The organism is Candidatus Symbiopectobacterium sp. NZEC127 (assembly GCF_025962675.1).
Lineage (GTDB): Bacteria > Pseudomonadota > Gammaproteobacteria > Enterobacterales > Enterobacteriaceae > Symbiopectobacterium.
In genome coordinates, this window is the sequence record NZ_JAGFPG010000009.1 from 57672 (window position 1) to 115342 (window position 57671).

51 protein-coding genes (2 of these 51 cut by a window edge) are annotated in these 57671 nt (G+C 50.3%); 29 read left to right on the forward strand and 22 right to left on the reverse strand.

All coding sequences use genetic code 11. The features are described 5' to 3' along the window. The 6 genes from J5069_RS22410 to J5069_RS22430 form a co-directional block, all read left to right on the forward strand. A protein-coding gene (locus tag J5069_RS22410; RefSeq protein ID WP_264645917.1) for an oligosaccharide flippase family protein crosses the window boundary here: on the forward strand, positions 1-405 show its end. It extends 858 nt beyond the left edge of the window; the window shows 405 of its 1263 coding nt (coding positions 859-1263); its start codon lies off the left edge, out of view; the stop codon is at positions 403-405. Beyond that, positions 384-1352: a beta-1,6-N-acetylglucosaminyltransferase gene (locus J5069_RS22415; protein ID WP_264645918.1), complete on the forward strand. Its 969-nt coding sequence runs from the start codon at positions 384-386 to the stop codon at positions 1350-1352. The genes J5069_RS22410 and J5069_RS22415 overlap by 22 nt, the downstream gene beginning before the upstream one ends. Before the next feature lie 55 nt (positions 1353-1407). Then, positions 1408-2214 (forward strand): glycosyltransferase, encoded by an 807-nt coding sequence (locus J5069_RS22420; protein WP_264645919.1) that lies wholly within the window; start codon positions 1408-1410, stop codon positions 2212-2214. Positions 2215-2228: 14 nt separating this feature from the next. Then, positions 2229-3179 (forward strand): NAD-dependent epimerase/dehydratase family protein, encoded by a 951-nt coding sequence (locus J5069_RS22425; protein WP_319801696.1) that lies wholly within the window; start codon positions 2229-2231, stop codon positions 3177-3179. Positions 3180-3444: 265 nt separating this feature from the next. Continuing rightward, positions 3445-3609, forward strand: a complete 165-nt coding sequence (locus J5069_RS24325; protein ID WP_413542274.1) for an ash family protein — start codon at positions 3445-3447, stop codon at positions 3607-3609. Between the two features lie 26 nt (positions 3610-3635). Continuing rightward, complete coding sequence (locus J5069_RS22430; protein WP_264645921.1) at positions 3636-4097, forward strand: hypothetical protein; 462 nt, start codon at positions 3636-3638, stop codon at positions 4095-4097. A 178-nt stretch (positions 4098-4275) separates the two neighbouring features. Here J5069_RS22430 and rfbD read toward each other — a convergent pair whose 3' ends face one another. The 3 genes from rfbD to rfbA all read right to left on the reverse strand — a co-directional run bounded on the left by rfbD (position 4276) and on the right by rfbA (position 6612). Then, positions 4276-5121, reverse strand: a complete 846-nt coding sequence (rfbD, locus tag J5069_RS22435) for a dTDP-4-dehydrorhamnose reductase (protein ID WP_264645922.1) — start codon at positions 5119-5121, stop codon at positions 4276-4278. Continuing rightward, positions 5118-5654 carry a dTDP-4-dehydrorhamnose 3,5-epimerase gene (gene rfbC, locus J5069_RS22440; RefSeq protein ID WP_264645968.1) on the reverse strand — a complete coding sequence of 179 codons (537 nt, stop codon included), beginning with the start codon at positions 5652-5654 and terminating at the stop codon, positions 5118-5120. Before rfbC ends, rfbD begins: the two co-directional genes overlap by 4 nt. 82 nt (positions 5655-5736) lie before the next feature. Beyond that, entirely contained in the window at positions 5737-6612 is an 876-nt protein-coding gene (rfbA, locus tag J5069_RS22445) for a glucose-1-phosphate thymidylyltransferase RfbA (RefSeq protein WP_264645923.1), read from the reverse strand. A 192-nt stretch (positions 6613-6804) separates the two neighbouring features. Between rfbA and J5069_RS22450 the strand changes: the two genes are divergently transcribed. Continuing rightward, positions 6805-7719, forward strand: a complete 915-nt coding sequence (locus tag J5069_RS22450) for a sugar phosphate nucleotidyltransferase (protein WP_264645924.1) — start codon at positions 6805-6807, stop codon at positions 7717-7719. A 94-nt stretch (positions 7720-7813) separates the two neighbouring features. On the opposite strand, the gene J5069_RS22455 is transcribed toward J5069_RS22450, so the two are convergent. Both J5069_RS22455 and J5069_RS22460 read right to left on the reverse strand, forming a co-directional pair. Next, positions 7814-9049: a type II toxin-antitoxin system HipA family toxin gene (locus J5069_RS22455; RefSeq protein WP_264645925.1), complete on the reverse strand. Its 1236-nt coding sequence runs from the start codon at positions 9047-9049 to the stop codon at positions 7814-7816. Continuing rightward, entirely contained in the window at positions 9039-9290 is a 252-nt protein-coding gene (locus tag J5069_RS22460; RefSeq protein ID WP_264645926.1) for a helix-turn-helix domain-containing protein, read from the reverse strand. The genes J5069_RS22455 and J5069_RS22460 overlap by 11 nt, the downstream gene beginning before the upstream one ends. A 271-nt stretch (positions 9291-9561) precedes the next feature. On the opposite strand from J5069_RS22460, the gene gndA reads away from it, so the two are divergent. The 6 genes from gndA (at position 9562) to adrA (ending at position 16659) form a co-directional block, all read left to right on the forward strand. Next, a complete protein-coding gene (gene gndA, locus J5069_RS22465) occupies positions 9562-10968 on the forward strand; it encodes an NADP-dependent phosphogluconate dehydrogenase (protein ID WP_264645927.1) in 1407 nt (468 codons plus the stop codon). Positions 10969-11375: 407 nt separating this feature from the next. Next, on the forward strand, positions 11376-11672 hold the full coding sequence (locus J5069_RS22470) for a hypothetical protein (RefSeq protein WP_264645928.1): 297 nt from the start codon (positions 11376-11378) through the stop codon (positions 11670-11672). Positions 11673-11747: 75 nt separating this feature from the next. After that, positions 11748-12425: a YjbF family lipoprotein gene (locus J5069_RS22475; RefSeq protein ID WP_264645929.1), complete on the forward strand. Its 678-nt coding sequence runs from the start codon at positions 11748-11750 to the stop codon at positions 12423-12425. 9 nt (positions 12426-12434) lie between these two features. Beyond that, a complete protein-coding gene (locus J5069_RS22480) occupies positions 12435-13214 on the forward strand; it encodes a capsule biosynthesis GfcC family protein (RefSeq protein ID WP_264645930.1) in 780 nt (259 codons plus the stop codon). Then, positions 13214-15382, forward strand: a complete 2169-nt coding sequence (locus J5069_RS22485; RefSeq protein ID WP_264645931.1) for a YjbH domain-containing protein — start codon at positions 13214-13216, stop codon at positions 15380-15382. Before J5069_RS22480 ends, J5069_RS22485 begins: the two co-directional genes overlap by 1 nt. Positions 15383-15597: 215 nt before the next feature. Further along, positions 15598-16659, forward strand: coding sequence for a diguanylate cyclase AdrA (gene adrA / locus J5069_RS22490; RefSeq protein ID WP_264645932.1), 1062 nt, complete (start codon positions 15598-15600; stop codon positions 16657-16659). 26 nt (positions 16660-16685) lie between these two features. Here adrA and J5069_RS22495 read toward each other — a convergent pair whose 3' ends face one another. Beyond that, positions 16686-17279 carry a hypothetical protein gene (locus J5069_RS22495; protein ID WP_264645933.1) on the reverse strand — a complete coding sequence of 198 codons (594 nt, stop codon included), beginning with the start codon at positions 17277-17279 and terminating at the stop codon, positions 16686-16688. A 305-nt stretch (positions 17280-17584) separates the two neighbouring features. Here J5069_RS22495 and J5069_RS22500 point away from each other — a divergent pair, with 305 nt between their 5' ends. From J5069_RS22500 to J5069_RS22525, 6 genes are all read left to right on the forward strand, one after another. Further along, positions 17585-18466, forward strand: coding sequence for a MurR/RpiR family transcriptional regulator (locus J5069_RS22500; protein WP_264645934.1), 882 nt, complete (start codon positions 17585-17587; stop codon positions 18464-18466). A gap of 229 nt (positions 18467-18695) precedes the next feature. After that, positions 18696-19826, forward strand: a complete 1131-nt coding sequence (locus J5069_RS22505; RefSeq protein WP_264645935.1) for an ABC transporter substrate-binding protein — start codon at positions 18696-18698, stop codon at positions 19824-19826. Next, positions 19826-20956 (forward strand): ABC transporter ATP-binding protein, encoded by a 1131-nt coding sequence (locus J5069_RS22510; RefSeq protein ID WP_264645936.1) that lies wholly within the window; start codon positions 19826-19828, stop codon positions 20954-20956. Before J5069_RS22505 ends, J5069_RS22510 begins: the two co-directional genes overlap by 1 nt. Continuing rightward, positions 20953-21807, forward strand: a complete 855-nt coding sequence (locus J5069_RS22515) for an ABC transporter permease (RefSeq protein WP_264645937.1) — start codon at positions 20953-20955, stop codon at positions 21805-21807. The genes J5069_RS22510 and J5069_RS22515 overlap by 4 nt, the downstream gene beginning before the upstream one ends. After that, a complete protein-coding gene (locus tag J5069_RS22520; RefSeq protein WP_264645938.1) occupies positions 21804-22607 on the forward strand; it encodes an ABC transporter permease in 804 nt (267 codons plus the stop codon). The genes J5069_RS22515 and J5069_RS22520 overlap by 4 nt, the downstream gene beginning before the upstream one ends. Beyond that, complete coding sequence (locus J5069_RS22525) at positions 22600-23736, forward strand: M24 family metallopeptidase (protein WP_264645939.1); 1137 nt, start codon at positions 22600-22602, stop codon at positions 23734-23736. The genes J5069_RS22520 and J5069_RS22525 overlap by 8 nt, the downstream gene beginning before the upstream one ends. Positions 23737-23739: 3 nt before the next feature. Here the strand turns inward: J5069_RS22525 and J5069_RS22530 are convergent, their stop codons facing one another. After that, a complete protein-coding gene (locus J5069_RS22530; protein ID WP_264645940.1) occupies positions 23740-24741 on the reverse strand; it encodes a class I SAM-dependent methyltransferase in 1002 nt (333 codons plus the stop codon). Positions 24742-24904: 163 nt separating this feature from the next. Between J5069_RS22530 and J5069_RS22535 the strand changes: the two genes are divergently transcribed. Beyond that, the gene (locus J5069_RS22535) at positions 24905-25816 is read left to right on the forward strand and encodes a helix-turn-helix domain-containing protein (RefSeq protein WP_264645941.1); all 912 of its coding nucleotides are present in this window, start codon (positions 24905-24907) and stop codon (positions 25814-25816) included. A 75-nt stretch (positions 25817-25891) separates the two neighbouring features. Here the strand turns inward: J5069_RS22535 and J5069_RS22540 are convergent, their stop codons facing one another. From J5069_RS22540 to J5069_RS22555, 4 genes are all read right to left on the reverse strand, one after another. Next, the gene (locus J5069_RS22540) at positions 25892-26629 is read right to left on the reverse strand and encodes a carbonic anhydrase (RefSeq protein ID WP_264645942.1); all 738 of its coding nucleotides are present in this window, start codon (positions 26627-26629) and stop codon (positions 25892-25894) included. 305 nt (positions 26630-26934) lie between these two features. Further along, positions 26935-28398: an AMP nucleosidase gene (locus J5069_RS22545; RefSeq protein ID WP_264645943.1), complete on the reverse strand. Its 1464-nt coding sequence runs from the start codon at positions 28396-28398 to the stop codon at positions 26935-26937. Between the two features lie 241 nt (positions 28399-28639). Then, positions 28640-31012: a glycoside hydrolase family 31 protein gene (locus J5069_RS22550; protein ID WP_264645944.1), complete on the reverse strand. Its 2373-nt coding sequence runs from the start codon at positions 31010-31012 to the stop codon at positions 28640-28642. Between the two features lie 77 nt (positions 31013-31089). Then, on the reverse strand, positions 31090-32397 hold the full coding sequence (locus tag J5069_RS22555) for an MFS transporter (protein WP_264645945.1): 1308 nt from the start codon (positions 32395-32397) through the stop codon (positions 31090-31092). Positions 32398-32728: 331 nt separating this feature from the next. Here J5069_RS22555 and J5069_RS22560 point away from each other — a divergent pair, with 331 nt between their 5' ends. Beyond that, entirely contained in the window at positions 32729-33799 is a 1071-nt protein-coding gene (locus J5069_RS22560) for a LacI family DNA-binding transcriptional regulator (protein WP_264645946.1), read from the forward strand. Positions 33800-33853: 54 nt separating this feature from the next. Here the strand turns inward: J5069_RS22560 and mgtA are convergent, their stop codons facing one another. Together mgtA and J5069_RS22570 are read right to left on the reverse strand one after the other, a co-directional pair. Then, positions 33854-36562 carry a magnesium-translocating P-type ATPase gene (gene mgtA / locus J5069_RS22565; protein ID WP_264645947.1) on the reverse strand — a complete coding sequence of 903 codons (2709 nt, stop codon included), beginning with the start codon at positions 36560-36562 and terminating at the stop codon, positions 33854-33856. A gap of 767 nt (positions 36563-37329) precedes the next feature. After that, positions 37330-38061, reverse strand: a complete 732-nt coding sequence (locus J5069_RS22570) for a GntR family transcriptional regulator (RefSeq protein ID WP_319801697.1) — start codon at positions 38059-38061, stop codon at positions 37330-37332. Between the two features lie 280 nt (positions 38062-38341). Here J5069_RS22570 and J5069_RS22575 point away from each other — a divergent pair, with 280 nt between their 5' ends. Together J5069_RS22575 and J5069_RS22580 are read left to right on the forward strand one after the other, a co-directional pair. Then, entirely contained in the window at positions 38342-39694 is a 1353-nt protein-coding gene (locus J5069_RS22575) for an adenylosuccinate lyase family protein (protein WP_264645948.1), read from the forward strand. Positions 39695-39733: 39 nt separating this feature from the next. Beyond that, positions 39734-41155 carry an anion permease gene (locus J5069_RS22580; RefSeq protein WP_264645949.1) on the forward strand — a complete coding sequence of 474 codons (1422 nt, stop codon included), beginning with the start codon at positions 39734-39736 and terminating at the stop codon, positions 41153-41155. 84 nt (positions 41156-41239) lie between these two features. On the opposite strand, the gene J5069_RS22585 is transcribed toward J5069_RS22580, so the two are convergent. Further along, the gene (locus J5069_RS22585; protein ID WP_264645950.1) at positions 41240-42565 is read right to left on the reverse strand and encodes a GGDEF domain-containing protein; all 1326 of its coding nucleotides are present in this window, start codon (positions 42563-42565) and stop codon (positions 41240-41242) included. A 348-nt stretch (positions 42566-42913) separates the two neighbouring features. Here J5069_RS22585 and J5069_RS22590 point away from each other — a divergent pair, with 348 nt between their 5' ends. Further along, positions 42914-43486 (forward strand): hypothetical protein, encoded by a 573-nt coding sequence (locus J5069_RS22590; RefSeq protein WP_264645951.1) that lies wholly within the window; start codon positions 42914-42916, stop codon positions 43484-43486. A 37-nt stretch (positions 43487-43523) separates the two neighbouring features. On the opposite strand, the gene J5069_RS22595 is transcribed toward J5069_RS22590, so the two are convergent. After that, positions 43524-44120 (reverse strand): DJ-1/PfpI family protein, encoded by a 597-nt coding sequence (locus J5069_RS22595; protein WP_264628602.1) that lies wholly within the window; start codon positions 44118-44120, stop codon positions 43524-43526. Between the two features lie 254 nt (positions 44121-44374). Here J5069_RS22595 and J5069_RS22600 point away from each other — a divergent pair, with 254 nt between their 5' ends. Beyond that, positions 44375-44608, forward strand: a complete 234-nt coding sequence (locus J5069_RS22600) for a hypothetical protein (RefSeq protein WP_264645952.1) — start codon at positions 44375-44377, stop codon at positions 44606-44608. A gap of 13 nt (positions 44609-44621) precedes the next feature. Here J5069_RS22600 and katG read toward each other — a convergent pair whose 3' ends face one another. Then, on the reverse strand, positions 44622-46820 hold the full coding sequence (gene katG, locus J5069_RS22605) for a catalase/peroxidase HPI (RefSeq protein ID WP_264645953.1): 2199 nt from the start codon (positions 46818-46820) through the stop codon (positions 44622-44624). 516 nt (positions 46821-47336) lie between these two features. Between katG and J5069_RS22610 the strand changes: the two genes are divergently transcribed. Beyond that, on the forward strand, positions 47337-48290 hold the full coding sequence (locus J5069_RS22610) for a chemotaxis protein (RefSeq protein ID WP_222160116.1): 954 nt from the start codon (positions 47337-47339) through the stop codon (positions 48288-48290). Between the two features lie 65 nt (positions 48291-48355). Here the strand turns inward: J5069_RS22610 and J5069_RS22615 are convergent, their stop codons facing one another. Continuing rightward, positions 48356-49249: a DMT family transporter gene (locus J5069_RS22615; protein ID WP_264628115.1), complete on the reverse strand. Its 894-nt coding sequence runs from the start codon at positions 49247-49249 to the stop codon at positions 48356-48358. Positions 49250-49516: 267 nt separating this feature from the next. Between J5069_RS22615 and J5069_RS22620 the strand changes: the two genes are divergently transcribed. Next, positions 49517-50929 (forward strand): hypothetical protein, encoded by a 1413-nt coding sequence (locus tag J5069_RS22620; protein ID WP_264645954.1) that lies wholly within the window; start codon positions 49517-49519, stop codon positions 50927-50929. A gap of 80 nt (positions 50930-51009) precedes the next feature. Next, positions 51010-51399, forward strand: a complete 390-nt coding sequence (locus J5069_RS22625) for a CesT family type III secretion system chaperone (RefSeq protein WP_264627935.1) — start codon at positions 51010-51012, stop codon at positions 51397-51399. Between the two features lie 97 nt (positions 51400-51496). Here the strand turns inward: J5069_RS22625 and J5069_RS22630 are convergent, their stop codons facing one another. Further along, positions 51497-51667, reverse strand: coding sequence for a hypothetical protein (locus J5069_RS22630; RefSeq protein ID WP_264645955.1), 171 nt, complete (start codon positions 51665-51667; stop codon positions 51497-51499). Then, positions 51612-53003: a Na+/H+ antiporter NhaC family protein gene (locus J5069_RS22635; RefSeq protein WP_264645956.1), complete on the reverse strand. Its 1392-nt coding sequence runs from the start codon at positions 53001-53003 to the stop codon at positions 51612-51614. Before J5069_RS22635 ends, J5069_RS22630 begins: the two co-directional genes overlap by 56 nt. A gap of 349 nt (positions 53004-53352) precedes the next feature. On the opposite strand from J5069_RS22635, the gene J5069_RS22640 reads away from it, so the two are divergent. Then, positions 53353-55074 (forward strand): SulP family inorganic anion transporter, encoded by a 1722-nt coding sequence (locus J5069_RS22640; protein WP_264645957.1) that lies wholly within the window; start codon positions 53353-53355, stop codon positions 55072-55074. A 9-nt stretch (positions 55075-55083) separates the two neighbouring features. Here J5069_RS22640 and J5069_RS22645 read toward each other — a convergent pair whose 3' ends face one another. The 3 genes from J5069_RS22645 to J5069_RS22655 form a co-directional block, all read right to left on the reverse strand. Next, the gene (locus J5069_RS22645; protein ID WP_264645958.1) at positions 55084-56133 is read right to left on the reverse strand and encodes an NAD(P)-dependent alcohol dehydrogenase; all 1050 of its coding nucleotides are present in this window, start codon (positions 56131-56133) and stop codon (positions 55084-55086) included. Positions 56134-56153: 20 nt separating this feature from the next. Further along, positions 56154-57143: an aldo/keto reductase gene (locus tag J5069_RS22650; protein WP_264645959.1), complete on the reverse strand. Its 990-nt coding sequence runs from the start codon at positions 57141-57143 to the stop codon at positions 56154-56156. Between the two features lie 131 nt (positions 57144-57274). Next, a protein-coding gene (locus J5069_RS22655) for a flavodoxin (RefSeq protein ID WP_264645960.1) crosses the window boundary here: on the reverse strand, positions 57275-57671 show its 3' portion. The gene runs 197 nt beyond the window's last position; the window shows 397 of its 594 coding nt (coding positions 198-594); its start codon lies beyond the right edge, outside the window; the stop codon is at positions 57275-57277.

The following is a 57671-nucleotide window of genomic DNA, read 5'->3' on the forward strand; positions in this document are numbered from 1 at the left end:
GTTATTCTTTTCACTCTTCCATTTGTGATTTTTATTGGCGTTTTTATTTTCTTTTTTTCAGAGGAAACCGTAACATTAATATTCGGCTCTGAGTTTAGTGGTGCCAGTAACGTGCTAAGAATATTTTCTATTGTTATTGTAGTTAATTTCTTGAGTGGTATTCTAGGATACCCTGCTTTTGCTACAATAAATAAAGTTAAAGTTGTTAATTATACTGTTGTATTCGGCGGTTGTGTTCAATTAATATTAATTTCTTTTTTTATTTTCACAAAGGAAGTTAGCGCTATAAACGTTGCATTCTCTGTGTTGGTTACTGAAACTGCTATTTTTTTCTTGCGGCTTATATTATTTTTAAAATTAACTAAAAGATCGAAGGTTCTTGAATGCCAAAATTTGCATATTTGATACAAGCGCATAGTAACTTTATTGTTTTTAAAGAGCTTATTCTAGCATTACAGCATCCACTAGTGGATATTTTTATTCATATAGATAAAAAAGTAGATATCGAACCATTCAAGAAAATCATTGATGATAATGCCACTTATAAAAAAAATGCCTATTTCATTAGTGATAGAGTCGATGTCAAATGGATGGGGTTCAGCCAGGTTCAAGCAACTCTGCATCTATTGAAGTATGCAGTGAATAATAATGAGTACAGTCACATTTCATTAATCAGTGGTGCTGATTATCCTGTTAAACGAATAGAAGAAATTAATGATTTTTTAAGTAAGAATATTCATTCTGAATTCATCAGTTTTTGGCGATTGTCTGATAGACCAACATGGTTGCATAAAATAGAATATTACTATCCAATAGATTTTATTGGTATAAGAAATTGGAAAAAAGATGCTTTTAAACTTTTTTTTTGGGGCCTTTTTTTTAGCATTAGACATTTATTTCCTAAACGGAGTTTTTTAAAAAATATTGAACCTTATGGGGGATCCTCCTGGTGGACTATTACTGGCGATGCAGCAAGATTCATTGTGAATTTTTCTTGTGAGAATACTGAGTTTAATAATTATTATAAATATTGTCATGCATCTGATGAAATGTATTTTCAAACGATTTTATTAAACTCGCGCTTCAAAGAAAATGTTTTTATGTATAAAGAGTACACTCAATGGCGTAATGACTGTAGGTCTGATGAATTTGAAGATAACATGTTGGATGAAAAGTTGTTTAATCTTAGATTCATCGATTGGTCTGGAAGAAATGGTTTTTACCCCACGGTTCTTGATGAGTCTGATTATAAATTAATACTTAACAGTAATTGTTTGTTTGCTAGAAAATTTGATGACAAAAAGTCAGAGAAACTGTTGAGTATGATTAAGAAGAATAATTCCCATGAATAATGAATTTAACTGCTCTTTATTGGGGTGGTTTAATTAAGATATATTGAGTGTTTATATGCAATTTTCTGTATTAATGTCTGTGTATAAAAATGAGTTGCCGGATCATTTCAATGCCTGTTTTGCTAGTTTGGAAAAGCAAACGTTACAGCCAAATGAAATAATTCTCGTTGTTGATGGGGTTGTTTCTTCTGATTTATATACGGTAATAAAAAAATGGAATGAAAGGTTAAATCTTAAGACTATTCAATTGAATAGAAATGTCGGTCTGGGTAGTGCTTTGAATATTGGTCTGCAACATTGCCAGTATAAAATTGTAGCTAGAATGGACACCGATGATGTGTGTGTAAGTACAAGGTTTGAAAAACAGATAAATTTTTTATTAGAGAATCCTGAAGTATGTGTTCTCGGAACTGCTGTGCGAGAGTTTGATGAAACTATGTCTTTCTCTCTTGGTCAACGTGTAAATCCTCTCCATTATGAAGAAATAAAAGAGATGGCTAAAAAACGTAACCCATTTAATCATATGTCCGTTATGTTCAAGAGAGATATGATCTGTAGTGTTGGTGGATATTTACACCATGCTTTTATGGAAGATTATAACTTGTGGTTAAGAGTATTAGCTTCTGGCTATAAAGTTGGTAATTTAGTTGAACCTTTAGTGTATGTTAGAGCCGGACGCTCTATGATTCAAAGACGAAAAGGATTGGTATATATATCGAGTGAATATAAGTTGTTTAAGCTAAAATTGGCGTTAGGTTTAGATAATCGATTTATGGCTTCATATATATTTATATTACGAGCTTCTGCTCGTATGTTGCCGACTAAATTTCTGTCTAAGTTATATTGTTTTTTTCGTAAATGATTGTGGTGAATACTATGTTGGCTATTATTGGTGGGTCTGGTTTCATTGGTACGGTTTTGGCTAAGAAATTAAAAGAGGAAAATATAAATTTTAAGATTTTAGATAAAAATAAATCGCAAGAGTTTCCAGATGAATGGGAGTATTGTGATGTTACAAAGATAGAAACTCTTATTTCTGCATTGAAAAACATAGACACTATCATAAATCTTGCTGCCGAACATAAAGATAATGTTAGCCCTATTAGCCTTTATTATGATGTTAATGTTGTTGGGGCTGAAAATGTTTGCAAGGCAGCAAAAATAAACTCTATTGAAAATATCATATTTACTTCGTCTGTTGCCGTGTATGGGTTTGTAGAAAAAGAAACTGGAGAAGATGGTGAGTACCATCCATTCAATCATTATGGAAAATCAAAACTAGAAGCAGAGCATGTATATGATGCGTGGTTTTCTAGTCATTCGGATAATAAATTGGTGACAATCAGACCAACCGTTGTATTCGGTGAGAATAATCGGGGTAATGTTTATAATCTATTTCGACAAATCGCTTCCGGACGTTTTTTGATGATTGGTTCTGGTAATAATAAAAAATCTATGGCATATGTTGAGAATATTTCTGCATTTATTCATTATGTTTCAGGCTTGTCAGTCGGAAAATATGTGTTCAACTACGTTGATAAGCCTGACTTTACTATGAATGAATTGACGAGTGTAATAACTAATGCACTAGGAAAAAAAGAAAAAAACATTAGAGTTCCATATTTCATTGGCTTGTTTGGAGGGTATTGCTTTGATCTGTTGAGCAAGGTAACAGGTAGACAATTCCCAGTGAGCAGTGTTCGCATAAGAAAATTTTGCGCAAAAACTCAATTTAAATCTAATTTTATTGATGAGTCGGATTTTTCTGCCCCTGTTTCTTTGTCTGAAGGAATAGCTCGAACGGTTAGAAATGAGTTTTTAAAATGATCGAGATGACGCGATGCATAGCTCAGGTTTGCTCTCAACAAAATAAACTTATATTTATTAAAAGATAAGTTATATTCGCTAAATTCTTGATGCTAAGACTAGAATTTTTATATGACCTGATGTGAGCAAAATTTGAATCTTAGCAAATATTTATTTCTCTCTTGTTCTATAGTCAAACCCCTTGCCACCCACCGCCGATGGCGGTATCGTTAACGCACACCTGCAAAATCAGGTGCCAGGATTGGAACCCTGCCTGACTTCATCGATGACACTAAGCGCATCTGCGCTTTTTTTGTGTCATTCGCTTAGCTGCACTTCTATGGTGGGCCGGGCGGGGGCATCGCAAGATGCGCCGGTGTCGATGAGGCCGGTAGTTCCAACCCCGTCCGGTTCCACCACCCAAGAGATTGGAACCTCTGGTGGTGGGTAAATACGATACTCATCGGAGGCTGCCTTATGGCTACAATCCTCAACCAGACTTGCCCGTTATTGACCCTTCCTTTTAACGCAGACACTGATTTTAACGTGCTGGCCGATCACTGTGAGCATTTTTCAGATTCTATGCTCGAATGTGATGATACTATGTTGAAGCTGGCACTGTGTGGGCGACTTGCTACCTGTCTCAATTTGTTGAAATCCACACTGAATGCGCCCATTCCGCCTCATCTTGTCGAGAGCCTTGCCGTTGATGCGCTCCCTGCTACTTCTCCGCGCTTTGAACCTGATTCTGAATCTCTCTGTCAATATTGCCAAACCTTAGTGCAACTGCTCACCGAGCAGAACTTATCTTCCGAAACGACGCCGGTTGTCATTGAGCTATTAGCTGAGCTGGTTTGGTTTTTTGCGGCGGGTCTTAAAACCCCTCGTTGGTTGAAAACAGAACACGGGCTTAAAGAGATTAATGAAAAGCTAATGTGACGCAGTCAGGCATGCTGAGCTGCATAAAATAACGCTGTGGTTAGAGGTTGGTTTCCTCACAGGGAATAAGTTTTCCCTGTGGGAGATTCCCGCTTTCGCGGGAATGACAGGAGGTGCGGTATGAAAGAAAACGTAGTGCGTAGATTGCTGGGTAAGTAAAACTTGGTTAGCCACCGTGCTAAATGGTTAGTTCTAACGCACGTTGCCAGTCAGATAACGCAATACCTAACGTTTTGATTTTTTCCCCAGCCAGCGTGGAATACGCAGGCCGGTGTGCAGGAGTGGGATATTGCGCTGTAGTAATCGGTGTGAGCGTCGGTGCTTTACTCAGAACCGCTTTCTGCACTGCGGCAGAAAAGATAGCCTGAGCAAATTCAAACCAACTGACTTCTTTATCACCGGCGTAATGATAGATTCCCCCGGCGGCATTTTGTTGTAGCAGTGCAATAATCGCCTGTGCCAAATCACCCGCATAAGTGGGGCAGCCACGCTGGTCGTCAACAATGCTTAACGCATCCCGCTCTTTGCCTAAACGCAGCATGGTTTTCACAAAGTTATTGCCGTATTCGCTAAATACCCAGGCGGTGCGCACGATAATCGCATCAGGTGCCGCCGCGCTAACGGCGCGCTCACCAGCCAATTTGGTGATGCCATACACACTGAGCGGATTGGTTGGGCTCTCTTCGGTGTAGGGCGTGGTGGTGTTGCCATCGAAAACGTAATCGGTTGAGACGTGCACTAAACGAATGCCGTGCTGTGCAGCTACACTTGCCAGATTAGCCGGGCCAACAGCGTTAATGCGTTCCGCCAATTCTACTTCGCTTTCTGCTTTATCCACCGCCGTGTAGGCCGCTGCGTTAACAATAGCATCTGGTTTGAAAGCAGCTACAGCCGCAGTGAGTGGCGCAAGATCGGTGATATCCAATTCGGCAAAGTCGGTGGCAAGAATTTGCCAACCAGCAGGTAGCCTATCCTGGAAGCAGCGCCCAAGTTGGCCGTTGGCACCAGTCAATAGCACTCTCATTGGCTCAACTCCTTGAAGCGTTTACCGAGTTTGTCCTTCTCGGAAAGCAGAGGGGATTCCAGCGGCCATTCAATGCCCAAATCAGGGTCGTTCCACAGTAGGCAGCCTTCGTCAGAAGGTTGGTAATATTCCGTGCATTTATATTCAAAATCCGCAATGTCAGAGAGCACGGCAAAACCATGCGCCAATCCCGGTGGCAGCCAAAGCTGAGTTTTATTCTCTTCCGTTAACAGCATGCCAAACCATTTTCCGTAGCTCGGAGAATCACGGCGAATATCCACTGCCACATCATACACTTCACCTCGAACTACACGGACTAACTTGCCCTGAGGGTGCGTTTTTTGATAATGCAGACCGCGTAACACGCCTTTGCTGGAGCGAGAGTGGTTATCCTGCACAAAATCCAGATCGATGTTGAGCATTTGCTGATAACGATTTTTCTCAAAAGTCTCCAGAAAAAAACCGCGCGCATCGCCAAATACTTTGGGTTGAATAATTTTTGCGCCGTAAATGGGGGTGTCGATCACTTGCATAGTGTTTGTTAAATCTGTGTGAGGGTTATTATCTGTTTCTGCCATAGGTATCTTCGGTGTACGCCAAGGAGTATAGGTAGAACTACTGGCGAGTATCTTCAAGTAATCGCGCCAGATACTGCCCATACTGCGTTTTGCTTAGTATACGCGCTTCTTCAGCGACCTGTTCGCGGGAGATCCAGCCTTTCCGGAAAGCAATCTCTTCCAGACACGCCACTTTCAGCCCCTGGCGCTTCTCAATAGTATGAATAAACTGTGAGGCTTCAATCAGGCTATCATGGGTGCCGGTATCCAGCCAGGCGAAACCACGCCCAAGCAGTTCAACGTTAAGCTTGCCTTGCTCCAGATACATCTGGTTGAGCGTAGTGATTTCCAGCTCGCCGCGAGCAGAAGGCTTGACCTGTTTGGCCATCTCCACAATATCTTCGTCATAGAAATAGAGCCCGGTCACCGCCCAATTAGATTTGGGCTTAAGCGGTTTCTCTTCAATCGAAAGGGCTTTGAAGTTGGCATCAAATTCCACTACGCCAAAACGCTCTGGATCGGTCACCTGATAGCCAAATATCGTTGCACCCCGTTCCTGTGCCACTATATTTTCCAGTGTTTTTCCAAAGCTTTGGCCGAAATAGATATTATCGCCCAAAATCAATGCACAACGTTCACCGTTAATAAACTCTTCACCGATGATGAACGCTTGAGCCAGTCCATCAGGGCTTGGTTGCTCCGCATAGCTGAGGTTGATGCCAAAGTGGCTGCCATCGCCGAGCAAGCGCTGGAAAGAAGGAAGGTCTTCCGGGGTGCTAATAATCAGAATATCTCGAATGCCTGCCAGCATCAGTACGGATATCGGGTAATACACCATCGGTTTGTCATAAATGGGCAGGAGTTGTTTTGAGATACCACGGGTGATGGGGTAAAGCCTTGTGCCAGACCCACCCGCTAATACGATGCCTTTCATTAGCTAGCCTTCGTTGTGTATGCCAAGGATAGAGAGTAGGGCAGCGAGTATACAATATCGATGCAGAATTGTCTGATCTATCAGAAATCTGAAGTTGTTCAGGTAGCGTTGTGGGCAATTGGGTGTAACCTTATTCCCACAGCCACGTTATGATGGCAAGAAAATGACAACGGATAACAAGAGAGTTAATGCATGGCAACAACATTGAAAGCGATTATCCCCGTCGCCGGGCTGGGTATGAACCTGCTGCCGGTAACAAAAGCGATCCCAAAAGAGATGCTGCCGTTGGTGGATCGTCCGGTAATTGAGAAAATCGTTAACGAGTGCGTCAATGCCGGTATCAAAGAGATTGTGCTGGTCACGCACGCCTCGAAAAACGCCATTGAAAACCACTTTGATACCTCTTTCGAGCTGGAATCCTTGCTGGAAGAGCGGCAAAAACGCCAACTGCTGGCCGATGTGCAAGCCATCTGTCCTAAAGGCGTGACCATTATGAACGTGCGCCAGGGCGAAACGCTGGGACTGGGCCATGCCATCAACTGTGCGCGTCCTATCGTGGGTAACAACCCGTTTGTGGTTGTCCTGCCGGATGTGGTGATGGATGAAGCCAGTGCCGATCAGAGTAAAGAGAATTTGGCACAGCTGATAGCGCGTTTTGAAGAAACGGGCCACAGTCAGGTGTTAGTGAAACATCGTCCTTATGAAGTGCTGCCGGAGTACTCCGTGGTGGAGTGCGCTAAACCATTGAACCACGCCGGTGACGCAGCAGTAATCACTTCCATGATCGAAAAGCCGGAAGTGCCACCGGAAGAAGGGTCAGATTTGTCGGCGGTCGGGCGTTATGTGCTGTCTGCTGATGCCTGGTCAATTCTGGAAAAAACGTCAGCGGGCGCCTGGGGACGTATCCAACTGACGGATGCCATCGCCGAACTGATTGAACAAAACCATCAGGTAGATGCGGTGCAGATGGCAGGGCGCAGCTTTAACTGTGGGCGTAAGCTCGGTTACATGCAGGCCTTTGTCGCTTATGGTTTGCGCAATCCTGAATTTGGTGATGCGTTTAAAGCCAGCATTAAAGAGTTGCTGAATAAACCAGAAAAAGCATAAGCATTGGTTTTATCGGTAATTACCACCATGGTATGGATACATACTATGGTGGGTTACTGGGATCCATGCTATATGGCATAAGAAAGGAGAACTTTTATACATATTGATCTGATTTTCTCTTCTTAGTTCTTTTTTTGTCAATTTTTACAAAAACGTTATTTGTCGAATTGCTTTTTGATAATGACTCACTAATGGATTTTTTGAGTTCTGGATAGGTATAAAATAAATCACCCTCATTAAGTTTTTGATTGATTATATCTGCTATTTCATCAATGGCGTGCTCGGGTTTTATTATTTTTAAGTCTCTTGCGAATTTTATTAAGGCGTCTCGGTTTGGAAATTCATTCGATTTATTGAGTTTCAATGCCAGTTTTTTTTCTAATGTAGGGTACATATTTGTGCTAACAACATCGTACAACGGTGATAAAGTGAGTTCTGGTGTTTCAATAGAATTATAGAGTAAAGAAAAGTTCTTGAGATGAGCATCACCATTACCGACCATACAGCTAAAAACAACATAGCGCCAATAGCGTTCTACTTGTGAATGGTCCTGGGTGAAATGGCTCACTATTTTCGCACCAGTTTCATAGGAACTTATATATTTTTGTTCGTTCGATTTCCCGGATAATACACAGAAATCCTCCATGGCAATGCGTTGTTGGTGTTGAATATCAAACCTCTCCATAACAAAAAGTTCTTTATTTTCTGATAAATAAAAGTTGGGTGCGGGAAGGCCACAGCATTTGGCTAGCGACATGCAGATAAATTCGTTCTCGGCCAGACGAGGGAACTCCTGGTCACCTGTTTTGGCGATCAGGTTGGGGTAGAGAATGGCTCCTTTATTTTCTGCACTAAACATCACCTTGGGCTGAACGCCGGAAACAGAGGTCTGCAACAGGTATTTATTTAACAAATAATTAAAAGCGCTCTCTTTTAAATCCCATTTCAATAGGTCGTTAAGGTTTTCTGGTGAAGGTTTGGGTAAGTGGATGCCGCTATCATAGGATAATGCACCAATCCCTGTATCTTGTTGTAGTGCAAGAAACAGCATGTCGGTCACAGTACCGGCATAGCGTTGTAGCCTTTCTGATATATGACGTCGTACAAACCCTTCTGGAATATTCATTTCAAAAATGGGAAATAACTTCCCGGAATTATAAATCATTTTTTGTGTGGCGGACATCGTGATCGAGATATTTGGGGCGTTATCAGCATCATAACTAAAATGATAACTACCCTTGTCAAATGAGAGTCGCCCTGAATACCCAATCGGCGTATTCACGCGAATATGCTTTATAGATTGCGATAGTACATTGAGGTCAATCGTCATTGAATAGTGTCTCCAAATCGTCGAATTGCGGCAGATGGGTAGCCTGTACCGTCAATTCAAGGCCAAGTGCGGTGGTATAGGCGGTAAACGACTTTAGCGAGCCTGTATAATTGCCGTTCTCTATTTCAGATATCACTGTTCGATGTATACCAGCACGTTTAGCCGTGCTGCTTTGCGTCCAGCCCAGGGCCTTACGTTTTTGTCGGCATTTGATGCCTATCGCTTTCATATTCGGCAGCATAACGACTCCTTTGTTGCTATATGGTGACATTATAGGTGTAAAAAACAAAATGTCACCATATACCAACGTTTTGACTCAATTCGTCTCGAATATAGATGTTTGTGTGTGTGGTCACTCCGTGCCGCAACCAAACGAGAAATAAAACCTGTTTCCTCATCTATCGCCTATCACTATCCACATGCCTTAAGCTGAGTTACCATATCCGCCTGCTTTTGCGTGTCTGTCGTCGTCGTGATACAGGCAGGTTATCCTTCAGACAGGAGTTGCTTTAATGTCCAAACAGCAAATTGGCGTGGTGGGTATGGCGGTGATGGGGCGCAATCTGGCGCTTAACATCGAAAGTCGTGGTTACACCGTGTCCATTTTCAACCGCTCTCGTGAAAAAACCGAAGAAGTGGTGGCCGAAAACCCCGGCAAAAAATTGGTGCCATACTATACCGTTGAAGAATTTGTGGCGTCGCTCGAATCTCCGCGCCGTATTCTGCTAATGGTCAAAGCGGGTGAAGGCACGGACAAAGCGATCGAATCCTTGAAACCTTATCTGGATAAAGGCGACATCATCATTGATGGCGGCAACACTTTCTTCCAGGACACTATCCGTCGTAACCGTGAGCTTTCCGCTGAAGGGTTCAACTTTATTGGTACTGGCGTGTCCGGTGGTGAAGAGGGCGCGCTGAAAGGCCCCTCTATCATGCCGGGCGGTCAGAAAGATGCCTATGAGCTGGTAGCCCCGATTCTGGAAAAAATTGCCGCCCGCGCCGAAGGCGAAGCCTGCGTTACCTATATCGGGCCAGACGGTGCCGGTCACTATGTGAAAATGGTGCACAACGGCATCGAATACGGTGATATGCAACTGATTGCCGAAGCCTATTCACTGCTGAAACACGGCTTGAATTTGTCCAATGATGAGTTGGCAAAAACCTTCTCTGAGTGGAATTCCGGGGAACTGAGCAGCTACCTGATCGACATCACCAAAGATATCTTCACCAAGAAAGATGAAGAAGGTAACTATCTGGTTGATGTAATTCTGGATGAAGCGGCCAATAAAGGCACCGGTAAATGGACCAGCCAAAGTTCGCTGGATCTCGGTGAACCGCTGTCGCTGATCACTGAATCTGTGTTTGCACGTTATATTTCTTCGCTGAAAGACCAGCGCGTTGCTGCTTCCAAGGTACTGAGCGGGCCGCAGGCAAAACCGTTTAGCGGTGATAAAGCGACCTTTATCGAGAATGTGCGCCGTGCGCTCTATCTGGGGAAAATTGTTTCCTATGCGCAAGGTTTCTCGCAGTTGCGTGCGGCTTCAGAAGAACACCAGTGGAACCTGAACTACGGTGAGATCGCCAAGATTTTCCGTGCCGGTTGCATTATCCGCGCCCAGTTCCTGCAAAAAATCACCGATGCCTACGCGGCAACGCCGGACATCGCTAACCTGTTGCTGGCACCTTACTTTAAGAAAGCGGCCGATGACTACCAGCAGGCATTGCGTGATGTTGTGGCCTATGCGGTGCAAAACGGTATCCCGACACCGACTTTCTCTGCGGCCATCGCTTATTACGATAGCTATCGCTCGGCGGTGTTGCCTGCCAACCTGATCCAGGCGCAGCGTGACTACTTTGGCGCGCATACTTATAAACGTACCGATAAGGAAGGCGTATTCCATACCGAGTGGTTGGAATAAGTTATTTCTTAAATTTACCTTGTTAAATAAACGCCGAATAGTACTGCTATTCGGCGTTTTGCATCTGTTTTTATCATTAAATCAAAGCTAATCATGCTGTTATGATTGATTTCAATTTTGCTGTTCCCCGTTTTTGTTAACGTAGACAGAAGCGTTATTTACAATTTCTCTGTTTATTGTAGCGAGATCTTGCTATTTTTAAGCTTGTGTAAAAAAACAGAGTTAGATGATGGGGAGCGTTAAGACTCTCTGTCCTATAATCTATTGCTGAGAGTCTCCTCAGTGGAGCGATGTCGCCGCGGTCGGAGTGGGCTGTGCCGCGCATCGCGGTAAAGAAGGTTGGGATGCGGTTCTGCTGAACGGTATTCCTCCCTGAAGCGCTTCATTTGTTAATAAAGGAAATCGTAATGAAGAAGACGTTACTTACGTTGGCCCTGGCAGTCGCCATGTCCTCCAGTGCGTTTGCTGTTGATGGCGTGAGCTCAAGTACTGCCGCTGGCACCTCCACCACTACCACCACGTCCGCAGCTGCTGCGGGTGCGGCAGGTGCGGGCGGTGCCGGTTTTGCTGCTGGTACTACTGCGCTTATCGCTGTGGGCGCGGCGGCAGCGATTGGTGTTGCTGTTGCCGTTGCTGTTTCCAGCAATGACGATAACGGCACTACTGGAACTACAGGTTCAGTTGTTCCCGGTACTGTTCAGTAAGGTCATTTGACAATCAAGGCCACTTCGGTGGCCTTTCTTTTATTGCATCTGGCCGTTTCGCGAGACATTCACCTAATGATAAAAATAACGCTCGTGGCAAAACGCAGCGCGCTGATATTACTGCCACTGTTCGCGCTGGCATTGACTGGTTGTTCCCAAAATATGGATGCGGTCCAAAAAACCGCTAAGCTGGCGATTTGGGGAACGGATGATGTGCAGGTTTCGGCTGAGCAGGTTGAAAAAACGCCTTACGCTTCTGCTTATCTTAAAATGGGTGACGCTTCTCAGGCTTTTGTCGTGCTGGCCTTTGCAGAAAATAATCAGCTCAAATGGATCGGTGCGGACAGCAACCTTCTGGTAATGCAGCAGGGCCGCATTGTTAAAACCCTGGGTTTTGGTGAGGATATCGCCCACGTCATCAACGTGACGCCGGACCCGCTGGCCGTTGGCCTGCTAAAGCCGTCAACGTCGCTGCATTGGCAGGGGAAAATGGCCTGGTCGCAGGTGCAACGCGGTGATTATGCGGTAGAATCCGTGTTTCAGGTGCGCGGTAAAGAAACCGTAACCATTCTGGGCAAACCGCGCCAACTGCTGAAGTTTACCGAACAGGTTTCGGTTCCTGCGTTAAACGCGGAATACACCAATTCCTATTGGTTGGAGCCAACCACGGGGCAAGTAGTGCAAACCTGGCAATATATGGGGCCGGACATGGCACTGGTTAAATTCACGGTATTAAAACCCTACGTACAATAAGGGACTGACATGTTGGCATTTTCCCGTATGGCACTCCTGATGCTGCTCACGGCGGGGGCTGCACAGGCCGCGCAGTTAACAATAAAAACCCCGCAGCAAACGCTGGCGGTGGTAAAGCAAGCAGACGGCACGCGATTGATTGAGTTTTATCAGCAGGTGGCGTTTCCTGCTGACGTTAACTGGCGCAGCGCGTTGATTTCTGATTATGCCAGTACGCAAAAGGTGTATGCGCAGGCAGAAGCGCTGCGTAAATCGCTGGCCGAGTTGGAAACCCGTTGGCGCAACTCCGGCGATGGCGATCTGGCGATTTCAGCCTGGCTGATGCGTAAAATGCTGGATCAGGTCGATGTAGCTGGGAGAATTTCAACGCCGCTCGATCCCGACAGAATTCGTATAACCCCGCGCGCTAATCGCCCGCTGGTGGGTGACTATGCGCTCTATATCGCACCGCTAGCATCGCATTTTACCCTGGCCGGGCTGATCAATACCGATGCTGATATCGCTGAACTGAAAACCGTGGGGGATGTGGCGTTGCAATCCGGCGGGACGGTTAGGGATTATGTGCTGGATCGTCGTTTTCTGACCGGTGCCAATCGGGATGCGGGTTACCTTATTGATGGGCAAGGCGCATGGCGCAAGGTGCCACTGGCGTTGTGGAATCAACAACATATCGAGCCTGCGGCAGGTGAAACGTTGTTTATTGGTTTCGACCCCAGCGTATTGCCCAACGAATTTGTGTCTTTAAACGATCAAATTGCTGATTTTCTGGCTAACCGGATCCCACACTAATGACAAAGAACAGAAAATTTAAAGTAGGGTATCTGTCGTTGGTCATCAGCGGCGTACTGAGTGGTCAGGCTGTGGCACAAGACGTGGCGCAGCAAAGTGATATCGTAAAAAATGTCACCAATTCGAATACCCGCTTCGACAGTGCGGGCGTATCCCAGTCTGATTTCGGTGGCACCGGGCTGTTGCAAATGCCGACGGCGCGCATGGCGCGCAGCGGCGAGTTTAATCTGAACTACCGCGATAATGAGGAATACCGGCGCTATTCCGTATCATTGCAACTGTTTGATTGGTTGGAAACCACGGTACGTTATACCGATATTCGCACGCGGGCTTACAGTAACAACACCGATTTCAGCGGCGATCAAAGCTATAAAGATAAGGCCTTCGATCTTAAGGCTCGGTTGTGGCAGGAGAGCGCATGGTTGCCGGACGTGTCTTTCGGCTTACGTGATATTGCCGGTACTGGGCTGTTCGATAGTGAATATTTGGTTGCAAGCAAACGTATGGGACCGTTTGATTTTACGTTTGGGATTGGCTGGGGAAATATTGGTCAGAGCGGTAATATTAAAAATCCTGCCTGTGAGTTCAAAGCCAGCTTCTGTCAGCGTAGCGATAGTTATAAAACAGGTGGTGGGCAGTTTGAAGTGGGGAATTTTTTCCATGGTCCCGCTGCGTTGTTTGGTGGGATAGAATATCAAACCCCGTGGAATCCTCTGCGCTTTAAGCTAGAGTATGATGGCAACGATTATAGTCACGAAGCTTCGGATTTTATAAGTAGCCGAAAAAAATCGGACGGGAAAATCAAACAAGACTCCCCCTTCAACATTGGCATGGTCTACCGCGTCAGTGATAACTTTGATACCACCCTTTCCTGGCAGCGCGGCAATACCTTGATGTGGGGCTTTAGCCTGCACACTAACTTTGACGATTTACGCCAATCGCATCCGGAAGATGTTCCTCCCGTATATGCTCCTGTCCATTCAGCCAACGGCACCAACTGGCAGCAGGTGGCGCGTGAGCTGGATGAAAAAGCCGGTTACAGCAATGCCGATATTTATGCCGATGGGCATCAAGTGACCATCGTTGCCGATCAGGATAAGTATCGCGATAAAAATGAAGCCACTCAGCGTGCGGCGACCGTGCTGGCGAACCATGTACCGGAGAGCGTAGGGGAATACCACATTGTACGTCGCAGCCAGCGTCTGCCGGTAGAAAGCACGGCGGTGGATACCAAAGCATTCCGCGATGTGCAATCGGCGTCTATTCCGTTAGGGCAGCCGGAGCCGGTTACCCAGCGCGCAGAACCGCTCTCTGATATCAACGGGCAACCAGTGTTACGCAGCGAGCCATCGCGCTTGACCTACGGTATCGAGCCGACCTTGACGCAATCCGTAGGCGGCGCGGAATCGTTCTATATGTATCAGGTGGCGCTGAAAGGCAGCGCGGATTATCGCCTGAGCGATCACTGGTCGGTCGGTGGTGCGGCATCCTTGAACCTGATCAATAACTACGATCGCTTCAATTATAAATCGCCGCCTAATGACAGCAGCTTGCCGCGTGTCAGAACCTGGATTCGTGAATATGTGACCTCTTCCGATCTGCTGCTGACCAACCTGCAACTGACGCGTATGGATAACCCGGCGACAGACTGGTATACCCAGGTGTACGGCGGTTATCTGGAAATGATGTATGCCGGGGTCGGTTCTGAAGTGCTGTACCGTCCGTTCGGTGAGCGCTGGGCGTTGGGGTTGGATGTCAACTACGTCAAGCAGCGTGACTGGAATGACATCATGCGCACTGCGGATTATGACGTGGTGACCGGGCACCTTACCGCGTATTGGGAAATGCCGTATGTTGACGGATCGTTTGCGAAAATCAGCGTCGGGCGCTATTTGGCTGGAGACTATGGTGTAACCGTCGATCTGTCGCGTCGCTTTGACAGCGGCATCACCGCCGGGGTGTTTGCCACCAAAACCGATGTCAGCAGCAAAGACTACGGTGAAGGCAGCTTTACCAAGGGCTTCTATATCTCCATTCCGTTCGATCTGATGTTTACCGAACCTACCGTGAAACGCGGTGCTGTCGGTTGGGTGCCGCTGACGCGTGATGGCGGTCAGATGCTGCAACGGCGTAACGGCCTCTATGGCGTAGCGGGTGAAATTCGTTAGTCGTAATACGTAGAAGACATCAATCTGCGGCCTTACTCTTTGGAGTAAGGCCGCATTATTTTTATCTGATAAAGGAATATCGTCGGCTTACAGTGGACGTTATGCGAGTTTCAGGTAACGATATAAATAAGAAATTAACTGCGTTAATGTGCAGTGAATGGCATGATTTAGGTCATACTGTACACCCTTTGATGCAATGGAATGGGAGAGGCGTCATGTCTGTTAAATCGCCTACATTATTGACAGTGGACTCTCGTCTTTCCGGGATACGCTTTTCCAAGCGGGTTTTCCTGCCGCGCATTACCGGTACGCTGTTGTGCTCCCTCTTTATCGCGTCCGTGTTGGTGACGAAAACCACCCCGTTTTGGGTGTGGGTGCTGCTTTTTCTCAATGTGTTTGTCTGGCCCTACCTTGCCTATTACCTTTCTACGCGCTCCGCAGATCCCATGCGCTTTGAGCGAGGGAATTTGCTGGTGGATGTCGTTTATGGTGGATTCTGGATTGGCATGATGGGGCTTAACTTGCTGCCCAGTATCATTATCATCGCCATGGTTGGCATGAATAGCATGGCGGGGGGCGGCATCCGTTTGTTTATCCAGGGGCTCAGCTTGCAACTGCTTAGCGCTGCCTTGGTTGCTGGCCTTAATGCACACCGCATCGATTTAGTGACTACATCAACTCATCTCTACGCCTGTTTGCCCATGCTGCTCGTCTATCCGATTGCGCTTGGCTATGTGACTTATGTGACGGCGACCAAGCTGGCTGAACACAAGCGTAAACTGATGCTGATGAGCACCCACGATGGCATGACCAACGTCTATAACCGGCATCACTGGGAGCAGTTGTTGCACAATGAATATGAAATCTGTCGCCATATTGATGAACCTTCAACATTGGCTTTGATCGATATCGATCATTTCAAAACTATCAATGATAGCTTCGGCCACAATGTGGGTGATGAAGCAATCCTGTTTTTGACGGAAGAGCTGCGCAACGGTTTACGCGCCACCGATGTGATTGGTCGCTTCGGTGGCGATGAGTTTGCGGTGATTTTGCCTGAGGCGCGAGCAACAGACGCGGTTGAGATCATTAATCGCATTCGTACTCGCCTGGCCGCCAAGCGCTTAACGCAAACGCCACAGTTGGGGATTCGCATCAGCGTCGGCGTAGCTGAATACCGCCCAACCATGAACCAGTATCACGACTGGCTCAAAGCGGCGGATATCGCACTTTATATGGCGAAAAACAAGGGCCGCGGACGCACGGAAGTGGCCTGACGCCTCCCCATCATGAATGGCGTTTACTACGGCAGCGAATTCAGCCGATGATAGACGTTGAAGTCAATAACCCGGTTGGTTATCTCTCCCAGGGGTTTTCCCGCATCAATCATTGTATGAATATCCTTGGTGAGGTGTGTGAAATTCTCTAGATTTACGGTGCGCTTTTTTTGATCGACATTCTGACTGATAGCGTAAATAGCGGCTTTTATTGCGTAAACTCTCGTTGCATTTTCATAGGATTGTGTCAGGTGCTGGTTTACTTCACGGCGTAGCGTGACCGCTGGGGAGGGGGGCGCTGGTTCTATTGGTGAAAAACCGTTTAAAAACAGCCGTATCTCCTTAACCCGATCAAGCGCATTGCCAAGATATTGATACTTATCTTCCCGAATACGTTTTTCATACGAGCGTGAATGGCCGTTTGAGTAGGCGTCGAAACGCGTCAATGACTCGAGGTGGGTGTCTGGTGCTGCCCTTTTTATCTTCAGCAGCGTTTCTGCAAAGGCAATGTGCTTGGGGGATTTGGTTTGTTCAGCAAGTTTGACGGCCGAGGTCAAACTGTGAGTAAAACGTGCCTTAAAAGAAAGCAGCAGCGTTGATGTTGCAATATTGCTTACCATGATGACTTCTTGTAATCGCTGTGGTGGCGGGGTGTTAAAACTGTAGCCCACCACCGCTAATGCTTTCTTCTAAATTCCGTCTCCTGCTGCAAGCGGATTTTCTGAAGCCTCATTCGCAAGCGTTTGTCTGCAAGTTGGCCTAAAATGTTTTGTGTCTGAAACAAATACAACCATTCTTTCATGAATGGTTTATTAATAGCCTGCTACTTATTTTTTTATGCGTTAATAAGAAAAAATAAAATGCAGTGTTGCAATTGCTACATTTTTGATTTTAAATGTAGCAACTGATTCTTTAAGGGGGCAGTATGGAGTTCACCGCTTTATTGAGGGAACGTTTCTCGCGCTTGACCCCGTCACAGCAGATGATTGCACGCTACATCGAACGCAACAAAGAGCGTGTGGCGTTCATGACGGCCCGTCAGTTGGCCGCTGTGATGAACATCAGTGATGCCGCCGTTGTACGCTTTTCACGTGCAGTGGGGTATGAGGGCTATGCCCACATGAAAGAATCATTGGGTGATGCTTTGATTGAGCGCACTGGCGCCAGCGGCATCTTGCATCGCGAACCCGCGCTGCCCAGTGAAACAGAATTAAAAGAGAGCGTGTTTGCCAATGCCAGCCAGCTCTTGAAAGCCACGGCAGAACTGAATGAGGACCGCATCGTCTCAGCCGTTGCTGGACGTATCGCCGCCGCAAGGCGTATTTGGGTGAGTGGTAACGGAACGTCGTTTTCCATGGTCTCTTACCTGGCGATGCAACTGAATCATTTCCTCGGCAACACTGAGGTGTTCAATATCGGTCACGGTGATGTGGCAGACCGTATATTGCAGGTTAATGAGCAGGATGTGTTTATTGGTATCGGGTGGGAACGTTATATCCCCTATACCATTGAGTTGATGAGTTTTGCCCGGCAACGGGGAGCCTACGTCGTCGCGATGACGGACCGAGCCAGCTCTCCGTTAGCCAATGAAGCTGATGAAATGTTGTATATCGTGCGCAGTTCATCCGCAGTGGCATGGTGGTCTAAAGTGAGTCCGATGATCGTCGCCGATTGGCTGATGGCGCAGGTAATCACCAAAGATGAGGAGAAAATCAAAGCGAATTTAAAACTTTCCGATGATGCCTGGCGTCTTCTGGGCCATTGGAAAAATGCCAACACCAGGGAATTATTCAACAATAATAAATAGATATAATTATAAAGCAGTAAAAATAATAAGCAGTAATACAGCGGTGGTTATTGCCACCGCTGTAACATTATAAAGAAATACCTTCGCGCCTTCGTTTCATTGTTTGACTAATCAATGTGTTGCTAGAACACCATTTTTTGTTTAATCCTTGTTTTGATTAAACCGTGTCTTATGTTGCTGACATCAGAGAAAAGTAGTTTCTTACCGTTTGTTTCTTAAAGGAAAACATATGAACAAAGGAAACGAAAAGCAACAGGGTTTCATGCCGTCAAGCGTTGATGAAGGGGTTAATGCCGATCGTCGTCGCTTAATAAAACAAACATCGATTATTGGTGCAGGGGCTCTGCTCGGGGCCTTCTCGCCTGCGGTTTTTGCCGCACCCAGCAAAGAAGTGATTGTTCGCGGGATTGGTGGAAGCTATCAGGAAGCACTGGAAAATGCGGTCTATAAACCTTTTACGGAATTGACCGGCATTAAAGTGATCATTCAGCCTTCTACTGCCGCACAAATCATGGCAATGATCAAAGCGGATCGTGTGACGCTTGATGTGCTGGATATCGGCGATGTCACGCAAACCAACCTCAATGCGGCCGGGGCGTTGATGCCAATCAACTACGCGGGCATGAAGTTTACCAATCCCGACGATATTTTCCCCGAAGTACGACGCCCCAATATGGTCGGTAATCTGTTCTTCTCTACCGTGATGGTCTACAACACGGATGTGTTCCGTGATGGCAACCACCCGCGTACCTGGGCAGAATTTTGGGACGCAGAGCGTTTCCCCGGCCCACGTACCTTAACGGATCTGCGCACCAGTTCTACTGAGCTGGAATTTGCCTTGCTTGCCGATGGCGTAGACATGAAAGACATCTACCCGATTGATATCAAGCGCGCGTTTGCTTCTCTGAGCCGCATCAAACCCCATGTCGTGAAATGGTGGGATACGGGTGCGCTATCCGTGCAATTGATGGAGCGCAAAGAGGCGGTGTTGGGCGCATTGTGGAACGGGCGTGCACAAGCGTTGATCGATCAGGGCGCGCCGTTAGCCATTGAGTGGAACCAGATCAAACAGCAGTTGCAGTATTGGAGCGTGCTGAAAGGGTCGCCAAACCCGGAAAATGCGCAGTTGCTGATTGATTTTGCGTTGCAACCTGAAGTTCAGGCGAAAATTACCCAGTTTATCGCTTATGGTCCCACCAATAAAAAAGCCTTCCAGTTCGTTCGCCCAGAGGACTTGGTGAAACTGCCTTCCAACCCTGAGTATTACTCGCGCTCCTTTGTGCAAAATGCGCAGTGGTGGACAGATAACATTGAGGAAGTGGGTAAAATCTGGCAACCATGGATCTTGGGTCAGGGGTAATGAAAGCGGATTCAACACACCACAGCTCCCGGCGTCAGCCGGGAGCTGCACTGCGCCTTGAGGGGCTGACCCGGCGCTACGAACAGGCGGCCGTCGTCGATAATCTGGATTTAGCGATCGCACCAGGCGAGTTTGTGACGCTGCTCGGTGCCAGCGGTTCAGGGAAAACCACCACGCTGATGATGGTGGCGGGCTTTACCGAACCCAGCCAAGGGCGCGTGCTGATTAACGATCGGGATATCACGCATCTGCCACCCGCGAAACGCGACCTCGGCGTGGTGTTTCAGCACTACACGCTGTTTCCGCACTTATCGGTGGCGGATAACCTGGCGTTTCCGCTGGAAATGCGCGGCGTTGCGCGTGGTGATATCAAGCAGAAAGTGGCGGATGCGCTCGCGTTGATCCAGCTTGAGGATAAGGGGCATCGTCTGCCGCGAGAGCTGTCCGGTGGGCAGCAGCAGCGCGTTGCGTTGGCGCGCGCATTGATCTTTTCCCCGGCGGCACTATTGATGGACGAGCCGCTGGGTGCACTGGATAAAAAGCTGCGTGAACACATGCAGTTGGAAATAAAACGGCTGCATGCGGCTTCCGGCTCTACCGTGGTGTTTGTCACCCACGATCAGGAAGAAGCATTGACCTTGTCCGATCGCATTGCCGTGATGCAACAGGGGCGGATTGCTCAAATCGATACCCCGCACGATCTCTACACCAAACCAAAGAATCGCTGGGTGGCTGAATTTATCGGCCAGTCCAACTTTATCGACGGCCAGATAAGCGCCATTCAGCAACCAGGCTATGACGTGCGCCTTTCAAGCGGTGAAACCGTGTGCGGTCAGGGCGTAGCGCATCTTGGGGTCGGGGAGTCGGTATTAGCGGTTCTGCGGCCAGAACATATTCGCATTGGTTTGCCGGGGGAGGCATCAGCACATTTGCCGATTACCGCCACCATCGCGGAAATGCTCTATCTGGGGCACACGCTCAAATTGACACTGGTGCTGAGTGATGGCGCCAGGTTGCTGGCTCAGTTACAGAACTCGGCGCTGGAGGGAACTCTGCGACCGGGTGCCACCGTGCGTATCGGGTGGGCAACGGAAAGTCTCTGGTTTATTCCCGCCGAGGCTAAGCGATGAGTGGGCGTGACGACAGGCGCGTAGGTCGCTGGAAACCGTGGCTGTTGCTGGCACCGACGCTGCTGGCCCTGACGATTTTCTTGCTGATTCCGCTGGCAAAAATGCTCGGGTACAGCCTGTTCGATCCCGGGCTTACCAGCAAGCACTTTGCGCGCATTGTGCAGGAACCGGTCTGGCTACACGTGCTGTGGATTACGTTGCGCACTTCGCTACTGGTGACGCTGGTGACGCTGCTGTTGGGCTATCCGGTGGCCTGGGTGTTGTGCAAAATTCCTGCGCGCTTAGCCAGTATTGCGATTGTCATCATCATTATTCCCCATTTTACCAGCGTGTTGGTGCGTACCTATGCCTGGATGGTGCTGTTGGGCAGCGATGGCTTTGTCAATCAGGTGCTGCGCGCGCTGGGGCTTATCGATACGCCGCTTAAACTGATGTATACCCCGCTCGGCGTGTTGATCGGGATGACCTATATTTTACTGCCCTACATGGTGCTGGCGCTTTACAGCGTGATGCGCGGCATCGATCCGCAACTGCTGCGGGTAGCGTATAGCCTCGGCGCTTCGCGCTTTCGGGCCTTTTGGCGCATATTTTTACCGCTGTCGTTGCCCGGTGTTGCCGCAGGCAGCCTGCTGGTGTTTATTCTGTCTATCGGCTTCTTCGTGACACCGGCGCTGATGGGCAGTCCGCGCGATACCATGATCGCCATGGTTATCGAAAATCAGTTGGAAGTCTATTTCAACTGGGGCTTCGCGTCGGCGCTGTCGGCGCTGCTGCTGCTGTGCACCTTAGTGCTGTTTTGGGTCTATGTTCGGGTCGTGGGATTGGAACGACTCTTTGAGGCGAAAGGATGAACGGAAACCGACCCGGCTGGCTGCCGCTGCTGATCACGCTGTTAACTCTCGCTTTTTTGCTGGTCCCGATTGCCATGATTTTCCCTCTGGCGTTCAGTACCAATAGCTATTTGTCGTTCCCACCGCAGGGGTTCTCCTTGAAGTGGATGCGCGCGATTTTGCAGGACTCACAGTGGCTACAGGCTATCGGCCTGTCGTTTACCATTGCGCTGATGTCCACCGTGTTGGCTATGGCGCTGGCGCTGTTTGCTGCGCTGGCACTGGTGCGCTGTCGTTTTGTCGGTAAAAGTCTGGTGTATGCGCTGATTGTGTTGCCGATGATTGTGCCCAACGTGATTGTGGCGCTGACGCTGTTCTTCTTCTTTTCCGAGTTGGCGCTGTTTAACAGCTTCACCCGTATTGTTATCGGGCATGCCCTGATTGCGCTGCCTATTGCCACCATTATTTTGTCTTCGACGCTGCAAGGCATGGATTATCGGTTGGAGCAGGCGGCAATGAGTCTGGGTGCCAGCCACTTCAACGTATTACGCCGTATCACGCTGCCGCTGGCCGCACCGGGCATGTTCTCGGCAGCTATTTTCTCATTTCTCAGTTCGTTTGATGAACTGCTTATTGCGCTGTTTCTTTCCGATCACGGCAGTCAAACGCTGTCGGTGCGGATTTGGAACACGGTACAGTTTCAGCTCGATCCTTCTATTGCGGCCGTCAGCGTGCTGTCGATCGGCGTGACCATAGTGACATTGGGGATTACGAGTGTGGTGAATAGAAAAAAAACGACATCAGGTAACCGTTATGAATGAAAGTTGGCTTTTCCCGCTCCAAGAGTATCAACAGCGCGTCGCAAAGATCCGCGCTTACATGCAAGAAAGGGAGATATCCCTGTTGCTGATTGATCAGACTGAATTCCTGTTTTATCTCACCGGATTCGGCATTTCTGAAAACATGTACCGCGCCTGCCTGCTGCCGTTGACGGGCGACCCGGTGATGGTGTTCCGCGCCATGGACGAGCGTGCGTTCAGCGAAAACAGCTGGATCACTGACACTGTAACCTTCCATGACTGGCAGGATCCGTTAACGGTGCTGACCGATACGGTGCGCGCTCGCGGCTGGGAAAGCGCGACGCTCGGCATCGATTTCGATTCTTACTGCATGACCATCAACCGCTTCCAACGTTTGCAGGCGATGTTGCCACAGGTGCAGGTAAAAGATTTTTCCGGTGTGCTTAAGCAATTACGCACCCGCAAAAATCTGCAGGAAATCGAGTGCATCAAGCAGTCTGCTGCGGCGAACGATCAGGCGATCCGTGAAGTGGTTGCCGAAATGGGGGTGGGTAAGACGGAGCGTCAGGCGGCAGAGATTATCCACCGCGTCCTGATTCGCCACGGGATGGATTCCAACCGCTGTGGCATTGTCACGACCGGCGGCGGCAACAGTTTTCTGCATGCCAACATGCAAGAACGGCCGCTGAAGCAGGGGGATATTCTGCATCTTGAAGTGGTCTCCTTTAAACGCGGCTACAGTTCCAAGATCATGCGCTCGGTGATTATCGGCACCGCGTCACCGGCACAGCAAGAGATTGCTCAGCAGTTGATCGCTATTCAGGATAAGCAGCTTGCGGCCATGAAGCCCGGCGCAGTGGCTAAAGACATTGATGCGCTGGCGCGTAACGCGGTGCTGAAAGCGGGGCTGCGTCAGGATTACGCCAGCATTACCGGCTATACGCTCGGTTATTATCCGAAGACGACGCCGCGCACCAGCGATTTTAGCCACGTGTTTTTGCCCACCTCCGAATGGCTGCTGGAAGCGGGCATGGTGTTTCATATGTATCTGTATGCGGCGGGCCTCGCCATCAGCGAAACGGTGCTGGTGACGGAAAACGGCTGCGAGCGTTTGACGAAGATTCCGCGCCAGCTGTTCGCAACCGCATAACGCCTATTTTCGTGCGATCAAAACGGTCAGTGGCGACATCGGAAACGGTTGATGTCGCCGTGTTTCTACACGGCTGAAACCGGCATCACACAGCAACGATGCCAATTCCCCTTCTCGCGTTACCCGACGTCCGCGCAGCATCAACGGCAGGTAGAAGGGCAATACTGACGCGGCATCCTCTGGGGTGGGCGCTATTTCTGCATGCACGGCAACCAGCACGCCGCCCGGTGTCAGCGCGTTGAACAGTTGTGCAATGCTGGTGGTAATATCCTCGACAAAGTGCAGGTAGGAAGAACACCAGATAATATCGGCATAGCCAGCGGCAAACGGCTGAGCGGCAAAATCGCCGCTGGCGGTGCTTAACCGCCGGTGCAGACCGGCGGCAATGATATTCTCCTGCGCCACTGCGACGGTTTGTGGCAGATCGAACACCACCCCTTGTAGCGTGGGATGGCGCTGCGTCAGACCGATGGCGATCATGCCGGGGCCACCGCCCACATCCAGCAGCGTTTTGGCCTGGGGGAACTCCGGCAACGCCCCCACGATGTCGCAGGCGCGGTCAACCGTCACAGCGCGCTGCTCCTGAGCAATCTGCTTTTGCGCCGCTTGCGCCCAACCGGCGTCCATGCGAGCAGCGGGAGGTGGCGTACCGGGGGCTTGCTGCATGAGCGCGGCCAACTGCTGACCGACGTCACGCAGCGATTGATAGCGGAAACGCCAGCTGTCGCCAATATAACGCTCGCCGGTTTGGCACAGATAAGGTTGCATCTCAGCGGTCGTTTGATAGCCTGCTGCGTCGCGCGTCAGCAGTTTGATGCTCCACAGCAATTCGAACAGCGCTGAGGCTTGCTGTGGTTCCCACTGTTGGTGCAGCGCGCACTGCTCAACCGTTAATGGTTGCGCCAGTTGATCAAACAGTGCGCTGTCCAGAGCCAGTCGAACCGCCTCTGTCTTGATGTTGGTGGCAGTCAGTGCCCATAAATCGGTCAACGTGGTGGGGAACATGGTGGCTCCTTGCAGGCTGGGTTGCGGCGTTAATCACGTCGCCTTGGTTAACGTGGGCGTTGCCGCCGGGGATAGCCTTATGTTATCTATAAATGAGAATTATTATTGTCTTGGTTTGTCTGCGTGACGGCGGTTTTTCTCTGAGGATGGGAGGAGAGAGAAAATGGGAGAAGGGCGAGGTGCATCAATGCAGCGTGTGATGCCGCGTATGGTATTGCGCGAGGGTAACCGTCGCCAGTTACCGGATCAGTTTGGTCAGTGCTGGTCGCAATCGGATGCGCTTGCTGATGGGTTGACACTGGTGACCTCCTCCTATCAGCCGCTGAAACCGCTGGTGGAGGAAGCTGAAACCGCCCACTCTCAGCCGGTGCTGGTGATGACCTTTGGTTTGAACGGCGAGTCGAACTACAGCGAAAAGCGGGGTGCCAGCATGATGTTTCGTCAACAGCATGTGACCATCGCTAGCTTTCATCACAGTCTGGGCGAGCGTTATTATCCGGAACGACAAAAAGTGGATCAGTTGCGCCTGTTGGTGAGTGAATCGATGCTGGAGCGCTACATTGGCGGTGCGGCAACGCAGCGTCTGTTTGGTGATTATAAATTGCGTCAGCATGCCTACAGCCGGGTGGCACCGGTTGCACAACAGCACCTGCACGCACTGCAACAGGCGCAGGGCGACATGCTGTCCATGCACATTCATGCGCTGAACCTGCTGGCTGCGCATCGCTATTTGTTTGAGGAGACGCGGGAAGCACCCCGGTTACACCCTCAGGATGTGGTGGCGGTGGAGCGTGCCCGTGATTGGATGGTGGCACACCTGAGTGAAACCCTCTCTCTTGGTGCGCTGGCGTTGGCGGTGGGTTTAAGCGAATACAAGCTCAAGCTGGCGTTTCATCGCCATTTCAACACCACACCGGGACAGATGTTATTGCAATTACGTATGGAAGAGGCACACCGTTTGTTGGAGCAAGGCTTACAAGTGGCGCAAGTGGCCTGGCGGGTGGGATATCGTCACGCCAACAATTTTAGCGTGGCGTTCTGGCGTTATTATGGGCGCTACCCGAAATCCATTTAACGATGCGTATATGCCGTGACAGCGTGGCTGCCACGGCAGGATACCGATTAAGCACATGTCTCGCTTGAGAATGCGTTAACTCAGAAACTCAACCTCGCCGCCAACCAGGTGGTACATACTGCCGACGATCTTGATTTTACCCTCTTGTTCCAGTTTTTTCAGAATCGGGCTGTGTTCACGAATGTGTTCGACGGTGAGCGCCACGTTGGTTTTTGCCACTGCATCGACAAACGCCATGTTTTTGCCCGTGCGGTCACCCTCATAAACGGTTTTCTCGACGGCGGGTTTAATCTTGTTCAGCAACCCAGTCAGGTTGCCCAACTCGACATTATCTATCGCACCGGCCACGGCACCACAGGCTGTATGGCCCATCACCAGCACCACTTTGGCTCCCGCTGCGGCACACGCGAACTCCATACTGCCCAGAATGTCTTCATTTTGCACGTTGCCCGCTACGCGCGCGTTAAACGTCTCACCAATGCCCGTATCCAGCAAAATTTCAGCGGGAGCGCGCGAGTCGATGCAGCTCAAAATCACCGCCGCAGGGAATTGCCCCTCTTGGCTACTGATTTTTTGCGCCACAAAGTCATGCTGTTGCATCTTGCCTTCCCGAAAACGTGCATTGCCCGCTTTAAAGCTTTTGATCACATCGTCAGGTGTCATGCTGTCACGCTGCGCTTGGGTCAACGACGCGGCATAGCTGACGTGGGGAACCATAAAACCACTGATACCCGTGAGTGCCAGAACAGAGAGGGCGGCGGTGCGCTTGATCACTGCACGGCGCGATGGCTCGGGAGCGTCGAACTTACTCATAATAATACCTCATTGTTATTGTGGTTATGACGCCATGGCAGCCTGGTGCAGGACGTCAATGACATGCCAGTCACGTGGCAGGTGGCGGTGCTGATAATAACTTTCAGTAATTAATTGCAGTAAGTGTAGTAGCGCCACATGCAGGGTTGTCGACGGTGGGAGAGCATCAAGGGGGAATGTAGCGGGTTTTTGAGTTTTTTTGACTATAAAACAGAATGTTAGTGCTATTTTTCTGTTTGTGTCCGGCAATTCTGATAATAAACCGGCGCTTGCTGTCGGGCCCAGTAGGGCCCGACAACGGGCAATCAGCGAAACGGTGGCTCGTTGAACGTGCGAAGTTTGCGTGAATGCAGATGGTCGCCTTCTGCGCGTAACAGATCCATCGCGCAGATACCGATTTGCAGATGCTCGGAGATGGCACCTTCATAAAAACGGTTGGCCTGACCAGGCAGCTTTATTTCACCGTGTAGCGGTTTGTCCGAGACGCACAGTAACGTGCCGTAAGGCACTCGGAAGCGATAGCCTTGTGCTGCAATCGTCGCGCTTTCCATATCGACGGCCACGGCGCGGCTCAGGTTGAAACGCAGGGCGGAGACGGAGTAACGCAGTTCCCAATTACGATCGTCGGTGGTCACCACCGTACCGGTACGTAGCCGCTGTTTCACCGCTTCGCCCGCCATGCCGCTCACCATTTTGGTTGCGTCATACAGGGCGCGTTGCACCTCGGCGATGCTTGGAATGGGGATATCCGGCGGGAGCACGGCATCAAGCACGTGATCGTCGCGCAGATAAGCGTGCGCCAACACATAGTCGCCAATGGTTTGGCTTTCGCGCAGCCCACCGCAGTGACCAATCATCAGCCAGGCGTGCGGGCGCAGCACGGCAAGATGGTCACAGATGGTTTTGGCATTGGACGGCCCGACACCAATATTGATCAGGGTAATCCCCGGCCCTTGCTTGGCGATCAGGTGATAAGCCGGCATCTGATGTTTCTTCCAGGCGACATCGGAAACGCACGCTTCGGCGGTAGCGTCTTTGCCGGTGAGGAAGATGCCGCCAGCCGCAACGAGCGCCTCGTAAGGGCTATCCGGATCGGCGATTTGTTCACAGGCCCAACTGACAAACTCATCCACATAGCGCGTGTAGTTGGTGAACAGGATATAAGGCTGAAAATGCTCGATGGCGGTGCCCGTGTAATGGCGTAATCGCGCCAGAGAGAAATCGGTACGTAAGGCGTCAAAATGCGAAAGCGGGAAACGGGTATCGGTGGCGTGAAACAGACCATCAGCGGTTTCATCACCAATTTGCGCCAGTTCCGTGGTGGGAAAGTGCTGCGAAATCCCGGCAGACATCGAGCGTTCCAGCGTCAAATCAGAGCCGTCAATCACATAAGGAAAGGGGATTTCCTGTTGCGACGGGAACACCTCAATGTGCGCGCCATACTCTTCTACCAGTAAGGTCAGTTGCTCAGAAAGATAACGGCGGAACAGTGCGGGTTGCGTGACCGTGGTGCTGTAACTTCCGGTATGCGTGAAACGCCCGTAGGCGCGGGTGCGGCTTTTCCCTTGCTGTACGCCATCCCAGCTTACGCGCAATTCCGGGTAGACGAACAACCCGTTGCGGCGAGCTTCTGCATCGGGCAAGGAGCCATCTGTCACGTAGGCTCTAATGGCTGCGCGTAATGCGTTGACCGCATCATCATACTGCGAACTCAGTAAATCCAGCGCTTGTGCGGCCGTGAGGGGGGCAGGGGAACCACAATGCTTCATCGCTCTTCCATCCTTTTTGGGTTATCTCCCGCAGTGTGATTGCGGTGGTTACACCCAGCATAGATCAGCCACGTGACGAAACGTATAGCCATTGTTCTGTTTGGTGAGGCTTTGAACAATATCTCGCTACAGTATCTCGCAGCAACAGCGCGTGATAATAGAAAGAAAAAAGGCGCACAGAAAACGGTGCGCCGTGGTAGAGGGAGATTGCGTTGCCCTGTGGCAACGCAATGGGCTGCTATTATGCGCGATCCCAGTGAGATTGCGCTTCACCGTTAATGTAGAGCGTGCGCTGGTCCTGGGCAGGCAGGCGAACATGCAGGCGTTTCCAGGCAGGAGCAAAGTCACCTTCCTGCGTGAAGGTCACATCAATGCGTGAGTTGTCACTGGTGATGTTCCAGCGCAACCACAGCGCATTACCTTGCTGCCAGCCATGGGTTTCGCCATCATCTTCAAACAACAGGCCGCTGTCCTGACCTTTGCCGCACGGTGGGAACAGCAGCAGATCGCGCTGATCGTCCGTTTGGTGATCGACATGCTTCAGGCGTGTAGAGGTCGGCAGCATCGCCCCGGCGCGCACCAGCAACGGCAGGCGTTCCAACTGCGCATCGAGAGTGATGGTTTGTCCGCCGCTGAACCAGGTGCCGGTGTAGAAATCGTACCAGCCAGACGCATTCTTCGGCAGGTAAACCTGACGCTGACGCTGACCTTGTTCAACCACGCTGGCAACCAGCAGATCGCGGCCCAGCAGGAAGTCGTCGGTTTCCTGGAACGTGACGGCATCGTGTTCGTGGTCGAGGAAGGTGGGGCGCAGCATCGGCTCATCGTCCTGGCTGGCGTGCCACAATTGGGTGTACAGGTAAGGCAGCAGGCGATAACGCAGCGCAATGGCGTCGCGGATTGCCGGGGTGACTTCCGGGTACATCCAGGGTTCGTTGACCGTGTGATCGTCATTCCAGGAGTGAATGGTGAAACGCGGGTGCATCACGCCGTTTTGTACCCAACGTACGAACAGTTCCGCATCAGGCTTATCGCCAGAGAAACCGCCAACATCGTGACCGACGTTGTATAAACCGGAGAGACTCATACCAACACCCATACGGGTGTTATAGCGCAACGTGGTCCAGTTGGTGCGGTTATCGCCGCTCCAGGTCTGCACGTAACGCTGCATCCCGGCGCAGCCGGAACGGGAGATCAGGTAAGGGCGTTTTTCCGGCGCAAAGCGCTGTTGCGCTTCCATCGACGCACGCATCATCAGCAGCGGCATTACCGGGCGAATGTGCTTGATGGCAATCGGTTTGCCAAAGCCAAAGCAGCGCGCTTCGCCGTCCCACACTTCATATTCGTTGTTGTCGTTCCAGGTGGAATCGATACCCATTTCCAGCAGTTGCGAGGTCACGTTATCCTGCCACCATTTCACCGTTGCCGGGTTGGTGAAGTCAAGGTGTGAGCCTTCATCGTCCCAGAAACAGGAGCGTTCTGGCGCGTCTTGCTCGGAATCACGGATAAACAGTTGTTGCTCTGACACCTGTTGGTACATCGGGTGGTCTTGTAACAGGCACGGCTTGATGTTGGCGGCCAGTTTCAGACCGGCATCGTGGAACGATTGGCTCAGCACCTTCGGTTGCGGCACTTTGTCGTAGTTCCAGTTAAACACGTAACGTTTGTTGCCAATCGAGGTGTAGCCGGATGACAGCTGGAACGAATCACACGGGATAGCATGCTCTTTACACAGCTCGATGAATTTCAGCAGTTGTTGCTGCGCATCGGGGGCGTCGGTGTAGTGCATGGTCGAACCGCTGTAACCCAGGCTCCATTTGGGGCCAAACAGGGTTTTACCGGTCAGACGCACGAATTTCTTGGTGACATCCAGCACGCGTGGGCCGAGGAACAGGTAGTAGTCGAGATCGCCTGCTTCTGCGCTGTAGCGCCGGTAAGCAACGTGGTAGTTATCCAGCTCGTTACCCAGATCCAGACGGGTGCTGCTCAGGTTGTCGTAAAACATCCCGAAGCTGACGTCACCGCGACGAGTGATGGTGAAGGGCACGTGTTTGTAGAGTGGATCGGTTGACTGCGCGTTGTAACCCATGGCATCGAGGTTACGCATTTCGTAACGGCGGCCAGCGCGGTTCAGATCGCCCGCTTTCTCACCCAGTCCGTAATACTGTTCCTGCGGATGGCGACGCTGATAGTGCTCAACGCCATCACCGTGGGCATTCAGCAGGTACGCACTGGTGTGGCGGTCGGCGGCCAGCGGCTGCCAAACACCTTGTTGATCGCGGTATTCCCATGACAGCCACAGCGGTTGATGCACGGTAACGCGCAGTTTATCGGTAGCGACTTGCAGACCATCGTCAAGTGTGGTCAGGGTAAAACCGGGCAGGGCAAAGCCCGCGGTGCTTTCGCGCTCACGTCCTTCCCATGCCACATCTTTCCCTGCTTCCGGGGCGATGCTCCAGGTGCGATCCAGGGCAAGTTCCCCTTTGCGTTTGATCAGCACACGAAACAGGTCATTTTCCAGCACATACAGGCGAAACAGATGCTGGTTGTCCACGTTGATTTCAACAAACGCTTGTGTTTGTTGGTTTAGCACCCAGTTTTTCAAAATTTTCATAGCAACGTTCCAAACTAAACAATCGAAGACATCACAGTACGGCAGGCCTTGTGGTAACAAGGCCTGTCGACAACACGTTATGCAGCGCGCGCTTTGTTACGACGCTCGGCGATGAAGGTAACCAGGAAGATGGCACCAATCAGGTCAAAGAAGCCCATCGCGATAAACAGCGGGTTGTAGCCGATTTTGTCTGCTGTCACACCAATCAGCAGTGAGAACAGGAAGCTGGCGATCCAGGCAAAGGAGCCGCGCATCCCGTTGACCGTTGCCATTTGGCCTTTTTCGAACGATTCAACCACCAGCGCACTCAGCATGCAGGAGATGATCTGGTGACCAAAACCACCGATGGAGATCAGCAGGATGGTGATGTACGGGTCTTTCGTCAGCGCCACCATTGCCAGAGAAATCATCAGGAACGCGCCGGTCACGGAGCTGGCAACCACGGAGTTGACGCGGCTGCAACCAAACAGACGGGTATAGACGCGGGTCAGATAGCCACTGGCGATACTGCCCAGGTCAGCGGCCAGGAAGGGCAGCCAGGCGAACATGGCGATCTGTTTCAGATCCATCCCGCGTTCTTTTGCCAGATACAGCGGCACCCAGAAGCTCAGCACGGCCCAGGCCGGCTCTGCCATAAAGGCTGGAATCGCAATACCGTAAAAACGTTTGTTTTTGCCGACGGTTTTCAGCGCGGTGAAGAAAGGCAGCTTGACCGGTGCCGCTTCGTTATCCTGCTTGATGAATTCCAGCTCGGTTTTGCTCAGGTTCGGGTGCTTCTCCGGGTCATAATAGAACAACCACCACAGAACCACCCACAGCAAGGCCAGCGCACCAGAGAACATGAACGCACCCTGCCAGCCGAGGAAGCTGTGTGCCACCACGATGATAGGCGGTGCTAACATGGCGCCGATGGAGAAGCCGACACCAGCCCAACCGGCGGCGATCGGACGTTCTTTTTTCGGGAACCATTCGCCGAGCGTTTTGGCGTTGGCTGGGGTCGCCGCTGCTTCTGCTGCGCCCATAAAGAAGCGCAAAATCGCCAGATGTAGCCAACTGCCGGCGCCAGCATGGAGCATACACATCACTGCCCAGATGGAAGCACACACCAGAAAGCCGATTTTCAAGCCAATGACATCAATCAACCAGCCGCACAGGGGTTGGAAAATGGTATAGGCCAATTGGAATGCGCCAACGATCCAGGAGTATTGCTCCGTGGTGATCCCCATGGTGGCTTTCAGTTCAGGCGCCAGGATACCTAACGCGTTACGTGTAAGGTAGTTAACAGTAACGCCTAAAAGGAACAGCCCCAAAACCCACCAACGCAGGTTTTTGATTTTCCGTTTCCCATGCACTGCGGGTGCAGCGTTGTCAATATTGAGACTCATGATAATCTCCGTCAGAGGGTGATGATTGATTTGGCCTGATAAGTTATTCTTTCTGTTACACCATCAGTAACCTAAAATACTCACCCTATCGCTATATTCTGATTATTTATATTAAAATTCAGGTTGTTATATAAGACTCTTTTTGAGGTGCTGTTTTCTCAATTGGTCTACCAATTAAGCCTAAATGAGATAATCGATGTGGGATACGCTCTTTTTTGCAAAAATTTTCATAAGGCTGGCTTATTTTAGCGTTGGGCATAAAAAACGGTTAGGATATGGGCAGTTTTAGCATGAAAATTTTTTCATCTTCAAATTTGAAGGGGATCACAAAATGAATGGAAAGCTTAAAATCAAGGAAATTGCGGCACAAACTGGGCTTTCTATCAGTACGGTATCTCGCGTGTTGTCAGGCAAATTTAACACCAGCGAAAACGCCAAGCAGCGCGTGATGGCCTGTGCGCGAGAGTACGGTGTGCTTGATGATATTGCCTCTGGACGCCTGTTAATCAACGGAATTATGGTGTTTGCGCCGTCGCGAGCGTTTGATTCGCGGTCTGACATCTTTTACTACAAAGTGATCCAGGGCCTGGTCAATGCGCTGACGCCCCATGAGGTGCGTTTGCGCTACTGCGGGCTGGAAGAAAACAACAGTGATGCGGCCCTGTTTCTGGAAAAGATGAACGATCCGTTGACGGAAGCGGCCCTGCTGATCGGGATTGATGACCCCTATATTCACGCCCTGGCGGCGGATTTGGGCAAACCCTGCATCCTGATTAACAGCTATGACAGAAAGATGCGTTTACCCAGCGTCTCACCGGATCACCGTTTGATTGGCGAGGTGGCGATGCACTATTTGATTGAGCAAGGGCACCATAACATCCTTAATCTGGTCTGCCTGCGGCGCTATACCATGGAGTGGCGTTTACAAGGGATACGGGAAGCGCTGAACGCCCATAATCTCCCCTTTGATGAGACCTGCCATCTGCTGCTGGCAAACGGCTTCAGCGCTGCGGAAAGTGAACGTGCATTGACTGAATTTCTCGCGCAGTGCCCGGAAGAAAAGCGGCCAACCGCCATTCTGGCAGGCGGCGATTTTATGGCGTTAGGGGCAATGAATGCGTTGCAACGTGCGGGGATTCGCGTACCGCAGGATATCTCCATCATGAGCATTGATGGTTTTAATTTGTTGGCGCTGCATGATATTCCGCTGACCTCGCTGCATGTGCCGCGTGATGAATTGGGAGAAGAAGCGATCCGGTTATTGCAGCAGCGTCTGGCATCGCCCTTACGCCCTGCCAGCAACATTTTGCTGCACGGCACCATGGCGCTTAATGCCTCCGTCAAACGACTGCGCGCCAGCCGAACACCAGCGCGCGGAGATGAAGAGAAACTCTACGATTAAGACGACTCACGCCGCAGCGCAGAGCAATGTTGCGTGAGTGACCGTTTGCTCAGCTTAGAACCACTGGCCGAAACGTCGGATATAGATGCGTTTCATCACCTGAGTGAGCAGGCAGTAGCTCAGCAGGGTAGCGACCAGCCAGGGGAAATATTCCCACGGCAGCGGCGTTAAACCGATATACGCCCCCAGCGGCGAGAACGGAATATAGATACCAAGCGCCATGACCAATGCGGTGGTCAGCATCACCGGCAGGGCCGCAGTGCTTTGAATAAAAGGAATTTTCTGCGTGCGCAACATATGCACGACCAGCGTTTGCGACAACAATCCTTCAATAAACCAGCCTGACTGAAATAATGCCTGATGCTCGACGCTGTTGGCGGCGAACACATACCACATCACGGCGAAGGTGGTAATGTCGAACAACGAAGAGGTTGGGCCAATCCATAACATAAAGCGACCAATATTCTTCGCATCCCATTTGCGCGGGCGTTGCAAGAACGACTTATCCATTTTGTCCCACGGCAGGCTGAGCTGGGAGATATCGTACATCAGGTTTTGCAGCAGCAAATGGATGGCCAGCATCGGTAAAAAGGGAATAAAGGCGCTGGCAACTAAAACGGAAAATACGTTACCGAAGTTGGAACTGGCGGTCATGTTCAGGTATTTGATGATATTGCCGAATGTCTCACGCCCGGTGATCACCCCTTGTTCCAACACCATCAGGTCTTTTTCCAACAGAATGATTTCTGCCGACTCTTTGGCGATATCCGTTGCGGTATCCACCGAGATACCGACATCCGCATCACGCAGTGCCGGGGCATCGTTGATGCCATCCCCTAAAAAGCCGACGGTATGGCCGTTACGCTGCAACATTTTCAGTACGCGCGATTTTTGCATCGGCGTCAGCTTGGCAAACAGCGTACGCTGCTCCACTTCGCGCGCCAGCGTGGCGTCATCCATTTTATCGATATCAGCACCGAGCAGCGGCTGGTCTGCATCAAGCCCGACATCGTTGCACACTTTGCGGGATACCACCGGATTGTCACCCGTAAGCACTTTAACTTGCACCCCGTTTTCTCGCAGTGCGGTGATCGCACAAGCGGATGAGGGCTTCGGGGGATCGAGGAAGGTCAACAGGCCATGGATTACCAGGTCCCGCTCATCGGCTTCGGAGAGTGGGAAGTGGTAATCGCTGGCACCAAATTCACGCGTTCCTATCATCAATACACGGAAACCTTGCTCGTTATAACGCTCAGCCAGTGCAAGCAGCGCGCTACGACGGGCATCATCCAGTGGAAGTCTTTCGCCGTTATCGTCGATATGGGTCGCAATGGCGAGCATCTCTTCTACCGCGCCCTTACAGATCAACTGGTACTGCTGGTTTCCGCTGTTGATTAAAATGGACAGGCGGCGGCGAATAAAATCAAAGGGCAGCTCATCGATTTTGTCATGCTGGGTTAGCGCCGCAATGTCCGGTTTTTCCTTGCCGAAGCGGATGATGGCCTTGTCCATCAGGTTTTTCATCCCGCTTTGGTGGAAGCTGTTCAACCAGGCCAGTCTCAGCACCTGCTCGCTCTCTTTCCCGTTGACGCACAGATGGTGTTCGAGAATGATGCGATCCTGCGTTAATGTGCCGGTTTTGTCGGTGCAGAGCACATCCATGGCACCAAAGTTCTGAATGGCATTCAGATGCTTGACGACCACTTTGCTGCGCGACATTCTGATTGCCCCTTTCGCCAGATTGGCGGTAACAATCATCGGCAACATTTCTGGCGTCAGCCCAACCGCGACGGCCAGCGCGAAAAGCGCCGCTTCGGCCCAGTCACCTTTGGTAAAGCCGTTAATCAGCAATACCACTGGCACCATCACCAGCATAAAGCGGATCAACAAACGGCTCACGCTGTTGACACCGCGATCGAACGCGGTTTGCGCACGGGTGCCTATGATGGATTTAGCCAACGAACCAAAGTAGGTGTGATTACCGGTAGCCACCACCACAGCTTTGGCGATGCCGCTGGAGACATTTGTGCCCATCAGGCAGATATTGCCCATTTCCAGCAGCGATTCTCCCTCCTGGCCGCTATGCGTCTGACACGATTTCTCTGCCACATGGGCTGAGGTGTCATATTTCTCGACGGGAAGGGATTCACCGGTGAGGACCGCCTGGCTGATAAACAGATCGCGCGATTCAACCAGTTTTACATCTGCGGGCACCATGTCCCCTGCCGAAAGCAAAATGATATCGCCAGGCACTAACGCTTGCAGCGGGATCTCCTGGCATTCTGCGCGGGCATTGGGATGGGCACGGCGCAGTACGGTGGCGGTGGTACGCACCAGCGATTTCAACGCTTCTGCTGCCTGATTGGTGCGGAATTCTTGCCAGAAACGCAGCAGACCGCTCAGAGTTACCATGACCAGAATGATAATGGTGCCCGTTAAATCGGTCTCTTCTCCACGCTGCAAGGGCAGCCAATAATCGGTAAACGTGCCGATGGCGGCCAACGCCAGCAAAATAAAAATAAAAGGGTTATTAAAGGCGCCGATGAGCTGGGTCAACGCGGGGGGCGCTTTCTCTTGTGCCACCTGATTGGGGCCGTTTTCAAGTAAGCGCTCTTTGGCCTCGGCCTCAACCAAACCGTCCAGGTTGGTAGAAAGTGAGGAAAGGGTGCTATCAAGGCTTTTTACCGCTTCGTCTGCAATAAGGTAGCTTTTTTTTACCGACTGCTGACGGCGAACGGGCAAGTTTTCTAACATCTGAGTCATAACCGTTACTCATTTTTTAGCACATCGCTTTCAGGACGTCTTTTCAAGGGCCGTGTTTTTTAAGGGCGTAAAGAAGCCGTCCTTCAAAGGCATGATGTGCAAACGGACTAATTGTTATGCGTGACAGAGAGGACGGAGAAGCAAACGTGCTAGCGTGTCATCCCTTGCTACGCGTTGTAGATTGCTGACTGGGGTGATCGTCCATTTCGGCTCCTTAACCGCTGAGAAGCGATAGATTGAACGTAATGATGCCGGAACGCCGGGATCGCAGGAATCTCCGAAGAAACCAGACGTGTATTCAGTATCATCGCTTGAAGGTAAGACGGGTGAGCGTTGTCATAACGGCTCCGCCGCTGCCTGAAAGCGAGGGATTACTGGATATAAAGGCGCTGTTGGCCGGGAGGAAAGAGTGCGTAAGTGTAGAGATGCATCCTGATGCTTCCTGTGTGTACGGCTTTTCATATCCGCCGTCTTGGATGAACGTTTAACAGGGATGCAATTGTGATCGTAATGCTGATTGCGTCGCCCGCCGTTACCGGCAAGCATCGCACATTAGGGTGTGTCAGTTTGCCGGAGAGGTAATGCTGTTGTTGCTTCTGTTTTTACCATCGATGTTTTCACGAACGATGTTTTCACAACGTGTATCGCTTTGACTGTCCAAAAAAACGCTCTCCGTAGTTATACTGCGCGTACTATAACGGTTGAATTATAAACGTATCTGCAACGCGTGAGTGATTCATATCCGTTTCACGAGAAATGTGAAGCCTTCAGCCTTTTGCCCGCGTCAGTACGATAGAACACGCATAGCGATCGGCGGGGTGCACCGAGATGGTGGTTTCAAACGTATTGCCGTCTCGATCCAGATAGCGGCGAACAATCTTCAGCGCTGGCGATCCGGGCTCAACGCCCAGCACCTTGGCAATTTTCGCCGACACGGTGACCGCAGAGATGGTCTGCCGTACCTCTTCACTTTGAATGCCGTAGTGGGTTTCGATCAGATCGCTGATCAGCGCGAAGGGATCACTGCGTACCAATTGGCGCACTTTGGTGAAGGTGGCACTGGCGTAGCTGTCCGTCCAACATATGGGCGCATCTTTGTTTTCACTGTCTTCCCGAATGCTGGCAACGTGTAGCCAGCGAGATCCCGGCTCACAGCCGATGGTCTGTGCCAGATCGTAGTCAGCAACGACTTCATCAATCCTTTTCACGACACGCGGATTATTTTTCGCCAGAAAAAACAGATCTTCCAGACAGGCCAACGGGTGATTCAACCCTTTATGCTGCGCTTTGTCTGCCACTTGTGTGCCCAACCCCTTGCGCCGCGTGATCAATCCCTGCTCGGTCAAATCGCGCAGCGCCTCCCGCATGGTGTGTCGGCTGACCTGATAGTGTTCGCACAGCGCCATTTCCGTCGGTAACAGGGAACCCACCGGGTATTGTCCGGAGAGGATTTGCTGTGCAAGTTCACGCGCAATGCGTCGATACAACGATTCTTTTATAGGCAACGGTTTTTTTCCCGCATAACTGATCAATATCACAAAGCTGCGCTAAAGCGCTTTCGCTTTTATGTCCGTACATTCTATCTTGTTCGTACATTCACAATGTCCGTACATTTGAAATTGTTCGTACATTTAAACGTGCTTGTACATAAACAATAGTACAGATAGGTGAGTACCCGATGCGCCTGCCATGCCTGTTAACAGTATTGGCTTACTGGCAACCCCATTGCGGCATGACAGGCGCAGTTTATCACTCTTACTCTCATTTCAGGATGCTTTTATGGCTTCGAATGTGCTTGATTCCGTACTGTTTCGTGATGCCTTTGGCACGCCAGCAATGCGCGCCGTTTTTGACGACCACGAACTGATTAGAAAATATGTCATCGTTGAGGTAGCGCTTGCCAAAGCGCAGGCACGCTGTGGCGTAATCCCTGAGGCAGCGGCGCAAGAAATTGCCCAGCGCTGCAATGCCGATACGCTGGATTTCGATCTGCTGCGCCATGAGACCGAAATTGTCGGTTACCCGATTCTGCCGCTGGTGCATCAAATCTCCAAACAGGCGGGTGAGTCCGGTGGCTTTGTTCACTGGGGGGCAACCACTCAGGACATCATGGACACCGCTGTAGTGTTGCAAATCCGTGATGCTTTCGAGCTGATTGAGCAGGAAATCAAGACATTGCGTGGGACGCTTGCCGGTCTGGCTAAGCGTTACCGTACTACGCCGATGGCGGGGCGCACCCATTTGCAGCAGGCGTTGCCGGTAACCTTCGGCTATAAAGCGGCTATCTGGCTGGATATGTTCGATCGCCATCAGGAGCGTCTGGATCAGGCGCGTCCTCGCATTCTGGTTGGGGAATTTGCCGGTGCCGCCGGAACGCTGGCCTCTCTGGGTGATAAAGGCCTGGAGGTTCAGAAAGCGCTGATGGAAGAGCTGGGATTGGGTGTGCCTGTCTCTACCTGGCATGTGGCGCGCGATGGTTTTGCCGAAGCGGTTAACCTGCTGGCGCTGATGACCGGTTCGCTGGGCAAGATTGCCTATGACGTGATGTTGATGGCATCCAATGAGTTTGGCGAACTGTATGAACCCTTTGTGAAAGGCCGCGGTGCCAGCAGCACCATGCCGCAAAAACGTAATCCTATTTCGAGCGAATTGATGCTGGCATGTGCCAAAGGCGTGCGGCAGCAAGCCGGTTTGATGCTAGATGCCATGGTGCAGGATCTCGAACGCGCCACCGGGCCGTGGCATGCAGAATGGATCGCCATTCCTGAAAGCTTCATTCTCTCCGCCGGTGCTCTGCATCAGGCCAACTTTATGCTCAGCGGTCTGATCGTGGACGAGCAGGCGATGGCGCGTAATCTCGATATGACCAAAGGACTTATCGTAGCAGAAGCCGTCATGATGGGGCTGGCGCCTTATATTGGTCGGCAGGATGCGCACGATATTGTCTACGACGCCTGTCGTATCGTGAATGAGAAGGGCGGCAGACTGGCGGATGTGCTCAATGCGATGCCGAACGTGGCGGACCGTCTGGCTCCGGAACTGATTGAGCGTTTGACCGATCCGACCAACTATCTGGGTATGGCGCCAGAAATGGTCGATCAAGTGCTGAAAAGCTCTGCCAGCCGGTCGTAATGTCCGGCGTTCACCCGCTCTACGAATGAGGAGATGATTATGTCATCGGATTCATCCACAGGGAAAAAGGTGTTCGCCGTAGCGGTGCCCATTGTGTTGGGCATCGCTATCTGGCTTGCTCCCGTACCTGCCAACCTTTCGCCCCAGGCATGGCATATGTTCGCCATTTTTGCTGCTACCATCGCAGCCATCTTGACGCAGCCATTGCCCTCGGGGGCGGTGATGCTAATCGCGCTTTGCGTGGCTATCTTCACCCAAACGCTTACCGAAGCAAAAGCGCTGTCTGGTTTTGCCAGCGGCACCGTGTGGTTGATTTTCTGCGCTTATATCCTGTCTCTGGGCTTTGTCACTTCAGGGCTGGGTAAGCGTATTGCTTATAAGATGCTTTCATTGTTTGGCGGAAGCAGCCTGGGTATTGCCTATTCACTGGGCATTTCCGATTTGATTATGGCACCCGCAATGCCCTCGGTAACCGCCCGTTCAGGGGGAATCATCTTCCCCATCGCGCGCTCTATCAATACCGTATTGGGATCGGCTCCGGGTGAAAGCGGCAAAAAGATCGGGGATTTCCTGACCATGGTCTGCTTTCAGTTTACCCCGATTACCGGTGCCATTTTCCTGACCGGTATGGCCGCGAATCCCTTAGTGAGCAGTCTGGCAAAAAGCTCGCTGGGCGTTGAAATCACCTGGAGCGGCTGGTTTATTGCCGCTGTGGTTCCTGCCCTGGTCTGCTTTTGTTTGATGCCGTTATTGGTGTACAAGCTGGTGAATCCTGAACTGAAGCGCACGCCGGAAGCCAAAGTGATGGGACGTGAGGCGCTGTCTCAGTTAGGTCCGATGACCACAACGGAAAAGAAAGTGGCGTTTGGTTTTCTGTTGGCATTGGTTGGGTGGGGAACCAGCCTGATTACCGGTTTGTCGGCGACATCCGTAGGGTTAGGGTTGGCGGCGTACCTGTTTGCCGTCGGCGCTGTGGATTGGAAAGCCTTGCTGAAAGATCATGCGGCCTGGGACACGGTTATCTGGTTTAGCGTGATCATCAGTCTGGCTACCGGACTTTCCGATCTGGGGTTCATCAAATGGATGGCGGGCTTGCTGGGTAACCTGATCCACGGGTTTGGTGCCATGCAGACCTTTGTGCTGCTGGGCGTGCTCTATATCTATGTGCACTACTTGTTTGCAACGGCTTCCGGGCATGTCGCTGCCCTGTATGTGCCTTTTGCTGCCACGGCCATCGCGGCGGGGGCACCACCGATGATGGTCGCTATCTGCTTCGGGATTTTCAGTAACCTGATGTGGGGCAATACTGAATATGGCGGCGGGCCGGGGCCTATTTATTTCGCTCAGGGCTATTTCACGCGACCGCGCTTTTATAAAATTAACGCGGCGGTGGTCACCTGTAACGTGGTGCTGACCTTCAGCGTGGGTCTGCTGTGGTGGAAGCTGCTTGGCTTCTATTAAGGTAGTGCTTCTCCCGCTCCTGATGACGGTGGCAGTATGATAAGACAGGTTGCCTTGGGCGGTATCAGGCAACCTGCTTTGCGCTTACTGTACCGTCCGGTTGCGGCCTTCCCGTTTGGCGATATACAGGTTTTTATCGGCGGCAGCAAAGAGTTGGTGCACATGCTGCGTCAGGTCCATCGCTGAAGAGGGCGCATGGGCAATGCCGATACTCACCGCAACGGATACCGGCGAGCCGTTAATGAAGCAGGGCGTGTCGTGAATTTGAGTGCGCAACTGCTCTGCTAACGCAAAAAAGTCTCGCTCTGAGAAATCAAAACACACTACCGCAAACTCCTCTCCACCGATGCGGCTCACCAAACCCGGTTCCAGGATCGATTGTTGAATCAGGTTCGCAACGTGTTTCAAGACAATGTCGCCGTTATCGTGCCCGTAACTGTCGTTGATGGTTTTGAAGTGATCGATATCAACCAGCATCATGTTGATGGCCGCTTGCCGATAACGGGGAATTTTCCCGTAACGGTTTAGCGCATCGTTGAAGCCATAGCGTGAAAGCAGGTGAGTGAGGAAATCGTGGCTGGCCTGCATCAACAAGCGCTGGTTAAGCTGGCGAATGGTCTTGGCATTCATGGCCATCAGCAATGGGCTGAAGATGATCGCGGCGATACTGATGCGGGCGATGGTGATCTCCTGCATAAACAGGGCGTCCTGATGGTCATAAATCCCCTGAACATGAAGCGCTGTGGCGATCAGCTCAACAATGCCCGTGCACAAGGTGATCAGACGTATCGCCCACAGCGGGTACACGATGGCGCACCAGGTGAGTGCGGGCAGGGGAAACGCCAGAATAGCAATCGGACCAATCAGCGTGCCCAATCCCAGTGACAGCACAAGAAACACCAAGGGGATGCTGCTGCGCCAGTCCGCTGTGGGCATGCGCAACGTGAAATCGCTACGCAGTGTCAGCAGTAACGGCAAAAACAGCACAGCGGTATAAAACTGATCGCTGAACCAGTTAAGCACATCCTGTTGAAAAGACTGTCGTGTTTGTTCGGCCAGGTGTTGCGTGAACGCGCCGACCAGCGCACAGCAAAGGGCGGCGATCATGCAGGAGGCAAATAGGTGTAATGACGTGGAAATATCAGCTTCCTGCTGACGATATCGCCCCGGCCAACACAATAATTTGACCAGTACAAAGATAAACACCAGGTTGGCACTATTAATGGTGAAGGCGCTGATGCCCCAACCATAAAGCAGGCCGTCTTGCGCGATCATGGCGCTATAGGCAACGCCGTAATACCACGGGGTATTCAGATAGCGACAACGATAAAACAGAGCGGCAACCAGAATGTTGACGGGCCAGAGAACAGAGAGATCGATGCCTGACATCCGCGCATGTGAACCCAACATGCAGCCTAGTAGTGTCAATATAAAAACGTTAAAGCTGTTTAAAAGCACATTGTCACTTTTAAACAGTGTCAGGTTTACATGCATAATCTCTGCCCATTTCTCCACGGGATAGTGCTCGGCCTCTCAAATAGCGTGCAATCATACACGTAAGCCTAAGAGCAAACAGTACTCTGCATGAAACCTGCTGGTTTTTAACGTATTGTTTTTGATCACAGTCGATGCAAATTGTCGGCGTTTCGGCAAAAAAAGCCCTTAATAGCAGGATGGAAAATCCTTTTAGGCGCTAGTGTTATAACCTGAATACTGCGTGATGGCATGCGCATACTTTTTCACTGTCAGGAGTTCATCATGAAAATAAAACAGGGTATGTGTGGGTTGTTGCTGATGCTGCCGCTGTGTGGCTTTGCTCAGACGGCTAATTCCGACGTTATCGAGGGTTTCACCACGCAGCAGATTGCCGATGCGTTGCCGAAATCGGTCGATGGCTTGCAGCGGCGCTCGGTTGAGGTGGTCTCGGATTACCATACTTTTCAGGTGGAGTACGTAGATCCTGCCACCATGCGTAAAGTGCTGGTCACGCTTTATACGTTACCGGCAGATGCAAAAGGCAATATCCCCGTGGCCTCCAGCGATCGAGATCTGGATGCCGTGGTCGCCAGTGCTGAAAAGGAAATGTTGCGTCAGCGTATCAAATCGGAAATGAAAGATCTGACGGTGCCCGGTGCGCCCAGATTTCGCTGCCTGCAAACGGTAATGAATGAAAAAGTGGTTCACCAGGTGTGTTCAACCTTGTTTAAGGGGCGCGTGCTGGAGATCCAACCGGTCACCATGGTAACTGACAAAGCTTACGCGCCAGCGATGCAACGCGGTGAGGAGTTGGTGGTCACTCTCGGTAAAATCATGAGCGATGCAGTGAAATAAAGCCCAGGAACAGGCTGGCGAGCCAGCCTGTTTCGCATCATTCAGGGTTTTCTGTCCAATCAAACTCCAGCTGTCTGGCGGTGCTTTCTGCCAGCGCGCGCCCGGCAAAACGCTCGACCAGATGCAGGCTCATATCAATACCAGCGGAAATCCCCGCCGATGAGACCAACGCCCCTTGATCAACCCAGCGCACATCGCTTTTCACGTCTAGCGTCGGGAACAGTGCTTTCAAGTCGGCAATGTCTTCCCAATGGGTGGTGACCGAACTGCTGTCGAATTTTCCGGTTTTAGCGAGCAAAAAAACGCCAGTGCAAACAGATGCAGTAATGGTTGTTTGCGGGATTTGGCGAGCAAGCCAGTCGATAACCGATGATTTTTCCATTTCGGCTGTAACCACCCCGCCAGGCACGATCAGACAATCCAGCGCCGGGTGATCGTCGAGAGCATAATCTGGATCGATCTTTAATCCTGCACGAGCCCGCACGGACGCACGCTTCTCACCGAGTGTGAACACGTTAAAACGCGGTTCGGGTCCGCCTGCGACACGCGTTGCGCAGGTAAAGACTTCATAAGGCCCAGCAAAATCCAATACCTCAACGTTATCAAAAACATAAATACCAATTTGCAGTGTCATTGCCGGGTCTCCACGGGAAGGCTTATCCTGTCGATGGTATAACCTTGCGCATAAAAAAGAAACGTCAGTCCAGCAAGAACATAGTGCTTATCAACCGGGGTATGGTAGTTGCTTATTCCGAAAAATAAGAAATCCTACATATTTTCGCTCTGCCATTATCACTCTGTTGTAGTATGTGCTGGTATGTATTTCTTGTTTACTTGGTATCAAATTTCGGCACGCTTTATTGCGTGCCAATTTAGCGTGAGGTATTTATGCAACGACAGAAGTGGTTTAGCGTGTTTGTCCTGACTATTCTGCTAATGACGACAGGAACCTGGACTTTGCACTTTTTCCTGGATGGCGGGGTTGTAAAAGGCATTGCCTGTTACTTTGTGAAACTGATGAGTGGAATTACGCCACTGGCGGCGATCCGCTCTGTGGTGATGCCCCAACATGGCCCGAAGGCCACATTGGGGAGCCAGAAGCGTCTTATGGCACGACCCTAGCTCCGAATAACCGCTATACCAGATCGAAACGATCCAGATTCATCACTTTATTCCAGACAGCCACGAAATCGTGCACGAACGATGCCTGCGCATCAGCACTGGCGTAAACTTCCGCCAACGCCCGTAGCTGTGAGTGTGAACCAAAAATCAGATCTACGCGTGTTCCCGTCCATTTCGGCTGACCCGTGGTGCGATCGCGCCCTTCAAACAGTGTGTGCGATGCATCAATCGGGTGCCAGGTGGTACTCATATCCAGTAGATTAACGAAGAAATCAGTGGTCAAGACACCAGGGCGTTGGGTAAAGACGCCGTGCGCGGTTTGGCCGGTATTGATGTTCAGTACGCGTAACCCGCCGAGCAGTACGGTCATTTCCGGCGCGGTTAAGTTAAGCAGTTGCGCTTTGTCCACTAACAATGCTTCCGGGCTGGTGCTGTAGTGCCCTTTCTGATAGTTGCGGAAACCATCGGCAATCGGTTCAAGTACGTCGAACGAGGCGACATCGGTTTGTGCCTGAGAGGCATCCATCCGTCCCGGTGTAAAAGGAACGGTAATCGAATGGCCTGCTTGTTGCGCAGCGTGTTCAACACCCACGACGCCACCCAGTACGATGATATCGGCCAGTGACACGCGTTTGTTGCCTGATTGTGCAACATTAAACGCGTGTTGCACGCGTTCCAGAACGCTCAACACCTGCGCCAACTGTGCGGGCTGGTTCGCTTCCCAATTATTCTGTGGTGCAAGACGCAGACGTGCGCCGTTAGCGCCACCGCGTTTGTCTGAACCACGAAACGTCGATGCGGATGCCCAGGCCGTGGCGACCAACTGCGAAACGCTAAGCCCCGTTGCCGCAATTTGCTGTTTCAGCGCGGCGATATCCTGCGCCGCGATCAGTTCGTGATCGACTGCGGGGATAGGATCTTGCCAAATCAGCTCCTCGCTCGGCACTTCCGGCCCAAGGTAGCGGGCACGCGGTCCCATATCGCGGTGAGTCAGTTTGAACCAGGCGCGTGCAAACGCGTCGGCAAATGCTTCGGGATGTTCATAGAACCGGCGTGAGATTTTCTCATAGACAGGGTCAACGCGCAGGGAGAGGTCGGTGGTCAGCATGGTGGGAACGTGGCGCTTGGCCGTATCGTGAGCATCGGGAATTTCTCCTGCGCCCGCGCCATTTTTAGGTTGCCACTGGTGTGCACCCGCCGGGCTTTTGGTCAGTTCCCACTCGTAGCCAAACAGGTTTTGAAAGAAATAGTTGCTCCACTGGGTCGGGGTTTGTGTCCAGGTGACTTCCAGTCCACTGCCGATAGTATCGCCACCTTTTCCGCTGCCGAAGCGGCTGTTCCATCCTAACCCCTGTTCTTCGATGCCAGCGGCTTCCGGTTCGGGCCCGACCAATGCAGCATCGCCTGCGCCGTGGGTTTTACCGAAGGTATGGCCGCCAGCAATCAACGCTACGGTCTCTTCGTCATCCATTGCCATGCGGCTGAAGGTGTCGCGAATGTCTTTGGCGGCAGCGAGAGGATCGGGGTTGCCACCGGGACCTTCCGGGTTGACGTAGATCAGACCCATTTGCACTGCAGCCAGCGGGTTTTCCAGATCCCGTTCACCTGAATAGCGTTTATTATCCCCAAGCCAGGTCGTTTCTGCGCCCCAGTAAACGTCTTCTTCAGGTTCCCACACGTCAGGGCGACCGCCAGCAAACCCAAAGGTTTTAAAGCCCATGGATTCTAATGCTACGTTGCCGGTCAGAATCATCAAATCGGCCCAGGAGATGTTTTGACCATACTTTTGCTTGATCGGCCACAGTAAACGCCGCGCCTTATCGAGGTTTACGTTATCCGGCCAACTGTTCAGCGGCGCAAAGCGCTGCTGTCCGGCACCTGCGCCACCGCGGCCATCGCCAGTACGGTAGGTCCCGGCGCTGTGCCAGGCCATACGAATAAACAGCGGGCCATAGTGGCCGAAGTCCGCAGGCCACCAGGGCTGGGAATCGGTCATCAAGGCGTGGAGATCTTTTTTAACTGCCGCCAGATCGAGACGGTTAAAGGCGGCGGCGTAATCGAAATTTTTACTGAGAGGGTCGGAGAGCGAGCTGTGCTGATGGAGTACTTTCAGACTGAGCTGATTTGGCCACCAATCCTGATTCGTGGTGCCGCTGCTGGCGGTGGGCTTACTGCCGCCACCAGAGAATGGGCATTTGCTTTCAGTTGTCATGCGATATCTACCTTTGCTGATGAGTTCCATGGGTCCTGGCGCAAGGTCGCCCGGTACAGTGCTGTGGACACATTAAGCGTAGTCATCTTGTGGGCATTGTTAAAATCGAAAAAGGCAACTATTACGATAGTTATGATCTATGTTTATTTATAAATCGATAGGTCGAGTGGTTTATGGCAAGGTAGGTGATGACAAAATACGGTGGATAGCTGGCACACCAGCATGTCGGCAGATGTTTATGTCTGAAGAGTGAACATTATGTGAACAGTAAAAAACAAAAACCACTGAAATAAATTCATAAATATTATAGTGTTATTATATCTTGCTGATTTTAATAGCATGAGGTTGTTACTGAAACGCTCATGTTTTTGTCGATAGCGGTCGATAACGGATAACAGGGAGTTGAAGAATGCCACGGATAGCTTACAGTGAAAGGGCTGTATCTTGTCATCTGAACTCGGACGACGCGCGACACCTCGCTACTGCACATAAATACGCATTCTTATTGAGGGTATAATGGATAATTTTCAAAAAGAGATAGATGAGAGAACAAATCTCACTTCCTCCAATAAATTTGAACTGCTGTTGTTCCGTTTGGGCCCCGCAACGCAGGGTGCCGAGTCTGAGTTGTACGGTATCAATGTGTTCAAACTGCGCGAAATCGTACCGATGCCGTCGCTGACCAAAGCGGCGGGCATGAAACCGCCGATGATGGGTATGGTTAACATTCGCGGGCAGGTCATACCGGTTATCGATCTGCCAGCATTGCTGGGCTGCGAGCCAAGCACGGGGTTGAACATTCTTCTGATTACCGAATACGCGCGCAGCACACAGGCTTTTGCCGTGGAATCGGTGGATGATATTGTGCGTCTGGACTGGAGCCAGGTGCTTGCCGCCGAGAATGGGGTTAATTCGACCTATATTACCAGCATCGCACGGTTGGATGCGGATAAATCCAGTAACCGCCTGGCCTTGGTTCTCGATGTAGAACAGATTCTGCACGACATGAATCCGGTCGATCGCGACATCAAAGAAGATAAACTGAAAACCAAAGGGTTCCGCCTGAAACCTGGCACGGTAGCGATTGTGGCAGATGACTCCAAGGTGGCACGTTCCATGCTCGAACAAGGCTTGAGCGTGATGCAGATCCCCACGTTGATGCATGTTACCGGTCAAGAAGCCTGGAACAAGATTCAAGCGATGGCGAAGGAAGCTCAGCAGGAAGGGCGCCCGATTACGGATAAGATCTCCTTTGTGCTGACCGACCTGGAAATGCCAGAAATGGACGGTTTCACGCTTACCCGTAATATCAAGCGTGATGAGTTCCTTAAAAAACTGCCTGTGATTATTCACTCTTCACTGTCTGGCAGCGCTAACGAAGATCACGTGCGCAAGGTGGGCGCGGATGCTTATGTGGCGAAGTTTGAAATTAATGAATTGGCAGAGGCGATTCACTCTGTTTTAGATTGATATTGTTGCCAATGTAGAAGATTCATGCCGCGGGTGCTTTGCAGGTGCATCAGCGGCATTTTACTTTATGCCTGTTGCGGCGTTTTGGAACACAGCCAGATGCCAAAGACAATCAGTAGTGCGCTGACCAGATGAAAGGGTTCCAGCGTGGTATTGAGGAACACCAGACTAAACACCCCGCCCGATAACGGAATCAAGTGCGTGTAGATTTCTCCCCGCGTTGCACCAATGTCACTGATGCCTCTGTTCCAAAATACATAGGAGAGCCAGGACGGAAATATCACCAGATAGGCCAATCCGGTTAAAAAGTCCCATTGAAAGTAAGGTGCTACGTCGAGAGAAGGAAGATCGACGACATAAACAAACACCAGGGGGATAAGCAGTATCGCGCCGAGCAGTGCGCTAACGGCCACGAAGGCATTGCCCGGTATGCTTTTGTCTTTTTTCCGTAAAAAGGTGCAATAGAATGCCCAACTGAGCGCCGATCCCATGGTCCATAAATCCCCCTGATTGAGCGCGTTAAAGGTCTCTGAGGTGGGGATTTGCCCCTTTACCACCAGATACAACACGCCACCGGTACTGAGGATGACTCCGAGCATATTGTTACGCGAGATAGGATCGTTGAACACCAGGCGGTTGAGCAATAACACTACCGCTGGCGTGGCTGACATGTAAATTGCGGCATTCAACGATGTGGTATATTGCAAGCCGATATAGAGCGTCAAGGGAAACAGGACTTGCCCACACACGGAGAGGAAAAACAGGATCCCCAGAGACGTTCGCATCGTTGACCAATGCTGCCGTACCTGCCTGAAATAAAGGGCCATCAACAGTATCGCGGTGATGGCCCAGCGCGCTTGTGTCATGATGATAGGATCAGCGCGTACTACCAGAACATGACCAACAACGTAATTTCCCCCCCAGAACAGGGCTGCCAAGGTGAGTAAAAGATAAGGCATGATTCCATTCTCTTAATTAGCGTATTGGCGATGATTTATCATTGGTAAAAGATTGGCAATGATACAAATCAATAACGATTAATTTAAATAACTGTTTATCTATGGAGGCGCTGTTTCCATTTATTTGAAAACATTCCATGTCATGGTTTTGGTTATTTTTATGATTTTATAGTGTTAATGCCTGATTATAAAATAGTGAGTGATGATTATTATTCGTTTAGATATTAATAATATATCATTGATTATTTAAACGGTATTGGAGGGGAAATGTCTCATTGTATAACGCTTAAAGAAACCGATCTTGGTTATTCTCACTTTGTGAGTGTTTGTGATAAATCAGAGTCTGATGATATTATCCGGTTAATAAGAAATAATAATGGGGGTATATGTTTATCATCGAATTACTCCATAGCTGATCGTGTTATATTGTTTGTTTCTAATATCCCATGGCTCTCTGATTTTGAATGCATATCTAGCTATAAACAAAAAATTGAATTCCAGCAAAACGATGCAGTTATGGTTTTTTTAGAAACTTTAAATAAAGGGTTTGGCAATACGTTTTCACTTGACCGTTTGCCAAAGGTTAAATCTGGATCGGATTATCTGAAATGTAGGAATGTTACTACGTACTTAACATTAGCATCTACAGTGAATCCTTCCTCATTTACCGCCAAATATTGTAATCAAAAAAACCTTATCGTTATGAAAGAAGGGTTGGTTAATAAATTCCCGGAAATTAAAAGGGAGTTTTATGATTGTCTCATGGAAAAAGATGATGGCGTATTAAAAAAATTTCATGATGAAATAAATGTTCAGGTAGATAAAATTTTACAAACTGCTAGCGTCCCTGAAAGTATTTATGATGTCATTAAGGCCCGCATATTGGAATTTGTAAATATAAATGCATTGGAGAACAGTTATCCGTTGGACGCTTTGAAATGCTATTTGTATACCTTGTCTGGTTCGGATAAGGAGAAAGAGAGCCTTAACCAAGTTCCTGGTGAACCGTTTGCGTTGAAAATGAATGAAAGGTTAGCTCTACTCAATATATCGATGAATAATGATTCGGGTGTATTAGATAACTTGCTCCGCGATGTTTTTTTACTCAATGATGAACTAAAGTTAAAAAGTAGTGAAGATAAAAATCTATTATGTAGCGGTATATATGCGTATTTAGCGAAACAGTTCTATGAGGGTCTTATAAGAAACTCTATTGATGAAGTGAAGGTCGAACGGGGAGGCGCTGAACATCTGGTCCCATTATCAGTTCCGGTAACATCTTATGGTTTGCAAGAATCGTTATCGGATACGTCAAGTATTGACAGTTTTTTTAGTTCAGTATGCAGTGAAGACGACAACACTGAAGTGATATCTTGGGCGGATAGTGATTATTTTCCACCACCGCCGACGCCAGAAGAACTTAAGCTTTTTCAGGGTGACTTGTCAGATATCGATGATTTCCCACCACCGCCAACGCCAGAAGAACTTAAGTTTTTTCAGGGTGACTTGTCAGATATCGATGATTTTCCTCCACCGCCAACAGCAGAAGAACTTCGTTTATATCAAGATGGGTCATCACGGTCCGATGAAGTAGATAGTCTTTATGGTTCAGCATCAGACGAATCCAATAGCGATAATGACGTCTATTTAACCGGCAGTGAAACTGCGAAGCTATTATAAGCAGTAGTGTATTTTGATTTCACACTTTCAGATAAGTTAGAGGAAGAAGTAAAATTGTACCTCTATCGGGAGAGGGATTAATGACAGGAAATGGATCGGAAAGACAAATTAATTTTTTGGGTGAAAAGCTAGGATTAGATCTAAAATTAGACGAAAAACAACAGGTTTTATTATTAATCGATGGTAAATGTCCCGTGTCACTGCAACTTGATGATGGAAAATGGTATTTTTATGGCATGGTTCGCCATTTGAAAAATGAAGATAATCCATGCGCTTTCTATCAAAAAACTCTCAAAGAGAGTTTTGAAACATTACGCTCGGGGATTGGGGGGCTGTGCCTAAATGAATCATCGGATATTCTCATGTTCGTCGGCGGGGCCCGAGAAACGAATTACAATGCGGATGAGTTGTACGAAAGTTTAAATCAATTTGTGCAGCGTTTGGATATGTTACGTGAAACGCTGGAATAAGATTGGCTGGAACAGGCCATGCGTTGTCATGGAACCCGAGAAGTAAGCCGAATAACCTTCCCTGCATACCGCCGTTAAGCAGGGAAGGTGATGACGCTTATAGTGACTTTTTCTCATCATTTTCTTGCGGTGTGTTCGCCGCAGTGACGAGAATGCGCCGAATATTTATTCCGGTGATGCCCAATGCCAGCGTGATCAGCGGGGCAGCAATATTAAAGATGGCAAACGGCATGTAGGCCATGGTCGAGACACCGAGCACGGCTGCCATATAAGCACCGCAGGAGTTCCAGGGAATCAACGGTGAGGTGACAATACCGGCAGTCAGAAACTGCTCTGGAAAGGTTTTCCGGTGCCAACCCTCGTCGGGCAAATTCAGATTTAAATAAGCGAGTGGGTAACAGCAGAGCGATGTATTGGTCGCCAGCTGCAATGTTTAAACCAATAGCGGTAGCAACGACCGAAGCAATCAAGCGGCCGACCGTTCTGGCCCGTAATAACAGCGGTGTCACCAGCTTGTTGAGCAGACCAAAATCATCCACCATAATGCCAAAGGTAACCGCGCCGATGATGAGCCAAATGGTTAGCAACATGCTATCCATGCCACCACGCGACAGCAACGCATCTATCTGCTCAATCCCTGAATTCTCCTGAAAGCCGGTTGCCATTGCTGTCCACATGGCTTTTATGGCAAGCAGTGGTGCCGCGGTATCTGGCTCAGCAATAAAACGCAGCACCACTTGCGGTTGCATTATCGGCGTCATAATGCCCGCCAGTAATGCGGAGCACATAATCGCCAACGACGCAGGCACCTTTAATACCGAGAGCGTAAGTAAAAAGAACAAGGGCAGCAGGTTCCAGGGGGTAATGTGGAACAGCTCGTTAAACCGTTTCAACTCATTATCCGTGACGCTGGCATCGAAGGCACTGTGTTGATTAATACCCAGCGCAATAAACGCTATCAGGGCAATAGCTGCTGCGGGTAGGGTGGTCCACATCTGAGTACGAATATGTTTATACAGTTCGACGCCATTAAGTTGGGCAGCCAATACGGTGCTTTCAGAGAGCGGCGATACTTTATCACCCACATAAGCACCGGAAATGACGGCACCGGCGGTGATCTCAGGCGATAAGCCGAGCATATTGGCCAATCCGACCAAGCCAACACCCAATGTACCTGCGGTTGTCCATGAACTGCCGATACTGAGTGATACGCCAACACACACCAAAAAAGCGATAGGGTAAAACCAGTTCGGCATGATCATGACGATGCCGTAATACACCATGGTTGGAATGGTCCCGGACATGTTCCAGGTGCCAATCAATGCACCTACGGAAAAAAGAATAAAGATGGCACCGGAGACGGTGGCAATTCCTTTTCGTCCTGATTCAGAAATCTCTTCCCAACTGTGGCCATTTTTTAATATGACCATCGAGGTGATCATGGTGCTAACAATAATTGCCACTTGCAGCGGGCCATTTACCGCATCCAGGCCGAACAGGGCAACAGACGCGCCCACCAGCAGGATCAAGGTGACTACCGGGATCAACGCATCAAAATAACTGGGCGCTTTTATTGTGCGGGGAGGCTTGGGATCGCTGACCATATATGCTCCATATCCCGTTAAGGTAAAAAGTTTTTTTAAATTCGGAATGATCGTGTTGCGCGGTTCGTTCTGGCTTAAGCATAGTCGCTTTTTGCAATCGTATAGAGAATGTAATGAGGCTGAATGTTGGAAGGGGGGCTGCACACCCTACGTTCGCTCTGGGCCAAAAAAATCAGATGTCGCAGTACAGGGCGACTTCTGATTTTTATTTTATCTCTGCCATACTTCCAATCATTAGTGCGTTGTTTGTATGCAATCCATTCCCGCTGTGCAGCGCGTTCTGTCGCCAGTCAGCGAAAGGATTGCATGATGCAATTTATTGCGAAAATGATAATTAAAGGGAAGAAGTATGCAGTGGAAATCCCTGACGCCTGGCCTGACAAATCTGCTTGCTTATGAACGCACCTGGTTAAAGCACGACATTCGTGCGGGGCTTTCAGTGGCGGCCGTCGCATTGCCGGTGGCGATCGCTTATGCCGAACTGGCCGGGGTAAGCGCAATCGTTGGGCTCTACTCCTGTATTTTGCCGATGGTCGCCTACGCCATTTTCGGCTCTTCGCGGCAATTGATTGTTGGCCCGGATGCCGCTACCTGCGCGGTTATCGCGGCGGTCATCACCCCCTTGGCGGCGGGAAATACGGAGCTTCACTGGCAACTGGCGATTGTAATGACGTTGATGATGGGGACATGGTGTCTCATTGCCAGTCGATTCAAGCTGGGTGCCATTGCGGATTTGTTGTCCCGCCCGATATTGAGTGGATTGCTTAACGGCGTTGCGCTAACCATCATAGTAAACCAGATCAGCAACGTGTTTGGTTTTTCATCTCCCTCCAGTGAACTGATTGAGCGTATTTATGCGCTACCGTCGAATCTGGCAAACAGCCATTGGCCGACGGTGGGCATCTCGTTGCTGACGCTGCTATGCCTGTTTGGCGTGCGCTATCTTCGTCCGAATTGGCCCGCACCGCTCTTTGCCATCGTATTGACGACAGGGCTGACCTGGGCGGCAAACCTGCCGCGCTTTGGGATAGAAACGGTTTCTGGTTATACCGGTGGCGGTTTGCCTACCGTATCCTGGCCGGATTTCAAACCCGGCTTGCTGCGAGAACTGGTGATCCCTGCGTTGAACCTCGCGGTGGTCAGTTTTGTGAGCATGATGCTGACGGCGCGCAGTTTCGCGGCAAAAAATGGTTACGAGGTGGATGTAAACAGTGAATTCCGCGCACTTGGACTGGTGAATATCGTCTCTGGTTTATCGCAGGGCTTTGCCATTAGCGGGGCGAATTCGCGTACGGCGGTTAACGATGCCAACGGTGGCAAAAGTCAGTTGGTGTCTGTGATCGCCGCCTTGGCGATTGCTCTGGTGGTCGCATTGTTAAGTGAGCCCCTGCAATATATTCCTATTGCGGTACTCGGCGTCATTTTGATTTATGCGTCGTGGGGGCTGCTGGATTTACGCAGTATATCCCAATTGCGGAAGCGCAATCGCCCGGCATTCTACCTGGCTCTGTTTACTTTTCTGAGTGTGCTGCTGGTGGGCATTATTCCGGGGATTGGATTGGCGGTGTTGCTGGGGTTGTTGCAATTCCTTCAGACAGTATTCCGACCGACGGAGCATTTGCTCGGCGTCAATGCCGAAGGCATGATCCATTCATTAAATAACGGCAATGATAGTGATATCAGAGCGGTGGACGGCGTTATCATGTACCGTTTCAATTCTCCATTAACCTATTTCAACGTTGCCTATTTTAAGCGTCGCATTACCGATCTGGTGGATGGCGATACTTCTCAGCCGCGCTGGGTGGTGATTGATGCGGTAGCCAGCTTTACCCATGCCGATGTCAGCGTGCTGGCAGCCATCGACGAATTGAAACGCGAGCTCAAACAGCGTGGGATTAATCTGGTGCTTGCAGGACGACGGACTGAATTAACCCGCTGGTTCCGTATGAACCGTGCCGACAATAAGGTGCACGATTTGATTCTGGTGCCGGACCTGTATTTGGCATTACGGTTGATTCAGAGTAAAGAGTGCAAGGAGTCAAACACGCTAAGGGCGGACAGTCCGCCCTGATGACGTAAGTTATTGCAGCGTGGACATATCCAGCACGAATCGATATTTCACATCGCCTTTTTTCAGACGAGAAAACGCCTCATTAATCTGACTGGCACTGATTAATTCGATATCAGCCGTAATACCGTGTTCAGCGCAAAACTCAAGCATTTCCTGGGTTTCTGCAATGCCGCCGATATTCGAGCCGGAGAAACTACGACGTCCTTTAACGACATTAAATGCCCCAATTTCGATCGGCTCCGGTGGCAACCCTACCAGCACCACGGAGCCATCAATTTTCAGTAAGTTAAGGTATGCATTGACATCATGCTTTGCGGAAACCGTATCGAGGATCAGATCGACCTTACTGGCAAACGCTGCCATCTGCTGTGGATCGGTCGATAGCACTGCCTGATGTGCGCCAAGGCGAGTGGCATCTGCCACTTTGGCTTGCGATGTGGTAAAGACCACCACATGTGCGCCCATCGCTTTGGCAATTTTGATCGCGACGTGTCCGAGTCCACCGATGCCAAGAATGCCCACCACTTTCCCCGCGCCGGCCTGCCAGTGTTTGAGCGGTGAGTACACCGTAATACCGGCACACAGCAGCGGCGCAGCTGATGCCAAATCCAACGCAGCGGGCATTTTCAACGTGTATTTTTCACGACAGACGTAGGTTTGTGCGAAGCCACCGTAGGTCATTCCCCCCAGATGCGTATCCGGTGAGTTAAAGGAGAGCGTAGCGCCGGATTCACAGAACTGTTCGAGGTCGTTGCGGCAGGTGGGACATGTACCGCATGCGTCAACAATGCAACCCACCGCAGCGTAATCGCCTGGTTTAAATCGGGTTACGTCACGGCCTACCGCGGTAACGCGGCCCACGATTTCGTGTCCGGGGACCATAGGGTAGTGTGCTGCACCAAAATCATCGTTGAGTTGATGGAGATCGGAATGGCAAATTCCGCAGTAGAGAATTTCCATCTCAACGTCATCGCTCAGTAATCCGCGGCGTTTAATACTGAATGTGGTTAACGGGTTGGTTGCCGCATCGGTGCCAATGGCTTTGATGGTTTTAAACATAATTATTATCTCTATGAAAATTAACGGCCAACATGCGCTTGCAATGCTGCCGGATAACGTTCACCCACGATTTTTACCGTTTCCAGCACCTGGGTAATTTTCTGCAAGTCTGCTGGCGTAAGCGTGATTTCTGTTGCGGCCAAATTTTCCTCCAGCCGATGCAGCTTCGTGGTGCCTGGAATGGGAACAATCCAGGGTTTTTGCGCCAGTAACCAAGCCAGTGCGATTTGTGCGGGAGTGGTGCGGCGTTCTGTTGCCAGTTCGGCCAGTAATATCACCAATTTTTCGTTGGCTTTCAGAGCTTCTGCGGCGAAACGGGGAACCACGTTGCGGAAATCATTCTCTGTAAAGGTGGTTTCGGCGTTGATTGTGCCAGTCAGAAAGCCCCTGCCCAGCGGGCTGAAGGGCACAAAACCAATGCCGAGCTCTTCAAGCAGTGGAAGTATTTCTTGTTCTGGCTCGCGCCACCATAAGGAATATTCACTTTGTAACGCGGCAACGGGTTGCACTGCATGAGCACGACGTACGGTCTGCGCACCGGCTTCTGAAAGACCAAAATGTTTTACCTTGCCTTCGGCTATCAGATCTTTCACCGTTCCCGCGACATCTTCAATCGGGACATCGGGATCAACCCGGTGTTGATAGAGAAGATCGATAACATCTGTCTTAAGGCGACGTAGTGAACCTTCTACGGCTTCACGGATATGCTCCGGGCGACTGTTCAACATCTGCTGTTTATTGTCGTTGCCTATGTTAAAGCCAAATTTTGTAGCGATAACCACGCGATCGCGTAAAGGTTTCAAGGCTTCACCGACGACGTCTTCATTTAAATAGGGTCCATACACTTCAGCGGTATCAAAAAATGTCACACCGCGCTCAACGGCTGCGCGAACGAGTGTAATGGCTTGACGGGTATCCGTTGCCGGGCCGTAGCCTTGGCTCAATCCCATGCAGCCCAGACCTAGCGCAGATACTTCAAGCCCAGACGTTCCCAAATAACGTTTTTGCATTATTACGCTCCTACAGTTAACGGCTTTACCGATATTCAGCAAGCATAGCGCAGCACGATTAATTCGATTAGCCACGTTAATTCGCTAGGGTTTATTAACTGAATTCATTAATTACCGCCCGCGTTTGGTATTCAGCGCGAGAAGGCAGTTAACCAGCGGGTCACGGTTTCCGTGGTTCTTCGCTCCTGATCGCATTCGATAATAAGCGGTTTTTCTCGTCTGGCATGGGGTGCCAGTGTCGCTAATACCGCTTCGCTGTTACCAACGCCATATCCGCCATGGGTGATAAAAGGAACCAGCGCTTTGTCTGCCAAATTGTGGGTAGTGAGAAAGGTTTGCACCACCGGGGGAAGGGTTGTCCCCCAAATAGGAAAACCTAAATAAATCGTTTGATAATGTTCAATGTTGCTGACACTGCTTTTTAACGGTGGCCTGAAGCCACGGTCGCGTTCTATTTTTGCCTGCTCTACCGTCTGAAAATAATCATCCGGATAGGGCGTGGCAGGCTCAATCTCAAACAGATCGCTT

Bases quoted from the DNA above. Each gene is read 5' to 3' on its own strand.
- J5069_RS22500 (WP_264645934.1), top strand. From the start codon at position 17,585: ATGGAGTTCACCGCTTTATTGAGGGAACGTTTCTCGCGCTTGACCCCG.
- J5069_RS22475 (WP_264645929.1), top strand. From the start codon at position 11,748: ATGATAAAAATAACGCTCGTGGCAAAACGCAGCGCGCTGATATTACTG.
- rfbA (WP_264645923.1), bottom strand. From the start codon at position 6,612: ATGAAAGGCATCGTATTAGCGGGTGGGTCTGGCACAAGGCTTTACCCC.
- J5069_RS22520 (WP_264645938.1), top strand. From the start codon at position 21,804: ATGAACGGAAACCGACCCGGCTGGCTGCCGCTGCTGATCACGCTGTTA.
- J5069_RS22625 (WP_264627935.1), top strand. From the start codon at position 51,010: ATGACAGGAAATGGATCGGAAAGACAAATTAATTTTTTGGGTGAAAAG.
- J5069_RS22590 (WP_264645951.1), top strand. From the start codon at position 42,914: ATGAAAATAAAACAGGGTATGTGTGGGTTGTTGCTGATGCTGCCGCTG.
- mgtA (WP_264645947.1), bottom strand. From the start codon at position 36,562: ATGACTCAGATGTTAGAAAACTTGCCCGTTCGCCGTCAGCAGTCGGTA.
- J5069_RS22530 (WP_264645940.1), bottom strand. From the start codon at position 24,741: ATGTTCCCCACCACGTTGACCGATTTATGGGCACTGACTGCCACCAAC.
- J5069_RS22460 (WP_264645926.1), bottom strand. From the start codon at position 9,290: ATGCTGCCGAATATGAAAGCGATAGGCATCAAATGCCGACAAAAACGT.
- J5069_RS22610 (WP_222160116.1), top strand. From the start codon at position 47,337: ATGGATAATTTTCAAAAAGAGATAGATGAGAGAACAAATCTCACTTCC.
- J5069_RS24325 (WP_413542274.1), top strand. From the start codon at position 3,445: ATGACACTAAGCGCATCTGCGCTTTTTTTGTGTCATTCGCTTAGCTGC.
- katG (WP_264645953.1), bottom strand. From the start codon at position 46,820: ATGACAACTGAAAGCAAATGCCCATTCTCTGGTGGCGGCAGTAAGCCC.
- J5069_RS22585 (WP_264645950.1), bottom strand. From the start codon at position 42,565: ATGTTGGGTTCACATGCGCGGATGTCAGGCATCGATCTCTCTGTTCTC.
- J5069_RS22545 (WP_264645943.1), bottom strand. From the start codon at position 28,398: ATGAAGCATTGTGGTTCCCCTGCCCCCCTCACGGCCGCACAAGCGCTG.
- J5069_RS22580 (WP_264645949.1), top strand. From the start codon at position 39,734: ATGTCATCGGATTCATCCACAGGGAAAAAGGTGTTCGCCGTAGCGGTG.
- J5069_RS22630 (WP_264645955.1), bottom strand. From the start codon at position 51,667: ATGGCAGCCGTGCTCGGTGTCTCGACCATGGCCTACATGCCGTTTGCC.
- J5069_RS22430 (WP_264645921.1), top strand. From the start codon at position 3,636: ATGGCTACAATCCTCAACCAGACTTGCCCGTTATTGACCCTTCCTTTT.
- J5069_RS22650 (WP_264645959.1), bottom strand. From the start codon at position 57,143: ATGCAAAAACGTTATTTGGGAACGTCTGGGCTTGAAGTATCTGCGCTA.
- J5069_RS22450 (WP_264645924.1), top strand. From the start codon at position 6,805: ATGGCAACAACATTGAAAGCGATTATCCCCGTCGCCGGGCTGGGTATG.
- J5069_RS22575 (WP_264645948.1), top strand. From the start codon at position 38,342: ATGGCTTCGAATGTGCTTGATTCCGTACTGTTTCGTGATGCCTTTGGC.
- J5069_RS22420 (WP_264645919.1), top strand. From the start codon at position 1,408: ATGCAATTTTCTGTATTAATGTCTGTGTATAAAAATGAGTTGCCGGAT.
- gndA (WP_264645927.1), top strand. From the start codon at position 9,562: ATGTCCAAACAGCAAATTGGCGTGGTGGGTATGGCGGTGATGGGGCGC.
- J5069_RS22425 (WP_319801696.1), top strand. From the start codon at position 2,229: ATGTTGGCTATTATTGGTGGGTCTGGTTTCATTGGTACGGTTTTGGCT.
- J5069_RS22540 (WP_264645942.1), bottom strand. From the start codon at position 26,629: ATGAGTAAGTTCGACGCTCCCGAGCCATCGCGCCGTGCAGTGATCAAG.
- J5069_RS22525 (WP_264645939.1), top strand. From the start codon at position 22,600: ATGAATGAAAGTTGGCTTTTCCCGCTCCAAGAGTATCAACAGCGCGTC.
- J5069_RS22505 (WP_264645935.1), top strand. From the start codon at position 18,696: ATGAACAAAGGAAACGAAAAGCAACAGGGTTTCATGCCGTCAAGCGTT.
- rfbD (WP_264645922.1), bottom strand. From the start codon at position 5,121: ATGAGAGTGCTATTGACTGGTGCCAACGGCCAACTTGGGCGCTGCTTC.
- J5069_RS22515 (WP_264645937.1), top strand. From the start codon at position 20,953: ATGAGTGGGCGTGACGACAGGCGCGTAGGTCGCTGGAAACCGTGGCTG.
- J5069_RS22620 (WP_264645954.1), top strand. From the start codon at position 49,517: ATGTCTCATTGTATAACGCTTAAAGAAACCGATCTTGGTTATTCTCAC.
- J5069_RS22485 (WP_264645931.1), top strand. From the start codon at position 13,214: ATGACAAAGAACAGAAAATTTAAAGTAGGGTATCTGTCGTTGGTCATC.
- J5069_RS22615 (WP_264628115.1), bottom strand. From the start codon at position 49,249: ATGCCTTATCTTTTACTCACCTTGGCAGCCCTGTTCTGGGGGGGAAAT.
- J5069_RS22645 (WP_264645958.1), bottom strand. From the start codon at position 56,133: ATGTTTAAAACCATCAAAGCCATTGGCACCGATGCGGCAACCAACCCG.
- J5069_RS22595 (WP_264628602.1), bottom strand. From the start codon at position 44,120: ATGACACTGCAAATTGGTATTTATGTTTTTGATAACGTTGAGGTATTG.
- J5069_RS22635 (WP_264645956.1), bottom strand. From the start codon at position 53,003: ATGGTCAGCGATCCCAAGCCTCCCCGCACAATAAAAGCGCCCAGTTAT.
- adrA (WP_264645932.1), top strand. From the start codon at position 15,598: ATGTCTGTTAAATCGCCTACATTATTGACAGTGGACTCTCGTCTTTCC.
- J5069_RS22555 (WP_264645945.1), bottom strand. From the start codon at position 32,397: ATGAGTCTCAATATTGACAACGCTGCACCCGCAGTGCATGGGAAACGG.
- J5069_RS22455 (WP_264645925.1), bottom strand. From the start codon at position 9,049: ATGACGATTGACCTCAATGTACTATCGCAATCTATAAAGCATATTCGC.
- J5069_RS22600 (WP_264645952.1), top strand. From the start codon at position 44,375: ATGCAACGACAGAAGTGGTTTAGCGTGTTTGTCCTGACTATTCTGCTA.
- J5069_RS22495 (WP_264645933.1), bottom strand. From the start codon at position 17,279: ATGGTAAGCAATATTGCAACATCAACGCTGCTGCTTTCTTTTAAGGCA.
- J5069_RS22480 (WP_264645930.1), top strand. From the start codon at position 12,435: ATGTTGGCATTTTCCCGTATGGCACTCCTGATGCTGCTCACGGCGGGG.
- J5069_RS22640 (WP_264645957.1), top strand. From the start codon at position 53,353: ATGCAGTGGAAATCCCTGACGCCTGGCCTGACAAATCTGCTTGCTTAT.
- J5069_RS22535 (WP_264645941.1), top strand. From the start codon at position 24,905: ATGGGAGAAGGGCGAGGTGCATCAATGCAGCGTGTGATGCCGCGTATG.
- rfbC (WP_264645968.1), bottom strand. From the start codon at position 5,654: ATGCAAGTGATCGACACCCCCATTTACGGCGCAAAAATTATTCAACCC.
- J5069_RS22510 (WP_264645936.1), top strand. From the start codon at position 19,826: ATGAAAGCGGATTCAACACACCACAGCTCCCGGCGTCAGCCGGGAGCT.
- J5069_RS22550 (WP_264645944.1), bottom strand. From the start codon at position 31,012: ATGAAAATTTTGAAAAACTGGGTGCTAAACCAACAAACACAAGCGTTT.
- J5069_RS22560 (WP_264645946.1), top strand. From the start codon at position 32,729: ATGAATGGAAAGCTTAAAATCAAGGAAATTGCGGCACAAACTGGGCTT.
- J5069_RS22470 (WP_264645928.1), top strand. From the start codon at position 11,376: ATGAAGAAGACGTTACTTACGTTGGCCCTGGCAGTCGCCATGTCCTCC.
- J5069_RS22415 (WP_264645918.1), top strand. From the start codon at position 384: ATGCCAAAATTTGCATATTTGATACAAGCGCATAGTAACTTTATTGTT.